The organism is Pseudonocardia sp. KRD291, assembly GCF_019263595.1.
Lineage (GTDB): Bacteria > Actinomycetota > Actinomycetes > Mycobacteriales > Pseudonocardiaceae > Pseudonocardia.
Genome location: NZ_JADQDD010000014.1, coordinates 1 through 44,623, shown reverse-complemented (window position 1 = coordinate 44,623; position 44,623 = coordinate 1). Strand labels below are relative to the sequence as shown.

Genomic DNA, 44,623 nt, shown 5'->3' with positions numbered 1-44,623 from the left:
GAGGGCCGGGAGCCGGACCTGCGCCGGACGCGAGCGAGCGGGACGACGTGCGATCACAGGAGCAGTATCCCCACCGACGACGGAACGGCCGGGGCGCACCCCGGCCGTTCCGTTCCGTGCTGGCGTGCCACGCCCCCGTCAGGAGTTCGCGGCGGCCTTGCTGCGGGAGCGCTGGCGGGCCCGGGTGTGCGAGTCGAGCTCGGCCTTGCGCACCCGCACGTTCTGCGGGGTGACCTCGACGCACTCGTCGTTCGCGCAGAACTCGAGGGCCTGCTCCAGGTTGAGCAGGGTCGGCGGGATCAGCTTGACCAGCACGTCGGACGTCGACGAGCGGATGTTGGTCAGCTTCTTCTCGCGCGTGATGTTGACCTCGAGGTCCTCGTTGCGCGTGTACTCGCCGACGACCATGCCGTTGTAGACCAGCGTGGTCGGGCCCACGAACAGCGTGCCGCGGTCGGCCAGCTGGTCGATCGCGTACGGCGTCACCGGGCCGCTGCGGTCGGAGATCAGCGAACCCTTGTTGCGGGTGCGCAGCTCGCCGACCCACTGGCCGTAGCCGTCGAACACGTGGCTGGCGATGCCGGCCCCGCGGGTGATCGTCAGGAACTCGGTGCGGAAGCCGATCAGACCGCGCGAGGGCACCCGGAACTCCATCCGGACGCGGCCCTCGCCGTGGATCATCTCGATCATCTCGCCCTTGCGCGCGGCCAGCAGCTGGGTGACCGCGCCCAGGGAGTCCTCGGGCACGTCCACCGAGAGCTGCTCGAACGGCTCGTGCACCTTGCCGTCGACGACCTTCGTGACGACCTGCGGCTTGCCCACGGTGAGCTCGAAGCCCTCCCGGCGCATCTGCTCCACCAGGACGGCCAGCGCCAGCTCGCCGCGGCCCTGCACCTCCCAGGTGTCCGGACGCTCGGTCGGGAGCACGCGGATGCTCACGTTGCCGACCAGCTCGGAGTCCAGGCGGTTCTTCACCAGCCGGGCGGTGAGCTTCTTGCCGGGCATCGGGTCGCGCCCGGCCAGCGGCGAGGTGTTGGTACCGATCGTCATCGAGATGGCGGGCTCGTCGACGTCGATCCGCGGCAGCGCGACCGGCGACGTCGGGTCGGCGAGCGTGTCGCCGATCGTCACCTCTGCGATCCCGGCCACGGCGACCAGGTCACCCGCGTGGGCCTCCTCGGCCGGGACGCGGGTCAGGGCCTCGGTCTTCATCAGCTCGGTGATCTTGACGCGCGGCATGCTGCCGTCCTCGCGGCACCAGGCGACCGACTGGCCGCGGCGCAGCACCCCGGCGCGGATGCGGCAGAGCGCGATCCGGCCCAGGAAGCTCGACGCGTCCAGGTTCGTGACGTGCGCCTGCAGCGGGGCGTTCGGGTCGTCGTAGGGCGGCGGGACCTCGGTCAGCATGGTCTCGAAGAGCGGCGTGAGGTCCTCGGAGTCGGGCAGCTCGCCGTCGCCCGGGCGGATCCGGGAGGCCCTCCCGGCGCGGCCGGAGGCGTAGACGACGGGCAGGTCGAGCAGCTTCGCGGTGTGCGACTCGTCGAGCTCGAGCTCGTCGGCCAGCTCGAGCAGCAGCTCCAGCGACTCGTCGACGACCTCCTCGATGCGCGCGTCGGGGCGGTCGGTCTTGTTGACCACCAGCATCACCGGCAGGCCCGCGGCGAGGGTCTTGCGCAGCACGAAGCGGGTCTGCGGCAGCGGGCCCTCGGAGGCGTCCACCAGCAGCACCACGCCGTCGACCATCGACAGGCCGCGCTCGACCTCGCCACCGAAGTCGGCGTGACCGGGGGTGTCCACGACGTTGATCGTGTAGCCCTGCCACGCCACCGCGGTGTGCTTGGCGAGGATCGTGATGCCCTTCTCGCGCTCCAGGTCACCCGAGTCCATGATTCGGTCGACCGGCTCGGCGCGCTCCCCGAAGGCACCGGACTGGCGCAGCATGGCGTCGACCAGCGTGGTCTTGCCGTGGTCGACGTGGGCGACGATGGCGACGTTGCGCAGCTCCGGGCGGGTTGCGCCGGCTGCTCCGTCGGGCTCGGCCTCTGGGCGCAGAACGGCGTCGGCCAGGGCGGAGGAATGGGGCGTGCTCACAACACACGGTATCCCGGCGCAACCATGGACTCCGCGCCACGGTCAGCTTAGGCTGACCTCCAATGGGCAAGGTGAAGAAGAAGTGCTGCCGGTCCAAGCCGAAGCGATGCAAGAACTGTCCGGTCGTCGCCCTCCGTCTCAAGAAGATCGACAGCAAGGGGCTCAGCGGTAAGGAGCTCAGCCGGGCGGTGAAGGCCGCGCGGATCTACTGAACCTTCCGGCTCTCCGCTCGACGCCTCGACCTGCACCGATGCAGTACGGGCGGATCACCGGTGATCGTCGGCGTTCCGAGCCGGTCCCTGTCCGACGCGTGTCGGCGACGGCGGCGGGCACCACCGATCGCGACCGGACGCGACGGTGCCGGCGGTCTGCGGGCATCGTGCGCCCCGTCACCGTCCGTTCACGTGCAGCATGAGCAGGATCACACTGTCGGGCGGCTCTCAGCGCCCGGTCTCACCGTCGTTTCACGCCCCGCTGCGGCACGGCCCCGCCCGGCCGGGTTCGCGATCGTGAACCCGGTCAGCTCGCGACGCGCGCGGCACCCGCCGGAGCGGTCGGGCCGTCGGAGACCGCCCGCAGGATCTCCCCCAGCACAGCCGCCGGACGGGCGGTCAGCTCGACCGGGTCGACGAGCAGCACCCGCCATCCCTGCCGGCGCAGGACGGCGCGGCGCCAGCGGGCCTCGGCGATCCGTCCGGGATCGCCCGGCACCGTCCGGTCGTGCACGGTGACCGTGACCCGCGCGGCCGGGAACGCCACGTCCAGCCGCAGTCCGGCGACGGTGTGGTCGCGGGCCCACCCGGACACCCCGGCCGCGCGCAGCAACCCGCACAACCGGTGCTCGGCTGCGGCCACACCGCGCCGCGCCGCCGCCGCGAGCAGCCGTCCGGCCGCTGCCGCACCGTGCGCGCCGAGGTTGCGGGCGTGCGCGGCGGCCAGGTCGTCGAACGGCACCCGCGCCCCGGCCAGGGACCGGTCGAGGAACCCCGGCCCGTCCGCACCCAGCTCGACCGCCGCCTCCAGCACGGTCAGCGCCGCCGCGGTGACCCGCACCCCGCGCACGGTCCGCGCGTCGGCGCCGTCGAGCTCGCGGCGCCGGACCGCGACGCCCGGCCGCGGACGTGGGCAGCGACGGCGCGGCACCGTCACCCCGACCACCGACGGCGGGTCCGCGAGCAGCCCCTGCCACCAGGCCGCCGCCGCGCCGCTGAGGACCGCCCCCTCGCCCGCCCAGGCCACGGCGGCGCGCACCCGCGCCTCGTCGGAGTCGGGGAACCCGCCGTCGCGGTAGACGCGCGGGTGCACCGGGTGCCAGCGACGCGTCGCCAGCCGCCGGTCGACGGCGTCGGAGGACAGGCCCGCGGCCCTCGCCTGCTCCCGCGTGATCACACCGGCCTGCCGCAGCAGGATCGCCTGCAGCAGGGTCGCCTGCGGCCGCTCGCTCGCCGGGCCGGCCGGCACCGGTACGGACGGCACTGCCTCGATGTCGCTCATACCGGGTTGGACCGCGCCCGGGCCGATCCGGTTCCATCGACTTTCGATGATCTGCGGTCGGGAGCCGTGCGCCGCGCCCGGATCAGGCGCCGAGGAGCGCGCGCAGGTCGGCGACCAGGGCACGGTCCGCGTCCAGCCAGCCCAGCCGGGCCAGCCCGGACGCGTCGACCCAGCGCAGCTCGCGGTGCTCACGGGCCTGCGGCTCCGGCGCGCCGGCGGCGAGCTCGGCGCGGTGGATGCGCAGCACCCGGCGGCCGATCGGCAGGTCGGTCCCGATCCGCTCGCCGACCCGGACGTCGGTGCCGAGCTCCTCGGCGCACTCGCGGCGCAGCGCGTCCGGCTCCGACTCCCCCGCCTCGACACCGCCGCCGGGCACCTCCCAGCGTCCGGCCAGCTCCGGCGGGTGGGCCCGGCACGCGGCCAGCACCCGGCCGTCGCGAACCAGCGCCGCCCCCACCACGACCGCTGCCCGGCCCGACGCCGCCGCCCGCTCGGACAGCACGTCGGCGCGGGCCGACAGCAGCCGGCGGCCGAACACCCGCAGCGCCGGGTCGGCGAGCCGGCCGAGGGGGCCGAACGGGCTGGTCCAGGTCATCTCGTCGGTGACGGTGGTGGGGCCGCACTCCGGTCCGGTCAGGGTCGTCGCGTGCCGCAGCGCGGTGGCCGGGCCGGCGGAGAGCTCGGACCACAGGCCGTCGACGCCGGCGCGGGTGATCCGGGTCCGGCAGGCGGCGACCCGGCCGACCCGGCCGGGCAACGCGACCCGGATCTCGTCGCCTGCCACCAGCAGCCGCACCGGGGCGGTGAACACGACCCCGACCCGCCCGACCGCCTCGGCGGCGGCGTCGGTGTCGCGGAGCAGCCCGGCGACGGTGCGCCGCGGCGCGTCGAGGACGGAGGTGGATCGCAGCACCGGCACGGGCGGTGATCGTGCCAGCGCCGGCCCGCAGGCGCCGACACCGCACCGCCACGGCGCCGTCGGCCGGGAGCAGGGGCCGGCGACCAATCTCGCCGAACCGGCCCGCAGACGGCGGCCGGTCGTCAGCATGGGCGCCGTGTACATGACCGATCCCGCAGCGGGGCCGACGTACCGGGGGACGGACGCCGCCCCGGTCGCACCCCGGCCGGCCGCCGCCCGCACGATCGGGCTGCGCCGGGTGTTCGGGCCGGTCGTCGCCGTCGACGGGGTCGACCTGGACATCCCGATGGGCGCGGTGCTGGGCCTGCTCGGCCCGAACGGCTCGGGCAAGACGACCCTGATGCGGATGCTGCTCGGCCTGCTCCGGCCGTCCGACGGTGCGGTGGAGCTGCTCGGACGGCAGGTGCCCGAGCTCGCCCACGAGGTACTGCCGCACGTCGGCGCGATGATCGAGGGCCCGGCGTTCCACCCGCACCTGAGCGGGCGGTCCAACCTCCTGCGGATCGCGGCCGCCGAGCCGCTGCTCGACACCCCGCGGATCCCCGGCGCGGTGCAGGCCACGCTGCGCCGGGTCGGTCTGGCCGACGACGCCGACCGCCGCTACCGGGACTACTCGCTCGGCATGAAGCAACGCCTCGGGCTGGCCGTGCCGCTGCTGGTGCGCCGCCGCCTGGTGGTGCTCGACGAGCCGACGAACGGCCTGGACCCGGCCGGCACCCGCGACGTGCGCCGGATCATCGCCGAGATGAACGCCGCCGGCGCGACGGTCGTGGTCAGCTCGCACCTGCTCAGCGAGATCGAGGCGAGCTGCTCGCACGTGGCGGTGCTGCAGTCCGGACGGCTGGTCGCCGCCGGTGAGCTGCGCACCCTGCTGCAGTCCGGGCCGGGCGGGCTGGTGGTCACGACCCCGGACACCGCCCGCGCCGTGCACGCGTTGCAGGGCGCCGGGATCGACGCCGAGATCGACCCCGTCGTCGACGCGACCGGCCCCGGCATCGGGCGGGCGCCGGCCTCGCGGGTGCACGTCGCCCCCGGCCCGCCCGCTCCGGACGTGGTGGCGCTGCTGGTCCGGGCCGGGGTCGCGGTGCACGAGGTCGCGCGGCCCGGCGCGCGGCTCGAGGAGCTGTTCACCCGGCTGACGGAGGGACCACGATGACCACCACCGGGAGCCGGTCGGTCGGCCGCCCGACGGCCGCGCCGCTGGGGCGGCTGCTGGCCTCCGAGCTCCGGCTGACCGTCCCGCGCCTGCGCACCGGGGTCACGCTCGGCCTGGTCGCGCTGGTCCCGCTGATGGTCGCGATCGGCCTCGCGTCGCTGGACGGCGAGCGGTCGTCCGTGCTCTGGACGCTGCTGATCAGTACCTCCGAGTTCGCCGCCTTCACCCTCGCCGTCCCGGTCGTGCTGGTCGCGGCGGACGCGTTCGCCGCCGAACGCGCGCACCGCACGCTGGACGCGCTGGCGCTGGCCCCGGTCGGTCTCGGCCGGATGCTGGTGTGCAAGACGGCCGGGATCGCCGCCGTCGCCGCGCTCGGTGCCGCGACGGTGACGGCGGTCGCCCTCGTCGCCGGGTTGCTGGCGCTGGAGCTCGGGCCGTTCACGTTCGGCGCGACACTGGGCCGAGAGCTGGTGATCTGGGTGTGGATGACCGGGCAGCTGATCGGGCTGGGGATGCTGCTGCTGCCGCTGTCCGCGGCGAGCACGCGCCCGGCCGGCGTGACCGCGGCCGGGCTCGTGGTCGCGATGGCGTCGTCGATGACCGTGTTCCTCCCCGAGCACGTGACCCCGCTGCTCCCGGCGGGGAACTGGAGCAGCGCGGTGACCGGCCTGAGCCAGGTGCCGGTCGACTGGTCCCAGCTGGGATGGACGACGCTGCGCGCCGGGGTCTACGCCGTGCTCGGCGCGGGCGCGACGGTCTGGCTGCTGTCCCGCCGCGACGCATGAGCCCGGCCCGCGGGGGACGGGGTCCGGGACGAGGCTGCGCCGGGCCCGGCGATGCGCCACGATGGCGCCATGGCCGCACTCCTCGATGACGACGCCGTCCGTACCGCCCTGCAGGACCTGCCCGGCTGGGACCGGGATGGGGACTCGATCGTGCGCACCGCGCAGCTGCCCGACTTCGTCACCGCCGTCGGGGTGGTGGACCGGGTCGCCGAGGACGCCGAGTCCGTCCAGCACCACCCGGACATCGACATCCGCTACAACACGCTGACGTTCCGGCTGTCCACCCACTCCGAAGGCGGGCTGACCGCCAAGGACACCGACCTCGCCGGGACGATCTCGCAGCGCATCACCGCCGCAGGTGGCTGAGCGATCCTGAGCCCTTCTCAGTAGCGCCGGTTGGTCAGCACCGGGATCTGCTCGCGCACGGTCGCGGCCCGCTCCGGGTCGACGTCGACCACGAGCAGCCCGGGCTCGGCCTCCAGCCCGGCCACGACCTCGCCGCGCGGGCCCGCGACCAGGCTCACCCCGATGCCGGTCGGGGCCTTGCCGTGCTCGCGACCGACCGTCGTCGGATCGGCCTGGTCGCAGGCGGCGACGAACGACCCGGTGTCCAGCGCCCGGGCCCGCACCAGCAGCTCCCACTGCTCGCGCTTGCCCTCCCCCGCGCCCCAGGACGCCGGCACCACGATCACCGTCGCGCCGCGGTCGGCGAGCAGCTGGTACAGGCCGGGGAACCGGACGTCGTAGCAGGTGGTGAGCCCGACCGTGGTGCCGTCGACGTCGACCGTGACCGGGGCGTCGCCCGGCGCGACCGTGTCCGACTCGGCGAACCCGAACGCGTCGAACATGTGGATCTTGTCGTAGTGCGCCTCGACGCCGCCCCCGGTGACCAGCAGCGTGTTGCGTACCCGCCCGTCACCGGACGGGGTGAACATCCCGGCGACCACCGTCACCCCGGCCTGCGCGGCGACCTCGCGCACGCCCGTGGCCCACGGCCCGTCGAGCGGCTCGGCGACCGGCCCGAGCTTCACCCCGAAGCAGCACATCGTGGCCTCCGGGAAGACCACCAGCCGCGCACCGGCCTGCGCGGCCTCGCGGGTCCGCCGCTCGAGCTCGGCGAGGTTGTCCTGCGGGTCCGGGGTGGACGAGATCTGGGCCAGAGCAATCCGCATGGGCCAGTTTCTACCCTCCGGACCCCACCCCGCGCCCGCGCGAGAGCTGCTTTCGCACATCCCCGTCGGACGGCGGGAGCGCTCGTCCGGTGCGTGTGGTTATGATCGGCGGCGTGCAGCGTGCGTACTGGTTTGGCGATCCGGCCCGGGATGGGTCGGACCGCGCCGTGCTGCTGCGCTGACCTCCATCCCCACGAGCCGGAACCCACGGGCCGGCTCGGGCGAGGGATCCGGGGCCGGTCCGGGAGAGGACCACCGATGTCCCCGTCCCCACTGGACACCCTTGCCCTGAACGACCGCGCGCTGAACGACCAGCGCATCGCGCATGTCAGCCCACTGCTGTCCCCCGCGCTGCTGCGCCAGGAGCTGCCCTGCGAGCCGCCGGCGGCCGAGACCGTCGCCCGCGGACGCGCCGAGGTCACCCGCGTGCTCGACGGTGACGACGACCGGCTGCTGGTCGTCGTCGGCCCCTGCTCGGTGCACGACCCCGCCGCCGCGCTGGACTACGCCCACCGCCTGGCCGCGCAGGCGCGGACCGTGGGTGACGAGCTGTGCGTGGTGATGCGCACCTACTTCGAGAAGCCGCGCACCACCGTCGGGTGGAAGGGCCTGATCAACGACCCCGGACTGGACGGCACGTTCGACGTCAACCGGGGCCTGCGCACCGCGCGCCGGCTGCTGCTCGACATCTCCGCGCTCGGCCTGCCGGTCGGGTGCGAGTTCCTGGACCCGATCACCCCGCAGTTCATCGCCGACGTCGTGACCTGGGGTTCGATCGGTGCGCGCACCGCGGCCAGCCAGGTGCACCGCCAGCTGGTCAGCGGGCTGTCCATGCCGGTGGGGATCAAGAACGGCACCGACGGCGACGTCGGCGCGGCCGTCGACGGGATCCGTGCCGCGGCGGCGTCGCACGTGTTCATGGGGGTCAACGCCGACGGTCTGGCCGCGCTGGTCACCACCACCGGCAACCCGGACGCGCACGTCATCCTGCGTGGCGGCGAGCGTCCCAACTACTCCGCCGAGGACGTCGACGCGACGGCCGGGCGCCTGCGCGCTGCCGCGCTCCCGGAGCGGGTGGTGGTCGATGCCAGCCACGGCAACAGCGGCAAGGACCACGTCCGCCAGGCCGGGGTCGTCCGCGAGATCGCGGACCGGATCGCTGACGGCGAGCGCGGTGTCACCGGCGTGATGATGGAGAGCTTCCTACTCGGGGGCCGTCAGGACCTCGGCCCGGACCTGGACTACGGACGTTCGGTCACCGACGCCTGCATGTCCTGGGACACCACGGCCGAGCTTCTCGACGGGTTGGCCGCCGCGGTGCGGCGGCGCCGGTCCGGGAACCGGTGAGGATCGGCATACCGGGTGCTCACGCGAGCGGTGTGGGATGTCGCGCCGGGGTGCGGGTCGGTGCGATCCTCGTCCCCGGTCAGGGGCGGCTCCGGATCTCCACGACGTCCGCCCGCCGGCATGTGCGGACGAGAGGGATCGGTCGATGCTCAAGGGTTTCAAGGACTTCCTGCTGCGCGGCAACGTCGTGGACCTCGCCGTCGCGGTGGTCATCGGCGCCGCGTTCACCGCCGTGGTCACGGCGTTCACCACCGCGTTCCTCAAGCCGCTGATCCAGCTGGTCTCCGGCGGCGGTGAGCTCGCCGGGACGTTCGTGGTCAACGACGTGTCGTTCGACTACGCCAGCTTCATCAACCAGGTGATCACGTTCGTGATCACCGCGGCGGTCGTGTACTTCCTCGTCGTCTACCCGCTCAAGGCCATCCAGGACCGGCGCCGGCGCGGCGAGGAGGCCGGGCCGGCCGAGCCGACCGACGTCGAGCTGCTGACCGAGATCCGGGATCTTCTCAAGGAGAACCGGACGACCGGCCGCGACCAGGTCTAGCTGCATGTCCACGCCGCGAGGGCGGGCCGTTAGGCCGGGCGGTCGATTGTGCTCACCGTCGTCCGGGCGGAACGCTGAGCCGCTCGACTCCGAAGGGGGACGCGTGTGAGCTCGACCGTAGTGATCATTGTTGTGGTGGTCCTGGTGCTGCTGGTGCTGGGGGCCGTCCTGCTGATCCGACAACGCCGGGGCACGCACCTGCGCGAGCAGTTCGGGTCCGAGTACGACCGCACCGTGTCCGAGACCGGGGATCGGCGCGGAGCCGAGAAGGAGCTCGAGGAACGCCGCGAGCGGCGGCGCTCACTCGACATCCGCCCGCTGGCGCCGGACCAGCGCGAGCGCTACCGGCAGCACTGGGCGCGCCTGCAGCAGGCGTTCGCGGACGACCCGGGAGCCTCGGTGCGCAACGCGGACGGGCTCGTCGTGGCGGTCATGCGCGACCGCGGCTACCCGGTGGACGACTTCGACCAGCGGGCCGCCGATGTCTCGGTGGACCATCCCGAGGCCGTCGAGCACTACCGGGAGGCCCGCCGGATCGCCGAGGCGCACGGCGCCGGACGCGCGAGCACCGACGACCTGCGGTTGGCCCTGACGTCCTACCGCGCCCTGGTCGACGCGCTGCTCGACGACGGTGGGACGGACCGTCCGGGGGACCGCGACGGCGACCGCGGACGGGCACACCGCGACCCGGAGCCGGGCCGTGACGCGCAGCAGGACGGGGGACGGCAGTGAGCCAGGGAGATCGCGACCGCGGGGGTCCGGACGACCCCGACGCGTCGCGCACGACGCAACATCCGGCGCCCGAGTGGGCCGACCTGTCCGACCTCGACGACGGCACCTCCCGCGGCGCGGACGAGGCGGGCCGGCATCGGGTCGGGTCGGGCACCGACGACCGGCAGGGCGAGCCCGGTGGGTCCGTTGAGTCCGGTCACGGTGGCGCCGGGGACGACCCGGGCGCTCCCGGCCGGCACGGTGGCGGGCCGGACCTCTCCCCGGGCGCGCACCCGGAGCTCGACGACCCCGCCTACGGACGCGGACCCGGCGGGACGGACCCGCGGCAGACCCCTCCGGGACCTCCCGGACCCGGAGCGGCAGGACCCGGGCAGGCAGGACCCGGGCAGGCAGGACCGGGGCCGGGTAGGCCCGGGCCGGGTGGGCCTCGGGACGGTGGTCCCGGACCGGGTGGCCCCGCGCAGGGTGGATATCCGGATCCGGTACCCCGTGGTCCGGGACCAGGGCCGGGGCCGGGCGGCCAGGTTCCTGGCGGCCAGGTTCCTGCCGGTCAGGCGCCGCCTCCGGGCCCGGCACGCGGGCCGGAGCAGGGCGGATACCCCGGCCCGGGCCCGATGCCCGGGCGTCCCGGCCCTGGGCCGGGATCAGAAGGGCCCGGCGGGCCGGGCGGGGCCGCCGGCCCGGGTGGGCCCGGCGGCCCGGGAGGCCCCGGCCCCGGCGGGCAAGGCGGTGCGCCCGACCCGGCACGCGGACGGATGCCCGCCCCTCCCGGCCATCCCGAGTACGACGGGCCTCCCGGCCGCGATCCGCGACACGATCCGGGCTCTCTCGACCCGGGTCGGGGCGGCGGCGACCCGAACCGCGGCGGCCCCGGACCCGGTCCCGGTCCCGGACACGGCGGCCCGGGCTCCGGTGCAGCGTCCGCCGGAGCGGGCGGTCCGGCCGGAGCGGACGCGGCGGGCAGGGCGGATGCTCCCGGTGGAGCCGGTGGTCCGGGAACACCGGGCGAGGAGCCGGTCCGGGTGATGCGCCCGCACCGGGCGGAGTCGTTCCGCGCCCGGTGGGACGCGGTGCAGGGCACGTTCGTCGACCGGCCCCGGGAGGCCGTGGAGCAGGCCGACGAGCTGGTCGCAGACCTGCTCGAGGAGCTGTCCTGGATGTTCCGCAACCAGCGCGCGGACGTGGAGCAGTCCTGGGCCGATCAGGAGGGGTCGACGGAGAACCTGCGGGTCGCGCTGCGGCGCTACCGGGAGTTCTTCGACCGCCTCCTGTCGATGTAGGCCGGGCCGGGCCGGCAATCCGTTCCCCGGATCCGGCCCGGTTCCCCGACCATGATCCGGTGACCATCGAGCAACGACCCGACCCCCGCACCGAGGCCGACCCCCGTGCCGACGAGCGCGTCACCCTCGAGGGCTTCCTGCGGTGGCAGCGCCAGACCCTGGAGATCAAGTGCGCCGGCCTGGACGCCGACGCGCTCGCCCGCCGCGTCGTCCCGCACTCCACGCTGTCCCTGCTCGGCCTGCTCCGGCACCTCGCCGACGTCGAGCGGGCCTGGTTCCGGCGGGTGCTGTCCGGCCTGGACGCGCCGCCGCTCTTCTACACCGCCGACGACCGCGACGGCGATTTCGACGGAGCGCGCGCCGACCCCGAGCTGGTCGAGCAGGCCCGCTCCGCCTGGCGGGACGAGGTCGCGTTCGCCGAGAGGTTCGTCGCCGAGGCCCCCGACCTCGACGTCACCGGGCAGCACCACCGGCGGGGCGCGATGTCGCTGCGCTGGGTGCTGGTCCACATGATCGAGGAGTACGCGCGGCACAACGGCCACGCCGATCTGCTGCGACAGGGCATCGACGGCGCGGTCGGCGAGTGAACTCCCCGGTCAGGTCGACACCACCGCGCTATCGACGATCGCGGCGAGCACCCGGTCGCGCAGGAGCTCGTACTGCGCGGCGCAGCGCCGTGGCCGCCCCGGCGGTCGGTCGATCACCCGCGGGAGCTGCACGATCTCGTCCGGGCCGAACTGCTCCCGCGTCAGGTCGAGCTCCTGCCCACCGGGCAGACGGTTCCACCAGTGGTAGCCCTGCCACCGGCCGTCCGCCCACCACACCTCTGCCACCAGCAGCTCACCGCCGAACAGGTCGTGCACGGTCAGGGCCGTCGAGCCGCACTGTCCGCGCGCCGGGTTCGCCGGCGACCACGCGTCGGCGTCGCACTCGTCGCAGGTGTCCCGCGACCAGGAAGCCCGGACCGCCCTCTCGACGACGGCGAGGCCCGGCTCCCCCGTCCGGGGTTCCCGGCTCTCCCGCACTGCGCTCGACGTCATGCCCGCGACGGTAGGCACCACCCCCGACAGTTCTCCGGTCCGCGGCCGGGCCGGGATCAGGCCAGCGAGATGTCCACCGCCGGGCGGAGCTTCGCGGCGGCGGCGAGAGCCTGGTGCACCGGGTTGGCGGTGAACGCATCGACCAGGCCGGTGTCGGCGGGGGCGTCCGCGGCGGGGAGCACCTCCTGCTCGTAGGCGGACTGCAACCGCGGCCCCCACCGGCGGGTGCCCAGACGTGCGGTGCGCGAGCAGTTGTCGACCATGTAGGCGATGTCGCGGGCGTGCATGTAGGGCAGCAGCGAGTCGACGGCCTCGATCACCGACTCGTTGACGATCTCCGACCAGGCGTGCCCGCGGGCGGCGAACTCGTCGATCTGGGCGGTCATCGTGGCCACGAACAGGCCGGCCGTCAGCGGGTCGACCGGCAGGTCGCGGGTATCACGGCGGGCGCGGACCTCGGCGCCGGCGCTCCACATCGCGGTACCGCCGATCCGGCTCAGCGGGCGGTCGGCCAGGCGCTGCTCGGCCAGGATCACGCTACGCAGCTCGGTGCCGTCCGCGACCTCGTCGTAGATCTCGGCGACCAGGTCGCGGGCCGGGCGGTACGCCGCGGTAAAGGCACGGTCGAACGCGTCGGTGTCACCGGAGCGCGTGCGCACCGCGGACAGGCCGTCGCGCGAGATCGTGGCCGAGATCGGGCCGGTGACGTTCTCGCAGGAGCGCTCGTAGGCGGTCACCGGGTCGTCCCCGCCGAGCAGGAAGTGCCGGTACAGGCACTCGACGAGCCCGTGCACCGCGCCGAGCAGGATCGCGCGCTCGCCGACGATGTCGGAGAGGTACTCCGCGTGCAGGGTGGTGGCGAACGTGTACGGCGAGCCGAGCGCGACCGACCAGGCGAGCGCGGCATCGGTCGCCCGGCCGTCCGGGTCGGCGTGCACGGCGATGCTGGAGTTGATCCCGGCGCCGTCGATCTCCTTGCCCTGGACGTAGAGCCGCCGCACCGAGTCCCCCATCCCCTTCGGGCAGACGGCGACGACGGCATGCCCGGGCGGGAAGTCGCCGCCGGTCGCGCGCAGGTGCCCGAGCAGGAACCCGTGCGAGAGCCCGATCACCGCGCCCGGCCTCAGCGCGGCGAAGACCTCCTCGTGGTGCGCGGCGAGGGCGGCGTCGGCGATCAGCAGGATCACCAGGTCACTCGTTGCGGCGACGTCGAGCCAGTCGCCGAGCGTCCCGTCGGTCTCGGTGAAGCCGTGCGCGCGGGCGTCGTCGGCCGAGGACGAGCCGGGCCGCAGGCCGACCGTCACGGTGATGCCGGTGCCCTCGAGCGAGTCGCGCAGGTTCTGCGCCTGCGCCCGGCCCTGCGAGCCCCAGCCGAGGACACCGATCCGCCGTATCCCGGCGAACGCATCGGGGAGCAGTCCGAACAGGTGCCGCCCGCCGCGCAGGATCGTCTCGGTGCCGCCGGGCACCGCCATCGTCTCGGTCGTGAACACGGAGGAGTGCAGGTCGCTCTGCGTCGAGGTCATGGGACGCAGGTTCGGCGTCGCGGAGTCGTTGCGGCAAGCGCATCATGTGCACCGGTGCGTTGCGTATGGCGGAAGGTGCAGGTGGGCGGCATGCGGGACGAGCGGCGCGACCTCGAACTGTTCCTGGACCTGTGCCGGACGCTGAGCTTCGGCCGGACGAGCTTGGACCGCCACGTCAGCCCGTCGACGCTCACCCGCACCATCCAGCGTCTGGAGGCCGACGTCGGCGCGACGCTGTTCGACCGCGACCCCCGCGGGGTGTCGCTGACCGCCGAGGGGCAGCGCTTCCGCGAGTACGCGCGGGCCTCGGCGCGGCTGTGGCGCGACTACCGGGACGCGGCCCTGGATCCGGTCGAGCTGTCCGGGACGTTGAGCGTGTTCGCGACCGTCACCGCCTGCCAGTCGCTCCTTCCGGACCTGCTCGCGCCGCTGCTGGCCACGCACCCCGGGATCGGGCTCGACCTGCGCACCGGCGACGCGGCCGCCGCACTGGCCCGGCTGGCCGAGGGTGAGGTCGACGCCGCCGTGGCCGGCGTCCCGCCGCGCCTGCCGGACGGGCTGCTCAGCCGGACCGTCGCGACCACCGACCTCGTCCTGGTCACCGCGGCCGACCGTGCGCTCGGTCCGGAGGACGGCCCGTACGTGCTCCCGCACCGTGGCCTGGTCCGCGACGCCGCGGAGCGGTGGCTGCGCCGTCGCGGGATCCGCACACCGCGGATCGCCGCGGAGCCGGACGGGCACGAGGGCCTGCTCACGCTCGTCGCGCTGGGGTGCGGGACCGGGATCGTGCCGCGGCTGGTCCTCGACACCAGCGCCGTGCGTGACCGTCTGGCCGTCGTCCCGGCCGAACCGCCACCGGAGCGTTTCGCGATCGGCCTGTGCGTGCGCCGCGGCGATCTGCGACGGCCGCTGGTCGCCGCACTGTGGGCCGCGGCGGGCGATCGGAGTGCGCGGTCAGAGACCGACGGCGGGTGACGCGGCGAGCACCCGCTCCATCCGCCGTTCCACCATCCCGTCGGCGATGCCACCGACGATTCCCTGGTCGACGAACCCGTTGCGCAGGTAGAGCCCGCTCGCGACGTGGTTGCCGACGACGACGTGCAGCGCGACCCGCTCGGCCCCCTGCTCCCCTGCCCAGTCGACGACGGCGCCGACCAGCGCGTCCCCGACGCCGTGTCCGCGAGCGAACGGCGCCACCCACAGCGAGAGCAGGTCGCAGACGCCGACGGCGTCCGGCGGCATGCCGCACACCATCCCGGCGGGGCGCCCGTCCAGGTCCGCGACGAAATACCGGCCGGGGGTGTCGAGACGTTCGCGCCACTGCGCCTCGCTCGCCCCGACCCAGTCGGCCAGGCGCGAGTGGAACGCCTCCGGCGCATCGGCGAGCGAGGCGAGGCGCAGGTCCCTCCACAGCGCCCAGTCGTCCACCGTCACCACACGCAACACGATCACGGCCGGACCTCCCAGACTCCCTGCCAGGACGGCGAACCTAGCAGCGTCGGTCCGCGGACGCCGACGCGATCACCGGCTCAGCCGCCGAGACCCGGCATCGACGGCAGCTGCGGCGCCGCGGCGAACAGGTCGAGGTACATCCCACCGGAGACGAGCAGGCCGATCACGCCCAGGACCGTGCCACCCAGAGCCACCGCCTTCACCCAGTTCGGCGTCCCTGCGCTGCGACCGCGCACGGCCAGCAGGACCGCGCCGACGATCACGGCGAGGACCGCCATCGTGGCGTTGACCAGGGCGACGGTGTGCCACGGCGAGCCGTAGAGGGCTTCGATCTGGTCGATCTGCCCGCCGGTCGCAGCCGTGATCTGGCCCAGCAGCTCCTGCCGGGCGCGCATCATGTCACCGAGCGAGGTACCGGTCAGCGAGGCCAGGCCGAGCCCGGCGGCGACGAGGGCGAGCGCCCCGGTGACGAAGCTCCCGGACCCCGTGGTCGAGGTCGGTGCGGTGCCGGCGGCCGGCGACTCGCCGGTGGTCTCACCTGCGGGCTTCTCGGCCGTGTCCGCCGAGGTGTCCGACGCCGCCGTGGTCGTGGTCGTGTCGTCCGCGGACCCGGTGGCCGCCGCTTCGGTGGCCGGGGTGTCGACCTTCGCGGGGTCGGTCTCGGTGGTCGTGGTCTCCGTGTCGGTCATGCTGTTGGAAGCCATCGGCGGACCCTACGGGACGTGGTCCGCGGTTCCGGGAAGGGGCGTCTCCCGCCGTCGAGGCCCCTGACGTGCGCAGACATCGACAATCCCGACATCACGACAGGCTCCGGGAGTCACTCCTCAGGCCCGCACGAACGAGGACGTTCAGGGAATCCGGTGCAGGTCGAGGAAGCCGGGGACGGCGACCGGTTCGGCCTCACCGGTGCGCGCGAACCCGGCCCAGATCGCCCGCAGCTCACGCCCGCGCGCCGCGACGTCGGACCACTGGGCTCCGGCGATGAGCGCGGCGCCGTCCCACGACGACCGTGTGCCGAACAGCAGCGGCAGCTCGACCATGTGAGCTCCGACGTACGGGCTGCCCGGTGCGCCCCAGCTCACCGTGTACCGGTACCCGCGTCCGCCACCGCGGCGGTGCCGGAGGGCGAACCCTGCCGCGGCGTCGGCGTAGACCCTGCGCGTGGTGGCCCGGACGACCTGTTCGCCGAGCCGGCGGCCGAGCACCGGCACACCGAGGACCGCGGCGAGGCCGGGCACGACGGAGACGAACAGCGCGGTCTCCCGGGAGGTGTGTCCGATCAGGACGTCGACGTCGGGGGCGGCGGCCGCCCAGGCGTCGTCCACCTCGTCCTCGGCGGGTAGCGGCGGGTGGCCGTACTGGGTGCCGAACGGCATGGCGGCCTTCAGCCCGGACACACCGGCCCGGCGCACCACGCCCGGCTGTGCGGCCACGATGTCCTCGGCGGACGAGTGCGGGTCGAGTTCCCTCGCGGCCTCGGCCATCGCGCGGCTCATGCCGGCGCGGCCGCGGGAGATGCCCAGCGGGGCGCTCTGCACGATCGCGCGCCGGAACAGCCCGCGGGTGCCGTCGGCGATCATCAGGTGCGCGATCGCGTCGCCGCCGGCGGAGTGACCGAACAGGGTGACGTCGTCCGGGTCGCCCCCGAAGCCCGCGATGTTGCGGCGGACCCACCGCAGGGCCTCGATCTGGTCCCACAGCCCGAGGTTCGCCGGCCGGTCCCCGCCGCCGAGGTAACCGAAGAGCCCGAGCCGGTAGGTCACCGACACCACGACGACGTCCTGCTCGCGCACCAGCGGGGCGACGTCGAACACGGGCGCGTCACCGGCGCCCGCGGTGTAGGAGCCGCCGTGGATCCACACCATCACCGGCAGCGCGTCGCCGGGCCCGGCACCCTCGGGCAGCGTCACCGACACGTGCTGGCAGTGCTCGTCGGCCGTCAGCCCTCCCTGCGGATCGATCAGGAGCCGGTCGAGGAGCTCGACGGGCTCCTGGGGACAGGCGGGCGACCAGGACGTCGCGTCGATCGGTTCGGCCGCGGGCGGCTCGGGCACCGGACGTTCGAAACGGCCCGCGGTCGCGTACCGGATGCCGGTCGCGCGCAGGACGCCGTCGTCGCGCCGGCCGAGGACCGTCCCGGCCGGGACGTCCCACCTCGGGGCTCCGGCGCCGCTGTGCTCCCCCATCGGACCCATCATCCGGGCTCCACGCTCAGGATCCGGTGGGAGTCAGCCCGCGGACGTCGCGGACGACCATCGTGGCGGTCACGTGGTCGCCGATCCGCTGCCGGTGTCGCGAGAAGACCATGATGAGCAGACCCACCAGGCCGCCGCCGAGCGTGTCGAGGAACAGCAGCAGGTTGCGCACGAGGTGCTGGTAGGCGGAGACCCGGGTCCCGTCGGTGTGCAGGACCCGCAGACCGAACAGCACCATCATCGGGGTCCGCCCGGTCCGTGCCGGGACGATGACGAAGACCAGGATCAGGACCAGCGGCGCGATCGCCGCGTCGAGCACGCTCGCCCACCCGCCGCCCTCGGCGCTCAGGTGCGGGATCCTCAGCACGTCCTGGTCGCCGGCCCGGACGAAGCGGAACACGCCTGTGGGGCCGAGTCCGTCGAGGACCGCCCAGACCACGTAGACGAGCAGGCCGGCCAGGGCCGTGTCGAGCAGCAGCTGAAACACGCGCCGGCCGGACACCCGGGTGTCGGTGCCGGCCTCGGGCCGGGACGCGAGCGAGTCCTCGACGACGACCATGACGCCCCTCCTCTGATCGGTTCCGCGAGGGGCGACCGGGCCCGCCTGCCCCGGCGGGAATCGTTGCACGACAGAGGGTGGCCCGGAGCAGAAGGCCGCCGAGAGCGCGCCGATCGAGGATGCGTCCGCATGAGCCGGCGGACGACCGGAGGCGGGCGCCGGCGGATCGGCTCGATCCGGGCTCGATGAGTTCGGGGCGCCCGCTGAGTCGGAACGGTCATGTCCACCACGACCACCGCCCGCCGCATGTTCGAGCTTCTCGAGCCGATCTGCCTGGTGACGTACTTCGCCGACGAGTCCGATGAGGAGCTGGCCGCGCTCGGCCACCGCACCTACTGGGACGGCTACTTCGCCGGCCGCGCCGCACCCCTGGGACGGGTGCCGGCGCAGGTCGTGCACGCGGCCTTCTACAGCTTCGCCGAGGGCGAGGCTGCGCGGCACATCCCGAGCGCGTGGGAGACGGTCCCGCCCGAGGTCTCCTTCGACGCGTGGCGACGGGGCAGCGCGGCCTCCGTGCGGCGGATCCTCGGGGAGGAACTGGCCGACTCACCCGGCCTGGCGCGCGCCGCCGACCTGATCACCGAGGCCGCGACGAGCGCACCCACGGCCGGCCGTGTGATCTACGCGGGATGGCGCAGCCTCGACGTGCCGAGCGATCCCGTCACCCGGCTGTGGCACTGCGCGACCATGCTGCGCGAGCACCGCGGCGACGGGCACGTCGCCGCTCTCGTCGGCGCGGGCATCGGCGGTGCGGAGGCCCACGTGCTGTCCGCGCTGGAGATGGGCATCCACCCGCCGGAGTCGTTCGGGCGCATCCACCACCTGCCGAAGCAGCGTCTGGCCGAGGTCATGGCCGGACTCCGCGAGCGGGGGCTCGTCGACACCGACGGCTGGTTCACCGACGCCGGCCGCGAGACCAAGGAACGCATCGAGGCCCTCACCGACGAGCTGGCCGCCCCGCCGTACGAGGCCCTCTCCGACGCCGAGCTCGCCGAACTGACCGCGGAGCTCGAGCCGATCACCGCGGCACTGGTGGCCGCGGGCTCGCAGTGACGAACAGCTGCCGCCTAACGGACGTCCTGCGCGACCCGGAGACCTGACGCCGCCTCAGCAGTCGCTCTCGGGGACCAGCCCCTGTTCACACGCGTACTGCATCTGGGTCTCGCCGCTGGTCGGCGCACGACCGGCCGACGTACCCGGGTCCAGATATCCCTGGTAGTCCGAGCACGACGGGTCGAACCGCCCGGCGACCATCGCCTGCTGCGCGCAGCCACCGCCGGACTTCTCCGTCGCCCGGGCCTTATCCTCGGCGGCGGCCTTCTCCTCAGCCGCCGCGGCGGCCCGGTCCCGCTCCTTGCGGGTCGACTCGATCGCCCCGTCCACCGCCACGCCCAGACCGGACGAGCCCGCGTCGACGCGGGGCAGCAGGCCGACGGCGGATGCGGACCGGCCGGCCGCCGGCGGGACCGCCTGCTCGAGGGTGACGCGGTCCGCGCCCGTCGCGGCGGTGCACGCGGCGGTGGCGAAGGTGGCGGCGATGACAGCGGCGAGGGCGTAGCGGCCGACACTCATCGTTGACCCCCGGTTCGAGACAGTCGACCCCACGACCTGGGGTTCTGCTCGCTGAGTCGCGAATGACGCAACGATGGTTACTGCGTCCGCCGAATGGTCACCACTTGTGATGAGCACGACGAGGCGGCGTGGCCGGGCTTGTCACCCGCTCGCACGGCTCGCGACCTGCCTGCACCGACGCGGTTTCGGCGTCTGCAGGCCGACGTCATCACGCTGAGCCGCGGCCCGAGCCGGCGACCGCGTCCAGCCGAGGCCCGATCGATTCGGCCATCATCGCGATCTCACGCGCGGCGATCCGGTTCGCGCGCGCCCGATCGCGCCACCCGTGCAGGGACGCCGTGACGCGGGCGATCCGCTCTCGTGCGGTGTCCGGGGACATGCTGCAGTACTCGGCGAGGGCCAGGAGACCGTCGACCTCCTCGGGCAGCGCGTCGGCCCCCACGATCGAGGTGGAACGACTCCTCGCGAGGTCGGGGTTCGGGTTCACGTCGAAGACCGGGCTGACGCCGTCGATCACCGTCAGCGGCGCGGTGGAGGCACATCGCCCGGCGGCGGCACGAGCAGCGTCAGCTCGGGCAGTTCCTGCGCCAGCCCCTCGTCGAGGGTGGCCAGCACGGAGCCGGGAGTCCCTGCCACCAGGCCTGCCAGGTAGGCGTCGGTGACCTGCCGGTGCCCGCGCACGTGGCCGAGGTCCGCATCGGCATACGACAGATGGTCCGGGAGGAACTCGCAGCGCGGCATCGCGTGAACGGCACGCAGAACCGTCGCCGCGACCGACGGCGTCTCGCCGGTGCGGATCAGGAACCGGACGAGCGCGCCCTCCACCACCGGGCACACCGCGAAACGTTCGATCTTCGCAGCCCATGCCGACGCGCGGTCGTGGTGCTCGTGCTCGGCGACCGTGAGGGCGATCAACACGTTCGCGTCGAGGAGGTAGGTCGTCACTCCTCGTCCAGCGCGGTCGCGACATCGTCCGACGTGACCCTGCGCCCCACACTGACCACCGGAAACCCCGAGCGCTCGTCGACACCTATCGTCGCCGGCTCACCGAGATGGATCAGTCCGCGGGACGTCAGCTCCGCGACCACAGCCGAGAGGGACAGCCCGCGACGCTCCGCGATCTCCTTGGCCCGCCGGTGCACGGCCGGAGGCAGGTCGACGGTGGTGCGCATCCTCACATCATAGCTGCATCACCGGCGATGCAGGAGTCGCTAGACGTTGAAGCGGAACTCGACCACGTCGCCGTCGTGCATGACGTAGTCCTTGCCCTCCATGCGGACCTTGCCCGCGGCCTTGGCGGCGGTCATCGACCCCGCCGCCACGAGGTCGTCGTAGGAGACGATCTCGGCCTTGATGAAGCCGCGCTCGAAGTCGGTGTGGATCACTCCGGCGGCCTGCGGGGCGGTGTCACCGCGGTGGATCGTCCAGGCCCTGGACTCCTTCGGGCCCGCGGTCAGGTAGGTCTGCAGGCCGAGGGTCGTGAACCCGGCACGGGCCAGGGCGTTGAGGCCCGGCTCGTCCTGGCCGATCGACTCGAGGAGTTCGAGCGCGGACTCGTCGTCGAGCTCGAGCAGCTCGGACTCGACCTTCGCGTCCAGGAAGACGGCCTGCGCGGGGGCGACCAGCTCGGTCAGCTCCTTGCGCTTGGCCTCGTCGGAGAGGATCGACTCGTCGGCGTTGAAGACGTAGAGGAACGGCTTCGTGGTGAGCAACGTCAGCTCGCGCAGCGGCTCGGGGTCGACACCGGCCTGGAACAGCGTCCGGCCCTCGTTCAGGATCGCGGCGGCCTGCTGGGCGGCCTCCAGCGCGGGGCGGCGGTCCTTGTTGGTCCGCGCCTCCTTCTCCAGCCGGACGAGCACCTTCTCCAGCGTCTGCAGGTCGGCCAGGATCAGCTCCGTGGCGATCGTGTCGATGTCGCCGCCGGCGTCGATCCGGCCGTCGACGTGCACCACGTCGTCGTCGGTGAACACCCGCACGACCTGGCAGATCGCGTCCGACTCGCGGATGTTGGCCAGGAACTTGTTGCCCAGCCCCGCCCCCTCGGACGCGCCCTTGACGATGCCGGCGATGTCGACGAACGACACCGTGGCCGGGACGACCTTGGCGGAGGAGTGGATCTTCGCCAGCTCGTCCAGGCGCGGGTCCGGCAGCGGCACCACCCCGACGTTGGGCTCGATCGTGGCGAACGGGTAGTTCGCGGCGAGGACGTCGTTGCGGGTCAGTGCGTTGAACAGCGTCGACTTGCCGACGTTGGGCAGACCGACGATGCCGAGGGTGAGGGACACGGGCGCCCAGGGTAGTCGCGTCGGGTCGGGCCGGGTCGGGCGCCTGGTTCAGCTCCCCCGCTCCAGCCGGTAGCCGGTGCCGCGCACGGTGGCGATCCGGTCGGCGCCGACCTTGCGGCGCAGGTACCGCACGTAGACGTCGACGACGTTCGACCCCGCGTCGACGTCACCCCACACCAGACGCAGGAGCTGCTCGCGGGACAGCACCTGGCCGGGATGGCGCAGGAATGCCTCGGCCATGGCGGACTCGCGGGCGGACAGGTCCACGGTCCGTCCCTGCACGCTCACGTGCCGGGTGCGCAGGTCCAGCTCCATGCCGTGGAAGGTCAGGACGTCGCGGCCCGGCGGGCGTGCGCGGTCGAGCCGCAGCCGGACCCGGGCCAGCAGTTCCTCGAACTGGAACGGCTTGCGCATGTAGTCGTCGGCGCCGCCCTCCAGGCCGGCCACCGTGTCGTGCACGCTGTCCCGCGCCGTCAGGATGATCACCGGGATGGTGCTGCCTGCCGCGCGCAGGCGGCGCAGGACGTCGAAGCCGTGCATTCCGGGCAGGCCGATGTCGAGCACGAGCAGGTCGAAGTCACCGGTCACGGCGTGGTCGTGCACGCCGGGACCGTCCTGCACGACCGTCACGGTGAACCCGTTCGCCGTGAGCCCCTTCTTCAGGAACGCCGCGATCCGCGGCTCGTCCTCGGCCACCAGGATCCGGCTCACCGCGCTCCCTCGGGCAGTACCAGCGTGAACGTCGCCCCCTGGCCGGGGCTGCTCTCCAGCTGCACCCGCCCGCCGTGGGTGGTGGCGATCGCCTCGACGATCGACAGGCCCAGGCCCGCTCCCTCCGAGCGCGGGCCGCTGTCGCCGCGGGCGAAGCGCCGGAACACCCGCCGCCGCTCCGACGGCGGGACACCCGGGCCGCTGTCGGCGAGCCAGATCCGCAGCTCGCTGCCGTCGAGATCGGAGCCGAGCGCGATCCGGTCGCCCGGACGCGTGTACCGGGTCGCGTTGTCGGCCAGCGCGACGACCGCCTGGGTGATCCGCTGCCGGTCCATCCGGGTGCGGGTGTGTGCGACCGACTCGAGCTGCCAGTCCCGGTCGGCCAGCGCGGTGAGCTTGTCGAACAGGTCCCGGGTGAGCTCGGCGACGTCGACCGTTTCCGGGCGCAGCAGGGTGACCTGCTCGGCGCGGGTGAGCGAGAGCATGTCCGAGACCAGTCGGTTCATCCGCTCCAGCTCGTCGTCGACCAGCTCGACCGTGTCGCGGACGTCCTCGGGGTCGTGCTCGTCGACGACGCCGAGGTGGCCGCGGACGATGGTGATCGGGGTGCGCAGCTCGTGCCCGGCATCGTCGACGAACCGGCGCTGGGCCAGCACGCCGCTCTGCACCCGGTCGAGCATCGCGTTCAGCGTCCGGGCCAGCTCGGCGATCTCGTCGGTCGGGCCGGACCCGCGCTGGGGCACCCGCCGCGACAGGTCGGTCCCGGTGATCGTGCGGGCGGTCGCGGCCACGTCGCGCAGTGGGCGCAGGATCCGCCCGGCGACCAGCCACGCCGCCGCCGCGGTCAGCAACGACGTCCCGAAACCCACCAGCAGCATCAGCCGGGCCGCCTCGTCGGCGAACTCGTGCTCCTGCTCGGTGAAGTAGCCGACGACGATCACGCCCCGGCTCCGGTCCCCGGGCAGCCAGACCGGCAGTGCCGCCCACCGGACCTCACCGGCGTCGGTCATGTAGCTGCCCTCGGCCCGCCGCGTCAGCGAGCCGACCATGTCGGTGAACCGATCGTCGTCGCGCAGCAGCACGGTGGGGCTCTGCCGCCGCGACTCCCAGCGGAACCGGCCGTCGAGGTAGCCGAGGAACTTCTCGTTCGGCCGCGCCAGGTTCGCCGCGATCACCGACCGCAGGATCTCGTCCACCGAGTCGTAGGGCTCACCGGTGGTGGGGTTGATCCCGGTCTCGGTGACCCGCGCGAACTCGGCGACCTCGGCGGTGAGCGCGCCGTCGATCCGGTTGTCCGTCTCGTCGATCAGCAGTATCCAGGTCACCAGGGTGACCACGGCGAGCGAGGCCAGCACGAGCAGCAGGACCCACGCGATGATCCGGGTCCGGGCCGCGGTCGCCCGGCCGGCCCTGCGGTCGGCGGGTCCGGGCACCGCGGCCGTACCCGGGGCCGTGACGGGCGCCGTGTCCGTGGCCGTGGCAGGCGGGTGGTCGATCGTGATGCCGGCCTCCTGCATTCGGCGTGGGGACGGTGGGCGATGCGCTCGGGCCCGGGGCGACCCGCAGCCGTTGTCCATGATCCCGCATTCGGCGCAGCGGCACCGGATCCTGTCGCGCGGGGGCCGCGACGGACAGCCACCGGCGTTAGGCCGAGAGGACTACGGCATACTGCCGCCATTCGCCGTGGTGACTGCCCGTGCACGTGCCGGTCGGGCCGACGTCACCTGGTGAGAGCAGACCGAACCGCACTCGGGTGACCCCTGACGCACCCGGAGACCGATCGGGGAAATTATGCGCCTGCCGGGTGTGCACGTCCTGCTGACCGCCGGGGTCGTCGCGGTCACCTCGATCGGCACCGTGACCGCGTTCTCCCTGACCGGCGCCGCGTCCGGGCCGGCGCTCCCGCCGGCCGCACCGCCGCCCGCGGCGAGCGCCCCGGCCGTGCCCGCGCCGCCGCTGCCGGCCCCGCCGCCGAGCATCGCGCCGCAGCCGGTCGTCGAGACCGAGGAACCGGCGCCGGAGACCACCCGCGCCGCCCCCCGCAGCAGCACAGAGGACGAGGACGGCGCCCGCTCCGAGCGCCGGGACCGCGCCGCCGAGCGGAGCGAGCGCAACGAGCGGCGGCAGCAGGACAGGCCGGGGCGCGACCGCTCGAACGACCGGTTCGAGAACCAGGTCGAGTACGCCTGCCAGGAGGGCTACGTCGACGAGGAGTACTGCAGGAACTAGCGACGTCTCCCCGCCCGGGGCCGGAGCACCCGGTAGTGTCGCCGCCCGGATCGACGAGAGGGTGGACGACGTGGACGGCGGTCTCCCCGGCGACGCGCGACGCCCCCGGGCCCGGGACGACCGGCAGCTCAGCGAGCGGGTCGCCGGCCACCTGCGCGAGGCGATCATGGCCGGCGAGGTGCAGGCCGGGGAGTTCGTCCGGACCGAGCACCTGGCCGAGCAGCTCGGCGTGAGCGCGACCCCGGTCCGCGAGGCGCTGATGATCCTGCACAGCGAGGGCGCGGTGCGCTGGGAGCCGCGGCGCGGGTTCCGGGTCTCGCCGTTGAGCCGCGGCGACGTCACCGACCTGTTCGCGGTGCAGGCGTTCATCGCCGGAGAGCTCGCCGCGCGTGCGGCGACCGCGCTACCCGACGGCGAGGTCGACCGGCTGCGCGCGGTGCAGCACGCGCTCGAGGCCGCCGCCCGGGCCGGGGACGCCGCCGAGGTGGACCGGCTCAACCACGACATCCACCGCACGGTCAACCGGGCCGCGGACGCGCGCCGGCTGTCGACGGTGCTGCGGACGCTGGTGCAGTACGTGCCACTGGGCTACTTCGGCCAGGTCCGCGGGTGGGCCGACGCGTCCGCGCACGACCACGGCGCCGTCCTCGACGCCCTCGAACGCCGGGACGCCGGCGCCGCACGCGAGGCGATGGCCGCCCACGTGCGGCACATCGGCGGGCTGCTCGCGGAGCACCTCTCCGAGCACGGCGCGCTCGACGGCTCCCCCTGAGCGGCTCTTGCGCGATTCTATAGAAGTCGTGCAGCCTCGCCTGTGATCGCCGGCTCACCGTGGAGGCACCGATGCAGGGTCTGATGTTGGACAGCCAGTTGCTCCTGCACTCGTTGCTGTGGCGTACCGAGCGGCTCTTCGCCGACAAGCAGATCGTCACCCGGCTCGGCCCCGGCGAGTACCACCGCTACACCTACCGCGACTTCGGCAAGCGGGCCCGGCGCCTGGGCGACGCGCTGCGCACGCTCGGCGTCGAGCCCGGCGACCGGGTCGGCACGCTGGCCTGGAACCACTGGCGCCATCTCGAGGCCTACTTCGGGGTGCCCGGCATCCAGGGCGTCCTGCACACGATCAACCTGCGGCTCTCGCCCGCGCAGCAGAAGTTCACCATCGACAAGGCCGAGGACCGGTTCCTGCTCGTCGACACCGACCAGCTCCCCGGCGTCGCGGCGCTGTTCGAGCTCGGTCTGTCCAGTGTGGAGGCGGTCGTCGTACTGGACGACGCCGTGCCGGCACACGACCTGCCGGTGCCGGTGCACGCCTACGAGGACCTGCTCGCCGCCGCCGACGAGGACGCACAGTTCGGCGAGTTCGACGAGAAGACCGCGTCGGCGATGTGCTTCACCTCCGCCACCACCGGTGACCCGAAGGGCGTCGTCTACTCGCACCGGGCGATGGTGCTGCAGGCGATGTGCCTGGCCATGCACGACAAGCTGAACATGGCCGAGCGCCAGATCTGGCTCGAGGTGGCGCCGATGTTCCACTGCAACGGCTGGAACATCCCGCACACCGCACTCCTGCAGGGCGCGACGCTCGTGCTGCCCGGCGCGCACCCGACCCCGGGCGACTACGTCGACATCATCGAGGACCTCGGCGTCACCGGCATGAACGCCGCCGTCACGATCGGCACGATGATCCGCGACGCCGTCCGCTCCTCGGACCGGGAACGCGACCTGTCCACCCTGGACACTCTGTGGCTGGGCGGGCAGGCGCCGTCGAAAGCGGTCATGAAGTGGTTCCGCGACACCTACGACACCGAGGTGATGCAGGGCTACGGCATGACCGAGAACTCCCCGCAGATCTGCTTCTTCGCGCTCAAGTCCACCCTGGAGGGCGGCACCGAGGAGGAGATCTACTCGCTCCGGCAGACCCAGGGGCTGCCGATCCCGCTGCTGCAGATCAAGGTCGTGGACCCGGTGTCGGGTGCGGAGCAGCCCTGGGACGGCGAGTCGATCGGCGACTTCCACGTCCGCTCCCCGTTCACCGCCGGCGAGTACTACCGCGACGAGCGCACGAAGGACTCGATCGTCGACGGCTGGCTGCGCACCGGCGACGTCGGCTGCATCGACCCGGAGGGCTACGTCCTGCTCAAGGACCGCTCCAAGGACCTGATCCGGCGGGGAGTGGATCTCCACGATCGACCTGGAGAACGCGCTGATGTTGCACCCCAAGGTCGCCGAGGCCACCGTCGTCGGGATCGCCGACGAGAAGTGGCTCGAACGCCCGCTCGGTGTCGTGGTGGCCTCGGACGTCTCGCTGAGCACCGAGGAGCTGCGCGCGCACCTGCTCGGCGAGGGGTTCGCCAAGTTCTGGGTGCCCGACGAGTTCCTCTTCGTCGACGAGGTGCCCAAGACCAGCGTCGGCAAGTTCGACAAGAAGGCGATCCGCGGGGTCGTCGCCGACGGCGGCGTGGACGGCGCCCGCGCACGCCTGCTGCCGTCCTGAGGTCAGCGGCCCCGGTAGACGGGATCGCGCTTCTCGGCGAACGCGGTGGAGCCCTCCACGGCGTCGTCGGTGCGCAGGACGTCGAGGAAGTGGCCGAACTCGTTCGCCATGGCCGTGCGCTCGTCGGTGCCCAGACCCTCCAGTACCGACGCGCGGGCGGTGCGGACGGCGACCGGCCCCCGGGCGGCGATCGTGCGGGCCAGCGCGACGGCCTCGTCGCGCAGCTCCGCCGAGGGCACCACCCGGTTCACCAGCCCGACGCGGTGCGCCTCCGCGGCGTCGATCGGGTCACCGGTCAGGATCATCTCCATCGCCAGGCCGAGCGGCACCGCGCGCGGCAGCCGGACGGTGCCGCCCGCGCCGGGGATGATCGCCCACTTGGTCTCGGCCAGGCCGATCGTCGCGTTCGGGGAGGCGAGGCGGATGTCGCAGGCCAGGGCCATCTCGCAGCCGCCGGCCAGCGCGTGCCCGTTCACCGCGGCGATCATCGGCTTGGTGCGCTCGATCGCGGTGAACCCGCCGAAGTTCCACGGCGGCGACTCCCCCGCCCGCACCCGGTCCCGGAAGGCCGGGATCAGCTTCTTCAGGTCCGCGCCGGCGGAGAACACGGTGTCGCCTGCGCCGGTGAGCACCGCGACGCGCAGGTCGTCGTCGGCCTCGAACCCGGCCACCGCGGCGCCGAGGGCCTCGTCGTGCTCGGGGTCGAGCGCGTTGCGCGCCTCCGGACGGTTGATCGTGATGACGGCGACGTGGCCGTCGCGCTCGACGTCGATCGACATCGGGGCCCCTCTCGTCGCGACCGGGATCGTGTTCTGCGGACTCTAGAGGCAGCCTGCGTACAGATTCTATATAATCCAGAGAACGCCGAGCCGAGGAGTCGCGATGACCGAACTGAGCACCGAGGAACGCGCCGTCGTCGACACGGTGCGCGACTTCGTCGACCGCGAGGTCCGTCCCGTGGTCCGCGAGCTGGAGCACTCCGACACCTACCCGGAGAAGCTGATCGAGCAGATGAAGGAGCTCGGCATCTTCGGCCTCGCGATCCCCGAGCCGTGGGGCGAGGCGCCGGTGTCGATGCCCTGCTACGCGCTGGTCACCGCGGAGCTCGCGCGCGGCTGGATGAGCCTGGCCGGGGCGATGGGCGGGCACACCGTCGTGTCCAAGCTGATCCTGGCGTTCGGCACCCCTGAGCAGAAGGACCACTACCTGCCGCGGATGGCGACCGGCGAGATCCGGGCCACGATGGCGCTCACCGAGCCGGGCGGCGGCTCGGACCTGCAGGCCATGTCCACGCACGCGGACCGCGACGGCGACTCCTACGTCGTCAACGGCTCCAAGACGTGGATCACCAACTCGCGCCGGTCCGGGCTGATCGCGCTGATGTGCAAGACCGACCCGCACGCCGAGCCCAAGCACAAGGGGGTCTCGATCCTGCTGGTCGAGCACGGGCCGGGGCTGACGGTGTCGCGGGACCTGCCCAAGCTGGGCTACAAGGGCGTCGAGTCCTGCGAGCTGTCCTTCGACGACATGCGGGTCCCGGCCTCGGCGGTGCTCGGCGGCGTCGAGGGCAAGGGTTTCGCGCAGATGATGAAGGGCCTGGAGACGGGCCGGATCCAGGTCGCGGCGCGGGCACTGGGCGTCGGGCGCGCGGCCCTGGACGACGCGCTGCGCTACGCCCAGGAGCGGGAGAGCTTCGGCAAGCCGATCTGGCAGCACCAGTCGATCGGCAACTACCTCGCCGACATGGCCACCAAGGTCACCGCGGCCCGGCAGCTGATCCTCTACGCGGCCGAGAAGTACGACGCCGGGCAGCGCTGCGACATGGAGGCGGGGATGGCGAAGCTGTTCACCTCCGAGGTGGCGATGGAGATCGCGCTGAACGCGGTGCGCATCCACGGCGGGTACGGCTACTCCACCGAGTTCGACGTCGAGCGGTACTTCCGGGACGCCCCGCTGATGATCGTCGGCGAGGGGACGAACGAGATCCAGCGCAACGTGATCGCCGCCCAGCTGGTCAAGCGGGGCGGACTCGACTGACTGCACGACCCGCTCCAGGTCCGATTCCCGCCGGAAGACTGTCGGTGGTGGGTGGCACAGTTCCTCTCGTGCTGCTGGACCACGAACGCTGCTACCGGGCCGTCACCTCGCGTGACGCGCGGTTCGACGGGCAGTTCGTGACCGCGGTCCGGACCACCCGGATCTACTGCCGGCCGTCCTGCCCGGTGCCGCCGCCGCGCGCGCACAACGTCGAGTTCCTGCGGACGCCGGCCGCCGCGCAGGCCGGTGGCTACCGCGCCTGCCGGCGCTGCCTGCCGGATGCGGTGCCCGGGTCGCCGGAGTGGAACGTGCGCGCCGACCTCGCCGCACGGGCGATGCGCCTGATCGGCGACGGGACCGTCGAGCGGGACGGGATCACCGGGCTGGCCGCGCGGCTGGGCTACTCCCCGCGGCACCTGAACCGGGTACTCGGCGAGGAGCTGGGCGCCGGCCCGCTCGCGCTGGCCCGCGCGCACCGGGCGCACACCGCGCGGCTGCTGGTGGAGACGACGGCGCTGGGGATGGCCGACGTCGCGTTCGCGGCCGGGTTCCACAGCGTGCGCCAGTTCAACGACACCGTCCGCGAGGTCTACGGGGTGCCGCCCGGCACGCTGCGCGCCGAGGCGGCGCGCCGCGGCGGGCACGTCGCCGGCGCCGCGACCGGCCCGCTCACGCTGCGGCTGCCCTACCGGGAGCCGTTCGACCCGTACGGGCTGCTCGGGTTCTTCGACGCCCGCGCGGTCGACGGGGTCGAGTCGGTACGCGACGGGACCTACCGGCGCACGCTGCGGCTGCCGCACGGCCCGGCGACGGTGTCGCTCGACCTCGTCACCGTCGCGGGCGCGGTACCGGCGACGCTGCGGCTGTCCGACCCGCGAGACCTCGGCCCCGCGGTGGCGCGGCTGCGCCGGATGCTCGACCTGGACGCGGACCCGGAGGCGGTGGACGCGGTGCTCGGGGCGGACCCGGCGCTGGCCCCGTCCGTGGCGCAGGTGCCGGGGATCCGGCTGGCCGGGTCGGTGGACGGCGCCGAGACGGCCGTGCGGACCGTGCTCGGGCAGCAGGTCTCGGTCGCGGCGGCACGGACCGCGGCCGCCCGGATGACGACGGTCCTGGGCGATCCCCTGCCGGCCGACCTCGCAACGCCGGCCGCGGAGGGCGACGAGCCGTGGCTGCTGTTCCCGGCCGCGGCGACGATCGCCGAGCGCGGGCACGAGGTACTCACCGGCCCGGCCCGGCGGATCTCCACCGTGCTGGGCGTGTGTGCCGCGATCGCCTCCGGAGACCTCGCGCTCGACCCGGGCCGCGACCCGGACGAGCTGCGCGCCGAGCTGGTCGCGCTGCCGGGCGTCGGTCCGTGGAGCGCCGGTTACCTGGCCATGCGCGTGCTGGGCGACCCGGACGAACTTCTGGCCTCCGACCTGGCGGTACGCCGGGGCGCCGAGGCCCTCGCACTCCCCGGTGACGCGACGGGACTTCGTGCCCGCTCCGCGCGCTGGGCGCCCTGGCGGTCCTACGCCGCCACCCACCTGTGGAGAGCGGCCGCGGCACGGTCCGCCCCCGCTCCCACGACCACACGCCGGAGGACGGCATGACCGACACCCTGACCGACCACGACTCGCCCGCACCGCAGGACGGCGCCGCGACCGCCGCCGGGACGGCCCGCTGGGCCACCCAGGACACCCCGATCGGGCCGTTCACGGCCGTCGTCGACTCCGGCGGCGCGGTGCTCGCGTCGGGCTGGACCGCCGAGCTGGACGAGCTGCTCCCCCAGGTGCACCCCTCGTTGCACCCGGGGGAGCTGCTCCCCGGCGAGCTCGGCCCGGTGGCCGATGCGGTCGCCCGCTACCACGACGGCGACCTGGCGGCGATCGACGCGATCGCGGTCCGGCAGCGGTCCGGCGAGTTCCTGAACCACGCCTGGGACGTGCTGCGCACCGTCGAACCCGGCGCCCCGGTCACCTACACCGAGTACGCGACCCGGTCCGGGCGGCCGAAGGCGGTACGGGCCGCGGCGTCGGCCTGCGCACGGAACGCGGCGGCGCTGTTCGTGCCGTGCCACCGGGTGCTGCGCACCGACGGCTCGCTCGGCGGCTTCCGCTGGGGGCTGCCGGTCAAGCAGTGGCTGATCGAGCACGAGGCCACCCGCTCCCGGCCGGCGTAGCGCGGCGCCTCCCGCCCGCGTTCTCAGACCCCGGGCCGGACGGGGCCGATCGCGGTGCCCGCGTCCACCTCCATGTACCCGCCGGCGGCCCCCTCACCCGGGATCACGGCCCCGTCGGGTGCACGCAGGGAGAACCTGACGGTGCCGGCCGTCGCCCCGCCCGCGGAGTTCGGCACCTGGATGTCGAAGTGGACCGGAGCACCGGGGCCGAACGCGACCGGCACCGCCTGGTCGCCGTAGGTCCTCGGGTTCACCCCGATCGGGGTCTGCCCCTTCCAGAACGCGGCGCCGTCCGGGGACCCGGCGAGCGTGCACGCCGAGGTCCCCGGCGCGGCGACCAGGGTGACGCGGTAGTGGCGGTGCCCGGAGCTGGCCGCGTCGGGCGAGACGGTGCCGCGGTAGTTCGCCGGCCGGCAGGCCGAGGGCGCCGCGTCGGTCCCGGTGGCGGCGGCAACCGTCGCGACCGGGGCCGCGGTGGCGACCCCCGCCGTCAGTGGTGTCAGGATGGCCGCTGCGGCGATGCCGGTGGCGGCGAGTGTTCGGGTGACGGTCGTGGTCTTCTTCGTCCGGTAGGAACCCAGCATCGAGTGAACCTCTTTCGCTTCCGCTGTGGACGCTGACACCAGGTGAGACGGCCCGGAGCGCAGCCGGGATGCGTCGTTGTCCGATGCGTCTTAGCCGGGCAACCCCCGGCCGCATCACCCCTCTCCACCCGGTCCGACCGGTAAACATCCGGCCGGGTGCCGACGCGCGTGCGGCGCACGAAAGACCAGGTCGTGCCGGGTCCGCGGGGGATCGCGGAGGCCCGACCCGGCGCGGCGGGGCCGGAACTGTCGGTGCCCCGGTGCACCCTGTCGGTGTGGATCTCACGAGCATGCTGGTCGGCCTGGTGGTCGGCGTCGCGACCGGTGCCGGGGTGACCTGGCTGGTGGCCGGCGCCCGGTACCGCGAGGCGGTCGCCGAGGCCGCGCGGGCCGCGGCGAACACCACCGCGACCACCCGGGCCGACGCCGCGGGCCTGCGCGCCGAGCGGACCGGGCTGATGGAACGCATCGAGGACCTGCACGAGCAGCTGGAGCAGGCCACCGCGCGGCTGCGCCGGGCGGACTCCGACGCGGCGTCGTTCCACGCGGCGCTGCAGGCCGAGCGGGAGGCCCGCGCGGAGAGCGAGGCCCAGCAGGTCCGCCGGGAGGCCGAGCTCAAGGACTCCTTCGCCGCGCTGTCGCAGGACGCGCTGACCCGCAACAACGAGCAGTTCGTCGCGCTGGCCGAGAGCAGGCTCAAGGAGGTCACCGCCGCACTGTCGGCGAAGGCCGAGGGCGACGAGACCGCACGCGCCAAGGCCGTCGAGACGCTGCTGGACCCGCTCAGCGCCGCGCTGGGCCGGGTCGAGGGTCAGCTGCGCACGGTGGAGAAGGACCGCGAGTCCGCCTACGCCGGGCTGCGCGAACAGGTCCGGCACATGGCCGAGGGCTCCGAACGGCTCGGCACCGAGACCAAGGCGCTGGTCAACGCGCTGCGCGCGCCGCAGGTCCGCGGCCGGTGGGGGGAGCTGCAGCTGGAACGGGTGGTCGAGCTCGCCGGGATGGTGGAGCACTGCGACTTCTCCACCCAGGTCAGCGCGTCCGGTGAGGACGGTGGGGTACGCCCGGACATGGTGGTGCGCCTGTCCGGCGGCAAGCAGGTGGTGGTGGACGCCAAGGTCCCGTTCGCGGCCTACCTGGAGGCGGTCGAGAGCCGCGACGCCGACGTGCACGCCGACCGGCTCGCCCGGCACGCCCGTCAGCTGCGCAGCCACGTCGACCAGCTGGCCGCCAAGGCCTACTGGGAGGCCTTCGAGCCCACCCCGGAGTTCGTCGTCCTGTTCGTGCCGGGCGACCCGTTCCTGGAGGCCGCGCTGCAGGCCGACCCGGCGCTGCTCGAGCACGCGTTCGGCCGCAACGTGGTGCTCGCGACCCCGACCACGCTGATCGCGCTGCTGCGCACCGTGGCCTACGGCTGGCGACAGGAGGCGCTGGCCCGCAACGCCGCGCAGGTGCACCGGCTGGGCCGGGAGCTGCACGGCCGGCTCGCGACGATGGGCACGCACGTGGCCAAGCTCGGGCGCAGCCTGGACTCGGCGGTCGAGAGCTACAACCGCACCGTCTCCTCGCTCGAGGCCAGGGTGCTGGTGACCGCACGCAAGTTCACCGAGCTGCAGGTCTCCGACACCGAGCTCGCCGCGCCCGAGCTGGTCGAGGGCGGCCCGCGCGGGATCTCCGCGCCGGAGCTCCTCGCCTCCGCCGGCGAGTCGCTGGTCTCGCTCGAAGACCTCGCGCAGACGAGCCGTGAGCGGCCCGACGCCGACGACTCGCCCCCGGACGGGTCCCGGGAGGGCCCCGATGTGCGAGCTACTCTGAACCGGTGACCGACACCCGCACCACGTCGGCCCGGCGGCCCGCCTCGACCGCGCCCGGCGGGCGGACCGCGTCGACCCCGTCCGGCCGCCGGGCGCGCAAGGCTCCCGTCGGATCGTGGCCGGTCCGCGAACGGTCGCTGGTCAAGCCGGTTCTGGGCATTCCCCCGGTGGCGGCGGTGGCGATCGCGGCCGGGCTGACCGCGCTGGGCGTGCTGATCGACCTGCTGCGGCTCGGCACCGTCGGCGCGATCTTCGAGGTGGGCTACTTCCTCGGCTGTGTGCTGGCCGTGGCCTGGGTACGGCGGCGCAGCATCTTCGTGCCCTCGATCCAGCCGCCGCTGCTGCTGGCCGTCGTCGTCCCGCTGATCGCCGTCCTGATCGGCGCGCCGACGCCGGAGGCCGGGGCCACCGAGCACCTGCTGATGGCGGGTGCTCCTCTGATCAACGCGTTCCCGGCGATGGCCGTCACGACGCTGGCCGTGCTGCTGGTGGCCGGGTTCCGGCTGGTGCGCCAGCGCACCGGCCCGGACGACGCCTTCGGACAGATCCGCCGCCGGCTCCCCGGCGACCGCACCGGGGACGGGATGCCGGACGCGGGCGCCCGGCCCGGGAACGCCCGGCCAGGGGCCTCCGCTTCCGGCGAGCGCCGGACCGGACGCGGACGGCGCACGGCCGCGCCGGACGCCGCCGCCCGCACGCCCGGCGCCCGCACGCCGGGCGCCCGCACGACCGGCGCCCGGACGCCCGGTACCTCGACCCGCACCGGCGCGGACCGCGCGGCGCCCCGCACCGGCGCGCCCCGGCCCTCGACCGGGTCCTCCGGTACCGACGAGCCGGGCCGACCCCGCCGGCCGCGTCGCAGCTGACGGCGGAAGCAGCCATCATCCGCGGGCGATGGCCGATCCGGGCGCCGGTGACGTACGGCGCACCGACCCCCATTCGTCGAAACTCTTCCCGAAACGGACGCAACCCCCGGGCGGGCCCGGACGTCACACCATCGGGAAGGCGATGACCGTCGCCGACACCCGACGTCGACCCCGCAACCCAGGAGAACGATGAGCAACGCCCACCACAGCCGTCGGCCGCGACCCGCCGTGATGATCGCGGCGCTGGTCGGAGTCCTCGCGGTGGTCGGCGCCGGCACCGCCCTTGCCGGTACCCCGGCCGCGCAGGCCTTCCAGGACCAGCCGCTGGTGCCGGGGACCCCGTGCACGGTCACCGCCAGGGCGTGCGTCGACCTGGACTCCAAGCGGTCCTGGCTGTTCCAGGACGGGAAGGTCTTCCGTGGACCGGTCCCGGCCGCGACCGGCGGCCAGGGCATGCTCACGCCGGTCGGACACTCGTTGCGGGTCTACCGCAAGGAGGCCGACCACAAGAGCGGCGAGTTCAAGGACAAGCAGGGCCGGCCCGCGGCGATGCCGCTCGCGGTGTTCTTCCAGGACGGCGGCATCGCCTTCCACGAGGGCAACACCGAGACCCCGTCCGGCGGCTGCGTGCGCCTGGCCCGCCCGGACGCCCAGGCCTGGTTCGACCACCTGCAGATCGGCGACCAGGTCCAGGTCGTCTCGGCCAAGCAGGTCGCAGCGGACCGCGCGGCCTGACCCCGGGAGCAGTGCCTACCGGGCGGCGGTCCGGTTCGGGCGCAGCTCACGCGGCAGCGAGAACGTCAGCGTCTCCTCGGCCGTGTCGATCTCCTCGACCGAACCCCACCCGCGCTCGGCCAGGTAGTCGACGACGCCGCGGACCAGCACCTCGGGCACCGAGGCACCGCTGGTCACGCCGATCGTCCCGACGCCGTCGAGCCACGCGTCGTCGATCTCCTTGGCGTAGTCGATCAGGTACGACGCGCCCGCACCGGCGGTCAGCGCCACCTCGACCAGCCGCACCGAGTTCGAGGAGTTCCGCGACCCGACGACCAGCACCAGGTCACAGCGCGGGGCCATCGCCTTCACCGCGACCTGCCGGTTCTGGGTGGCGTAGCAGATGTCGTCGGACGGCGGGTTCTGCAGCGCCGGGAACTTCTCGCGCAGCGCGCGCACGGTCTGCATCGTCTCGTCGACGCTCAGCGTGGTCTGCGAGAGCCAGACCACCTTCTCCGGGTCGCGCACGGTGACACCGCCGACGTCGGCCGCGGACTCCACGATCTGGATGTGCTCGGGCGCCTCGCCGGAGGTTCCCTCGACCTCCTCGTGGCCGTTGTGTCCGACCAGCAGGATGTCGTAGTCCTCGCGGGCGAACCGCTTGGCCTCCTGGTGCACCTTGGTGACCAGCGGGCACGTCGCGTCGATGGTGCGCAGCTCGCGGCTCTTCGCCTGCTCGCGCACCGCCGGGGACACCCCGTGCGCGGAGAACACGACCATCGCGCCCTCGGGCACCTGGTCGGCCTCCTCCACGAAGATGGCGCCGCGGTCGGTCAGCGTCTCCACGACGTGCCGGTTGTGCACGATCTCCTTGCGGACGTACACCGGTGCGCCGTGCTGGGCGAGTGCCTGCTCGACGGCCTCCACCGCCCGGTCGACGCCCGCGCAGTAACCCCGTGGCTTGGCCAGCAGGACCTGCTTGTCTCCCGATCCGGACATGCCTCCACCCTACGGACGTCCGCCGCGCGGGTCAGCCGGACGTGAGCGGTCCGACCCGGGTGCGGGCGACCCGGCCTGCCGGGCCGTGCCGGACAGGGAACAATGGACCCCATGACACCGCTGCCGTTCCCCCTGCGGATCGCCGCGGGCCTGGTCGTGACCGCCGTCGAGCAGGCCCGGGAGCTCCCGCGGCACGCCGTCGAGTTCCCGGTGACCGCCGTGAGCCAGGCCCTGCAGGCCTCGATGCGCCTGCAGCAGACCGTCACCGAGCTGGCGATCAAGGGCGACCGCGCACTGGGCACCCTGCGTCCGGCCGAGGACGTCCCGAGCTGGGCGACGTTCGACGACGAGCTGCCCGCCGCGGACTTCCGGCCCCGCAACGGGGCCAGCACCGTCTCCGAGCTGCGCCCGTCGACGAAGGTCACCGACATCCCGGTCGCCCGGCCGCCGAAGCCGGCGGCGCCGCGGACCGCTGCCGGCACCGACGCCGCGGCGACGACCCCCTCGGTGCTGCCCGAGTACCCGTCGATGACGATCCCGCAGCTGCGCGGCAAGCTGCGTGCGCTCACCCTCGACGACCTGGCCGACCTGCTGGCCTGGGAGACCTCGCACGGGAACCGCTCGGAGTACGTCACGATGCTGACCAACCGGATCTCGACGCTGTCGAAGAAGTGACGTCACCGGCCTCCCCCACGTCGGAGGAGTCGCCCTGGCCGGTGCGCACGGTCGCCCGCAAGATCGCCGAATGGGTCGAGCGGCTCGGCGCGGTGTGGGTCGAGGGCCAGCTCGCCCAGGTCACCGCACGTCCCGGGTCGGGAACCGCGTTCCTGGTCCTGCGCGACCCGGCCGCGGACGTGTCGCTGCAGCTCACGGCGCCGTCGTCGCTGGTGCGCGACAGCGGTGGGGCGGTCGTCGAGGGCAGCCGGGTGATCGTGCACGGCAAGCCGTCGTTCTACCTGGGCCGGGGCACGCTGAGCCTGCGGGTCGATGCGATCCGCGCGGTCGGGCTCGGTGAGCTGCTGGCCCGGATCGAACGGCTGCGACGGCTGCTCGCCGCGGAAGGTCTGTTCGACGCCGCGCTCAAGCGCCGCCCGCCGCTGCTGCCGAACCGGATCGGTCTGATCACCGGACGGGCCTCGGCCGCCGAGCACGACGTGGTCTCGAACGCGACGGCCCGCTGGCCCGGGGTGCGGTTCCGGATCGAGAACACCGCGACCCAGGGCGGGCTCGCCGTCGGGCAGATCGTGGACGCCATCGGCGTGCTCGACCGCGACCCGGAGGTCGAGGTGATCGTGCTGGCCCGCGGCGGCGGCAGCGTCGAGGATCTGCTGCCGTTCTCCGACGAGACGCTGTGCCGGGCCGTCGCGGCCTGTCGGACGCCGGTGGTCTCGGCGATCGGGCACGAGCCGGACACCCCACTGGTCGACCACGTCGCGGACCTGCGCTGCTCGACCCCGACCGAGGCGGGGCGCAGCCTCGTGCCGGACCTGGCCGAGGAGACCGCGCGCATCGCCGCCCTGCGCGAGCGGGCCCGTCGTGCGCTGTCCGGCTGGGTGGACCGCGAGCAGCGGCGGGTGCGCGAGCTGCGCGCCCGGCCGGTCCTCGCCGAGCCCCTGCGGATGTTCGACCGGCACGAGCGCGAGCTGTCCGAGCTGCGCGCGGCCGGGCACCGCGCCGTCCTGCGCCGGTTCGACCGGTCCTCGGCGGAGCTCGAACACCTCAGCGCCCGCCTGACCGCACTGGGCCCGTCGGCGACGCTGGCCCGCGGGTACGCCATCGTCCAGCTCGACGGGGCCGGTTCCGCCGACGCCCCTACCGGTGCCGAGGCCGGCGTCCCGCCGCTGCTGCGCTCGACCGCCGACGCCCCGGCCGGGACACGCCTGCGGATCCGGGTGGGCGACGGCGCGATCGCGGCGACGTCGGACGGTCCCGACCCCGGCCGCCACGGGGACGGCCCCGACCCCGGCCACCACGGGAGCGTCGACGACCCGGCCGCAGCCGGCACGCCGACGGCGACGCCCGACCCGGCCTCCCGCCGCACCGCGCGGACCCGGAAGACTCCGGCCGACGACACGTCGCCGGGCACCCCGGCCCGGCGGAGCAGGAAGAAGGCGAGCGGGTGAGCACACCGCAGACGACCCCGGACAGGACCCCGGTCGAGAAGCTGGACTACGAGAAGGCCCGCGACGAGCTGGCCGAGGTGGTGCGCGCGCTCGAGGTCGGCGGCCTCGGCCTGGACGAGTCGGTGGCCCTGTGGGAGCGCGGCGAGGCGCTGGCCCGCCGCTGTGAGCAGCAACTGGCCGGCGCCCGCGAACGCGTCGAACAGGTCCTGGCCGACACCGAGCCGGAGTAGCGCCCGTCCGGGCGCGGTGGAACACACGGCCGGTACCTCGGACACACCTCCGCCTGTGTGTGCGAGGCACCGGAGGTGTGTGACACCACCTCAGCAGCCCCTCAGCAGCCCCTCAGTAGCGCAGCAGGCGGCGCAGGTGCGCGGCCGTCGGGGCGAACTCGTCCAGGTCGTCCCACGTCCAGCGGACCACCTCCGAGCCGGCGCGGCGGAGTGCGTCCTCCCGGCGCTTCTCCTCGAACACGACGTCGCCCGGCTTCTGACCGGGTCGGAGCATGCGTCCGTACTTGCCCTTCCCGTCGAACTCCCCGATCACCGGAGGCGTCCCGTCCCACCGGAAGTCGACCCTGGCCAGCCACTCGCCGCCGGAGTCGACCACGTTGTGCTGCAGGTCCGGGACGGGGAGGCCGGCCTGGTGGATGCGCACCCGGCTCCGCGACTCGCCCACGCTCGCGCTGCGGCCGTCGGCGAACCGGACCACCCGCTCGGCCGCCGTGACCCCGGGCCATCCGCGGGCCCGGTGGAGCGCGTCGTGCAGGGACCCGACCGTGGCCCCCTCCAGCCGCAACGCCGCGTCGGCGACGACCACCGCCTGCTCGAACGGGACGGACCGGGCCACGTCCACGACCGTCCGCGGCACGCTCGTGACGGCGATCCCGTGCCGGGAGACGATCTCGCCGGACGTCAGCGGCGAGGCGTGCAGGTCGAGGTCGGATCGGCGGCGTGCGCCGGTCGGGCGATCGCGGGTCACGTGCACCCGGCGCATCGGCAGGCCCCACGGCTCGAGTCCGTGCAGCGCCGCGGCGGAGAGGTGGCTGACCACGACCGGCGTGTGCAGCCGGCACAGTGCGCCCCGCACCGCGTCGAGGTGCCGGTCGAACTCGTCCGGTGCGCCGGGGCCGGCCCCGGACGAGCGGAGACGCGCGGGTAGGTAGATGCCGCGCCGGAGGCGGGTGAGGTGCCCCGCAGCGACGGCGCCGTACAGCTCCTTCGCGCTGACACCCGCCGCGAGCAGATCCGCCCGGCGCAGTGGCGCCGAGCCCGTCCAGAGGTCCATGTCCCGACCATGACCCCCACACGGTCACCGACACCCCCCGATTCCCAGACCTGTGGACAACCCACGCAGCTTGTGGACAGCCACGTCGAACACGGCGTCGCGACCCGACACACACCGTCGGCGATATGTGTGGAGGGCCGTGGATGTGTTCGAGCGGGTCAGTTGGTTCCGGCGCCGGGAGGGAGCGGGGTGGCGCGGAGGGTGGCCTCGGCGAGGGTGCGGAACTCGTCGTCGTTGCCGCTGCCGGTGATCAGCAGGCGGCTCGGGGCCGATGGGCCCGGGTTCGGCACGGTGGCGATGCGGAAGGGTTCACCGCTCTGCGCCCGGTAGGTGACCCAGCTCAGGCCGGCGGCGGGGGTGACGCCCTCCCCCGTCGGGATGGTCGCGCCGGCCTCGGTGCGCAGCAGGTTCTCCTCGGTGGCGTCGCTCTGTACCAGGCGCAGGTAGCGACCCTCGCCGGTGACGAAACCGGTCCGCACCGCGGTGCCGCCGCCCTCGACCGGGCCGCGGTCGGTGGAGTTCGCGCGCCACGGCACGGCCGGCACACGCAGGGCGAACGTGGAGACCCGGGCGTACTCGGCGAGCCTGGCCGGGGCGTCGACGCTGGGCCCTGCGTTCGGGTCGATCTGCGGCCCGGTCGGGGCGAACGTGCAGGACCTGGTCACCCCGACCAGCAGCAGCGCGATCGGGATCAGGATCAGCAGGGCTCCGAGCATGTCCTTCATCCGGGTCTCGGTGCGGCCCGGCTTCTGCATCGGGCGCGGGCCGACCCGAGGGCGCTGCCGCGGCGCCTCCGCCGGCTCCGACGCCTCCTCGGGCACGCGGGAACCGGTGGACGCGTGGGGATCGGGCTCGGAGCTCACACCCACCATGGTCGCGCAGGCCCTCCCCGGCGGCGCGCGGGCCCGTTCCCGGTGTGACCGGGCCCGGGGTTCCGATCGAGCAGGCATGGCATGGATCGCTCATCACGCCACCGGCGCGCCCGATCTGCCAGGATCGAGGGCCGGGCCACGCCGGCGCCGGCCGACGCGAGGCCGTGCCGAACACAGCGGACCCCGAGAGAAGGAGATGCCCGTGACCCAGCCAGCGCAGACCTCCAACCCCGCGGCCCCGGCCCGACGGCGGGAGGCCCCCGACCGGAACCTGGCGATGGAGCTGGTCCGGGTGACCGAGGCCGCGGCGATGGCCGCGGGGCGCTGGGTCGGTCGCGGGGACAAGAACGGCGGGGACGGCGCCGCGGTGGACGCGATGCGCCAGCTCATCGGCACCGTGTCCATGCAGGGGGTGGTCGTGATCGGCGAGGGCGAGAAGGACGAGGCCCCCATGCTGTTCAACGGCGAGCAGGTCGGCAACGGCCACGGCCCGGCCTGCGACGTCGCGGTGGACCCGATCGACGGCACCACGTTGATGGCCAAGGGCATGCCGAACGCGCTGGCCGTCCTCGCGGTGGCCGAGCGGGACGCGATGTTCGACCCGTCCGCGGTGTTCTACATGGAGAAGCTCGCGGTCGGGCCGGAGGCGGCGTCGGTGATCGACATCACCGAGTCGGTCGCGGAGAACGTCCGCCGGGTCGCCGCGGCCAAGGGCAGCGACATCGCCGACGTCACGGTGTGCGTGCTGGACCGCCCGCGGCACGAGCAGATCGTCGAGGACATCCGCGCGACCGGCGCCCGCATCCACTTCATCACCGACGGCGACGTGGCCGGCGCCATCGCCGCCGCCCGTCCGAACAGCGGCGTCGACATGCTCTACGGCATCGGCGGCACCCCGGAGGGGATCATCACCGCGGCCGCCCTGAAGTGCATGGGCGGCGAGATCCAGGGCAGGCTCTGGCCCAAGGACGACGAGGAGAGGCAGAAGGCCCTCGCCGCCGGACACGACCTGGACCGGGTGCTCACCACCGCCGACCTGGTGCGCGGGGACAACGTGTTCTTCTGCGCCACCGGGATCACCGACGGCGCCCTGCTGCGCGGCGTGCACTACCAGCCGGGCGGGGCGACCACCCAGTCGATCGTGATGCGGTCCCGGTCGGGCACCGTGCGCCTGATCGACGGCCACCACCGGCTGACCAAGCTGCGCGAGTTCTCCGACGTCGACTTCGACCGGGCCGCCGAGCAGGACACCCCACCTCTGCCCTGACCCCGGGGCCCGGCCCGTGGAGTTGTCTGCCCGGTCACGCAGGCCTGCGCGCCGGCCGGACCCGGGCCAGACTCGGCGCCATGAGCGACGAGTACCGCATCGAGCACGACACCATGGGCGAGGTCCGGGTCCCGCGTGACGCGTTGTGGCGGGCCCAGACCCAGCGCGCGGTGGAGAACTTCCCGATCTCCGGCCGCGGCCTGGAGCGCACCCAGATCCGCGCGCTCGGCCTGGTCAAGGCCGCGGCGGCGCGGGTGAACAAGGACCTCGGGGTCCTGGACGCGGACAGGGCCGACGCGATCGCCGCCGCGGCGGACCAGGTCGCCGGAGGCGGCTACGACGACCAGTTCCCGGTGGACGTGTTCCAGACCGGTTCCGGCACGTCGTCGAACATGAACGCGAACGAGGTGATCGCGAGCCTGGCCGGGAAGGCCGGGGTCGAGGTGCACCCGAACGACCACGTGAACGCGTCCCAGTCGTCGAACGACGTGTTCCCGACGACCATCCACGTGGCCGCGACCGAGGCCCTGTCGACCGAGGTGGTCCCGGCGCTGGAGCACCTGGCCGCGTCGCTGCGCCGCCGTTCCGACGACTGGGCCGAGGTCGTCAAGGCCGGGCGCACGCACCTGATGGACGCGGTGCCGATCACGCTGGGCCAGGAGGCCGGGGCGTGGGCGAGCCAGGCCGAGTACGGCGCGGCCCGGGTCCGCGACGCGCTGCCGCGGCTGGCCGTGCTGCCGATCGGCGGCACCGCCGTCGGGACCGGCCTCAACGCCCCGGACGGCTTCGGCGCCGGCGTGGTCGAGCAGCTCCGGTCGGCGACCGGGCTCGACGTGCTCAGCGAGGCCACCGACCACATCGAGGCCCAGGGCTCACGGGACGGCCTCGTCGAGGCCTCCGGCGCTCTGCGCACGGTCGCGGTGTCGCTCTACAAGATCGCCAACGACCTGCGGTGGCTGTCCTCGGGCCCGCGCACCGGGCTGGCCGAGATCCACCTGCCGGACCTTCAGCCGGGCAGCTCGATCATGCCGGGCAAGGTCAACCCGGTGATCTGCGAGGCCACGATGATGGTCGCGGCGCAGGTCATGGGCAACGACGCGACGGTCGGGTTCGGCGGCAGCCAGGGCAACCTGCAGCTCAACGTGATGATGCCGGTGATGGCGCGCAACGTGCTGGAGTCGGCACGGCTGCTGGCCAACGCCTCGCGCCTGCTCGCCGACAAGGTGATCGACGGGATCTCCGCCGACGTCGAGCGGACCCGCGAGTACGCGGAGTCGTCGCCGTCGATCGTCACGCCGCTGAACGGGTTCATCGGCTACGAGGAGGCCGCCTCGATCGCCAAGCAGTCACTCAAGGAACGCCGCACGATCCGCGACGTGGTGATCGAACGCGGGCACGTGGAGTCCGGGAAGCTCACCGAGGCCCAGCTCGACGCGGCCCTGGACGTGCTGGCGATGGCGCGCGGGCAGAAGAAGGTGTGAGAGAAGCCTGCGGAACGAACCGGCGGCACTAGCCGGCCCGCTCACCCGCCGCACCCGCCCGGATGCGGCGGGTGCGGCCATCTTCCGTTCACCTCTGATTACCCGTTCGGACCATGCATCCGTGACAGAGTGTCGATCAATGTGATCCGCTGTCCACGAATGCGCCGAGGGTGATCGTCCGATGACCGACGACAGGTTCACGTTCGAGCCGGTGTACGACCTGCACACGGCACGCGTGTGCGGCTTCCGCATCGCCCCGGCCCGCCCTCGGGACGCGATCGCCGAACGGGCACGCGGCACCGGGTGGAGCGCCCGGCAGATCGCCGATGTCGACGCCGGGACCGCGGTCTCCGCGGTCGCGCACGCCCGGCGTCTGGACCCGGCCGCGCCGGTGCAGGTCGGCGTGGCCGCGGACACCGTGGTGCTGGCCCGGGACCGGCTGCGGGCGATGCTGCCCGCCGGCGGCGGGGTCGCCCCGATGCTCGAGGTCGGCCCGGCACTGGCCGCGGCACCGGTCGAGGACCTGGTCCGGGCGCTGGCCGAGCTGCGCGGGTGGGGGTTCCGGATCGCGCTCGACGGGATCGGCCGGGGCTTCGGGGTGGACCTGCTCGTGGCCGCGGGGCCGGAGGTCGTGCTCCTGGAGGAGCGCCTGGCCGCGCCCGACCCGGACACCGCGTCCGTGGCCGTGGTCCGCGCGGTGTGCGGGGTCGCCGCGGCGAGCGGGGTGCGGGTGGCTGCGACCGGCGTCGGCAGCGCCGACGTGCTGACCCGGATGCACGGGTGTGGTGCGCGGCTGGCCCGCGGACCGCTGCTCGGTGGCCCGCGCGGACGT

48 protein-coding genes and 1 pseudogene are annotated in these 44,623 nt (G+C 73.9%); 27 read left to right on the top strand and 22 right to left on the bottom strand.

Translation table 11 applies throughout. The features are described 5' to 3' along the window. Positions 1-138: 138 nt before the first annotated feature. The gene (gene typA / locus I4I78_RS04210; protein WP_218609849.1) at positions 139-2,052 is read right to left on the bottom strand and encodes a translational GTPase TypA; all 1,914 of its coding nucleotides are present in this window, start codon (positions 2,050-2,052) and stop codon (positions 139-141) included. A gap of 101 nt (positions 2,053-2,153) precedes the next feature. Between typA and I4I78_RS04205 the strand changes: the two genes are divergently transcribed. Next, on the top strand, positions 2,154-2,303 hold the full coding sequence (locus I4I78_RS04205) for a hypothetical protein (RefSeq protein WP_218609844.1): 150 nt from the start codon (positions 2,154-2,156) through the stop codon (positions 2,301-2,303). A gap of 307 nt (positions 2,304-2,610) precedes the next feature. Here the strand turns inward: I4I78_RS04205 and I4I78_RS04200 are convergent, their stop codons facing one another. Further along, positions 2,611-3,585 carry a hypothetical protein gene (locus tag I4I78_RS04200; RefSeq protein ID WP_218609843.1) on the bottom strand — a complete coding sequence of 325 codons (975 nt, stop codon included), beginning with the start codon at positions 3,583-3,585 and terminating at the stop codon, positions 2,611-2,613. Between the two features lie 82 nt (positions 3,586-3,667). Then, complete coding sequence (locus I4I78_RS33550; RefSeq protein ID WP_308251889.1) at positions 3,668-4,504, bottom strand: NUDIX domain-containing protein; 837 nt, start codon at positions 4,502-4,504, stop codon at positions 3,668-3,670. Positions 4,505-4,646: 142 nt separating this feature from the next. On the opposite strand from I4I78_RS33550, the gene I4I78_RS04190 reads away from it, so the two are divergent. The 3 genes from I4I78_RS04190 (at position 4,647) to I4I78_RS04180 (ending at position 6,811) form a co-directional block, all read left to right on the top strand. Next, entirely contained in the window at positions 4,647-5,660 is a 1,014-nt protein-coding gene (locus I4I78_RS04190; protein ID WP_218609842.1) for an ABC transporter ATP-binding protein, read from the top strand. Next, complete coding sequence (locus tag I4I78_RS04185) at positions 5,657-6,445, top strand: hypothetical protein (RefSeq protein ID WP_218609841.1); 789 nt, start codon at positions 5,657-5,659, stop codon at positions 6,443-6,445. Before I4I78_RS04190 ends, I4I78_RS04185 begins: the two co-directional genes overlap by 4 nt. Positions 6,446-6,514: 69 nt before the next feature. Next, a complete protein-coding gene (locus tag I4I78_RS04180; RefSeq protein WP_218609840.1) occupies positions 6,515-6,811 on the top strand; it encodes a 4a-hydroxytetrahydrobiopterin dehydratase in 297 nt (98 codons plus the stop codon). 17 nt (positions 6,812-6,828) lie between these two features. Here the strand turns inward: I4I78_RS04180 and I4I78_RS04175 are convergent, their stop codons facing one another. Then, a complete protein-coding gene (locus I4I78_RS04175; protein WP_218609839.1) occupies positions 6,829-7,617 on the bottom strand; it encodes a carbon-nitrogen hydrolase family protein in 789 nt (262 codons plus the stop codon). Between the two features lie 258 nt (positions 7,618-7,875). Between I4I78_RS04175 and I4I78_RS04170 the strand changes: the two genes are divergently transcribed. From I4I78_RS04170 to I4I78_RS33330, 5 genes are all read left to right on the top strand, one after another. Beyond that, entirely contained in the window at positions 7,876-8,964 is a 1,089-nt protein-coding gene (locus I4I78_RS04170) for a 3-deoxy-7-phosphoheptulonate synthase (protein WP_218609838.1), read from the top strand. A gap of 145 nt (positions 8,965-9,109) precedes the next feature. After that, the gene (gene mscL / locus I4I78_RS04165; protein WP_218609837.1) at positions 9,110-9,508 is read left to right on the top strand and encodes a large conductance mechanosensitive channel protein MscL; all 399 of its coding nucleotides are present in this window, start codon (positions 9,110-9,112) and stop codon (positions 9,506-9,508) included. A 105-nt stretch (positions 9,509-9,613) separates the two neighbouring features. Then, entirely contained in the window at positions 9,614-10,240 is a 627-nt protein-coding gene (locus I4I78_RS04160) for a hypothetical protein (protein ID WP_218609836.1), read from the top strand. Between the two features lie 1,025 nt (positions 10,241-11,265). Then, entirely contained in the window at positions 11,266-11,520 is a 255-nt protein-coding gene (locus tag I4I78_RS04155; RefSeq protein ID WP_218609835.1) for a hypothetical protein, read from the top strand. A gap of 59 nt (positions 11,521-11,579) precedes the next feature. Continuing rightward, positions 11,580-12,107 carry a DinB family protein gene (locus I4I78_RS33330; RefSeq protein ID WP_308251888.1) on the top strand — a complete coding sequence of 176 codons (528 nt, stop codon included), beginning with the start codon at positions 11,580-11,582 and terminating at the stop codon, positions 12,105-12,107. A gap of 9 nt (positions 12,108-12,116) precedes the next feature. On the opposite strand, the gene I4I78_RS04145 is transcribed toward I4I78_RS33330, so the two are convergent. After that, the gene (locus I4I78_RS04145) at positions 12,117-12,560 is read right to left on the bottom strand and encodes a hypothetical protein (RefSeq protein WP_218609834.1); all 444 of its coding nucleotides are present in this window, start codon (positions 12,558-12,560) and stop codon (positions 12,117-12,119) included. 56 nt (positions 12,561-12,616) lie between these two features. Then, positions 12,617-14,086 carry a ketol-acid reductoisomerase gene (locus I4I78_RS04140; RefSeq protein ID WP_218609833.1) on the bottom strand — a complete coding sequence of 490 codons (1,470 nt, stop codon included), beginning with the start codon at positions 14,084-14,086 and terminating at the stop codon, positions 12,617-12,619. Between the two features lie 90 nt (positions 14,087-14,176). Here I4I78_RS04140 and ilvY point away from each other — a divergent pair, with 90 nt between their 5' ends. Then, complete coding sequence (ilvY, locus tag I4I78_RS04135) at positions 14,177-15,061, top strand: HTH-type transcriptional activator IlvY (RefSeq protein ID WP_218609832.1); 885 nt, start codon at positions 14,177-14,179, stop codon at positions 15,059-15,061. Here the strand turns inward: ilvY and I4I78_RS04130 are convergent. From I4I78_RS04130 to I4I78_RS04115, 4 genes are all read right to left on the bottom strand, one after another. Beyond that, on the bottom strand, positions 15,041-15,538 hold the full coding sequence (locus I4I78_RS04130; RefSeq protein WP_218609831.1) for a GNAT family N-acetyltransferase: 498 nt from the start codon (positions 15,536-15,538) through the stop codon (positions 15,041-15,043). The two genes, ilvY and I4I78_RS04130, sit on opposite strands and share 21 nt — an antisense overlap. Positions 15,539-15,615: 77 nt before the next feature. Beyond that, a complete protein-coding gene (locus tag I4I78_RS04125) occupies positions 15,616-16,242 on the bottom strand; it encodes a hypothetical protein (protein ID WP_218609830.1) in 627 nt (208 codons plus the stop codon). Between the two features lie 144 nt (positions 16,243-16,386). After that, entirely contained in the window at positions 16,387-17,724 is a 1,338-nt protein-coding gene (locus I4I78_RS04120) for a carboxylesterase family protein (RefSeq protein WP_218609829.1), read from the bottom strand. Positions 17,725-17,749: 25 nt separating this feature from the next. Continuing rightward, positions 17,750-18,292 (bottom strand): RDD family protein, encoded by a 543-nt coding sequence (locus I4I78_RS04115; RefSeq protein ID WP_218609828.1) that lies wholly within the window; start codon positions 18,290-18,292, stop codon positions 17,750-17,752. A 219-nt stretch (positions 18,293-18,511) separates the two neighbouring features. On the opposite strand from I4I78_RS04115, the gene I4I78_RS04110 reads away from it, so the two are divergent. Then, entirely contained in the window at positions 18,512-19,345 is an 834-nt protein-coding gene (locus I4I78_RS04110; RefSeq protein WP_226379055.1) for a MarR family transcriptional regulator, read from the top strand. A gap of 54 nt (positions 19,346-19,399) precedes the next feature. Here the strand turns inward: I4I78_RS04110 and I4I78_RS04105 are convergent, their stop codons facing one another. From I4I78_RS04105 to I4I78_RS33685, 7 genes are all read right to left on the bottom strand, one after another. Then, positions 19,400-19,864, bottom strand: coding sequence for a hypothetical protein (locus I4I78_RS04105; RefSeq protein WP_218609827.1), 465 nt, complete (start codon positions 19,862-19,864; stop codon positions 19,400-19,402). Positions 19,865-20,072: 208 nt separating this feature from the next. Next, positions 20,073-20,381 carry a hypothetical protein gene (locus tag I4I78_RS04100; protein ID WP_218609826.1) on the bottom strand — a complete coding sequence of 103 codons (309 nt, stop codon included), beginning with the start codon at positions 20,379-20,381 and terminating at the stop codon, positions 20,073-20,075. 2 nt (positions 20,382-20,383) lie between these two features. Then, entirely contained in the window at positions 20,384-20,809 is a 426-nt protein-coding gene (locus tag I4I78_RS04095; RefSeq protein WP_218609825.1) for a PIN domain-containing protein, read from the bottom strand. After that, the gene (locus I4I78_RS04090) at positions 20,806-21,036 is read right to left on the bottom strand and encodes a hypothetical protein (RefSeq protein ID WP_218609824.1); all 231 of its coding nucleotides are present in this window, start codon (positions 21,034-21,036) and stop codon (positions 20,806-20,808) included. Before I4I78_RS04090 ends, I4I78_RS04095 begins: the two co-directional genes overlap by 4 nt. Positions 21,037-21,075: 39 nt before the next feature. Next, a complete protein-coding gene (ychF, locus tag I4I78_RS04085; RefSeq protein WP_218609823.1) occupies positions 21,076-22,149 on the bottom strand; it encodes a redox-regulated ATPase YchF in 1,074 nt (357 codons plus the stop codon). Between the two features lie 48 nt (positions 22,150-22,197). After that, positions 22,198-22,860: a response regulator transcription factor gene (locus tag I4I78_RS04080; protein WP_218609822.1), complete on the bottom strand. Its 663-nt coding sequence runs from the start codon at positions 22,858-22,860 to the stop codon at positions 22,198-22,200. After that, complete coding sequence (locus I4I78_RS33685; protein ID WP_308251887.1) at positions 22,857-24,293, bottom strand: ATP-binding protein; 1,437 nt, start codon at positions 24,291-24,293, stop codon at positions 22,857-22,859. The genes I4I78_RS04080 and I4I78_RS33685 overlap by 4 nt, the downstream gene beginning before the upstream one ends. 358 nt (positions 24,294-24,651) lie before the next feature. Between I4I78_RS33685 and I4I78_RS04070 the strand changes: the two genes are divergently transcribed. From I4I78_RS04070 to I4I78_RS32560, 4 genes and pseudogenes are all read left to right on the top strand, one after another. Next, positions 24,652-25,089, top strand: coding sequence for a hypothetical protein (locus tag I4I78_RS04070; protein ID WP_218609820.1), 438 nt, complete (start codon positions 24,652-24,654; stop codon positions 25,087-25,089). A 70-nt stretch (positions 25,090-25,159) separates the two neighbouring features. Then, a complete protein-coding gene (locus I4I78_RS33680; RefSeq protein ID WP_308251886.1) occupies positions 25,160-25,861 on the top strand; it encodes a GntR family transcriptional regulator in 702 nt (233 codons plus the stop codon). A 71-nt stretch (positions 25,862-25,932) separates the two neighbouring features. Next, a pseudogene (locus I4I78_RS04060) lies at positions 25,933-27,081 on the top strand (AMP-binding protein); the annotation flags it as partial. 217 nt (positions 27,082-27,298) lie between these two features. Next, positions 27,299-27,586 (top strand): hypothetical protein, encoded by a 288-nt coding sequence (locus tag I4I78_RS32560; RefSeq protein WP_226379054.1) that lies wholly within the window; start codon positions 27,299-27,301, stop codon positions 27,584-27,586. 2 nt (positions 27,587-27,588) lie between these two features. On the opposite strand, the gene I4I78_RS04055 is transcribed toward I4I78_RS32560, so the two are convergent. After that, a complete protein-coding gene (locus I4I78_RS04055; protein WP_218609819.1) occupies positions 27,589-28,365 on the bottom strand; it encodes an enoyl-CoA hydratase/isomerase family protein in 777 nt (258 codons plus the stop codon). 103 nt (positions 28,366-28,468) lie between these two features. Between I4I78_RS04055 and I4I78_RS04050 the strand changes: the two genes are divergently transcribed. From I4I78_RS04050 to I4I78_RS04040, 3 genes are all read left to right on the top strand, one after another. Beyond that, positions 28,469-29,623 (top strand): acyl-CoA dehydrogenase family protein, encoded by a 1,155-nt coding sequence (locus tag I4I78_RS04050; protein WP_218609818.1) that lies wholly within the window; start codon positions 28,469-28,471, stop codon positions 29,621-29,623. Positions 29,624-29,691: 68 nt separating this feature from the next. Then, positions 29,692-31,218, top strand: coding sequence for an AlkA N-terminal domain-containing protein (locus I4I78_RS04045; protein ID WP_218609817.1), 1,527 nt, complete (start codon positions 29,692-29,694; stop codon positions 31,216-31,218). Then, complete coding sequence (locus I4I78_RS04040; RefSeq protein WP_218609816.1) at positions 31,215-31,787, top strand: methylated-DNA--[protein]-cysteine S-methyltransferase; 573 nt, start codon at positions 31,215-31,217, stop codon at positions 31,785-31,787. Before I4I78_RS04045 ends, I4I78_RS04040 begins: the two co-directional genes overlap by 4 nt. Positions 31,788-31,810: 23 nt before the next feature. Here the strand turns inward: I4I78_RS04040 and I4I78_RS04035 are convergent, their stop codons facing one another. Then, positions 31,811-32,371: a DUF4232 domain-containing protein gene (locus I4I78_RS04035; protein WP_218609815.1), complete on the bottom strand. Its 561-nt coding sequence runs from the start codon at positions 32,369-32,371 to the stop codon at positions 31,811-31,813. Between the two features lie 275 nt (positions 32,372-32,646). Here I4I78_RS04035 and rmuC point away from each other — a divergent pair, with 275 nt between their 5' ends. The 3 genes from rmuC (at position 32,647) to I4I78_RS04020 (ending at position 35,786) form a co-directional block, all read left to right on the top strand. Continuing rightward, positions 32,647-34,194 (top strand): DNA recombination protein RmuC, encoded by a 1,548-nt coding sequence (gene rmuC, locus I4I78_RS04030; RefSeq protein WP_308251885.1) that lies wholly within the window; start codon positions 32,647-32,649, stop codon positions 34,192-34,194. After that, positions 34,191-35,051: a DUF6542 domain-containing protein gene (locus I4I78_RS04025; RefSeq protein ID WP_218609813.1), complete on the top strand. Its 861-nt coding sequence runs from the start codon at positions 34,191-34,193 to the stop codon at positions 35,049-35,051. The genes rmuC and I4I78_RS04025 overlap by 4 nt, the downstream gene beginning before the upstream one ends. 189 nt (positions 35,052-35,240) lie before the next feature. Beyond that, on the top strand, positions 35,241-35,786 hold the full coding sequence (locus I4I78_RS04020) for a L,D-transpeptidase (protein WP_218609812.1): 546 nt from the start codon (positions 35,241-35,243) through the stop codon (positions 35,784-35,786). Positions 35,787-35,801: 15 nt separating this feature from the next. Here the strand turns inward: I4I78_RS04020 and I4I78_RS04015 are convergent, their stop codons facing one another. Then, a complete protein-coding gene (locus I4I78_RS04015) occupies positions 35,802-36,764 on the bottom strand; it encodes a 4-hydroxy-3-methylbut-2-enyl diphosphate reductase (protein ID WP_218609811.1) in 963 nt (320 codons plus the stop codon). A 111-nt stretch (positions 36,765-36,875) separates the two neighbouring features. On the opposite strand from I4I78_RS04015, the gene I4I78_RS04010 reads away from it, so the two are divergent. The 3 genes from I4I78_RS04010 to I4I78_RS04000 are packed head-to-tail and all read left to right on the top strand — an operon-like array spanning position 36,876 to position 39,117. Further along, positions 36,876-37,439: a lipid droplet-associated protein gene (locus I4I78_RS04010; protein ID WP_218609810.1), complete on the top strand. Its 564-nt coding sequence runs from the start codon at positions 36,876-36,878 to the stop codon at positions 37,437-37,439. A 41-nt stretch (positions 37,440-37,480) separates the two neighbouring features. Continuing rightward, positions 37,481-38,887 (top strand): exodeoxyribonuclease VII large subunit, encoded by a 1,407-nt coding sequence (gene xseA / locus I4I78_RS04005; RefSeq protein WP_308251884.1) that lies wholly within the window; start codon positions 37,481-37,483, stop codon positions 38,885-38,887. After that, positions 38,884-39,117: an exodeoxyribonuclease VII small subunit gene (locus tag I4I78_RS04000; RefSeq protein WP_218609809.1), complete on the top strand. Its 234-nt coding sequence runs from the start codon at positions 38,884-38,886 to the stop codon at positions 39,115-39,117. The genes xseA and I4I78_RS04000 overlap by 4 nt, the downstream gene beginning before the upstream one ends. A gap of 112 nt (positions 39,118-39,229) precedes the next feature. On the opposite strand, the gene I4I78_RS03995 is transcribed toward I4I78_RS04000, so the two are convergent. Together I4I78_RS03995 and I4I78_RS03990 are read right to left on the bottom strand one after the other, a co-directional pair. Beyond that, the gene (locus I4I78_RS03995; RefSeq protein WP_218609808.1) at positions 39,230-40,171 is read right to left on the bottom strand and encodes a type IV toxin-antitoxin system AbiEi family antitoxin domain-containing protein; all 942 of its coding nucleotides are present in this window, start codon (positions 40,169-40,171) and stop codon (positions 39,230-39,232) included. Positions 40,172-40,329: 158 nt separating this feature from the next. After that, the gene (locus I4I78_RS03990; RefSeq protein WP_218609807.1) at positions 40,330-41,034 is read right to left on the bottom strand and encodes a DUF4245 domain-containing protein; all 705 of its coding nucleotides are present in this window, start codon (positions 41,032-41,034) and stop codon (positions 40,330-40,332) included. 205 nt (positions 41,035-41,239) lie between these two features. Between I4I78_RS03990 and glpX the strand changes: the two genes are divergently transcribed. The 3 genes from glpX to I4I78_RS03975 form a co-directional block, all read left to right on the top strand. Further along, positions 41,240-42,310 (top strand): class II fructose-bisphosphatase, encoded by a 1,071-nt coding sequence (glpX, locus tag I4I78_RS03985; RefSeq protein WP_218609806.1) that lies wholly within the window; start codon positions 41,240-41,242, stop codon positions 42,308-42,310. 80 nt (positions 42,311-42,390) lie between these two features. Then, positions 42,391-43,791 (top strand): class II fumarate hydratase, encoded by a 1,401-nt coding sequence (locus tag I4I78_RS03980; RefSeq protein WP_218609805.1) that lies wholly within the window; start codon positions 42,391-42,393, stop codon positions 43,789-43,791. Between the two features lie 181 nt (positions 43,792-43,972). Then, the coding region (locus tag I4I78_RS03975) for an EAL domain-containing protein (RefSeq protein ID WP_218609804.1) at positions 43,973-44,623 on the top strand (651 nt) is incomplete at its 3' end.

Coding starts and splice junctions, on each gene's coding strand:
- I4I78_RS04140 (WP_218609833.1), bottom strand. CDS start 14,086: ATGACCTCGACGCAGAGCGACCTGCACTCCTCCGTGTTCACGACCGAG.
- I4I78_RS04170 (WP_218609838.1), top strand. CDS start 7,876: ATGTCCCCGTCCCCACTGGACACCCTTGCCCTGAACGACCGCGCGCTG.
- mscL (WP_218609837.1), top strand. CDS start 9,110: ATGCTCAAGGGTTTCAAGGACTTCCTGCTGCGCGGCAACGTCGTGGAC.
- I4I78_RS32560 (WP_226379054.1), top strand. CDS start 27,299: ATGTTGCACCCCAAGGTCGCCGAGGCCACCGTCGTCGGGATCGCCGAC.
- I4I78_RS04145 (WP_218609834.1), bottom strand. CDS start 12,560: ATGACGTCGAGCGCAGTGCGGGAGAGCCGGGAACCCCGGACGGGGGAG.
- I4I78_RS04040 (WP_218609816.1), top strand. CDS start 31,215: ATGACCGACACCCTGACCGACCACGACTCGCCCGCACCGCAGGACGGC.
- I4I78_RS03995 (WP_218609808.1), bottom strand. CDS start 40,171: ATGGACCTCTGGACGGGCTCGGCGCCACTGCGCCGGGCGGATCTGCTC.
- I4I78_RS04155 (WP_218609835.1), top strand. CDS start 11,266: ATGCGCCCGCACCGGGCGGAGTCGTTCCGCGCCCGGTGGGACGCGGTG.
- I4I78_RS04105 (WP_218609827.1), bottom strand. CDS start 19,864: ATGAGTGTCGGCCGCTACGCCCTCGCCGCTGTCATCGCCGCCACCTTC.
- I4I78_RS04185 (WP_218609841.1), top strand. CDS start 5,657: ATGACCACCACCGGGAGCCGGTCGGTCGGCCGCCCGACGGCCGCGCCG.
- I4I78_RS03980 (WP_218609805.1), top strand. CDS start 42,391: ATGAGCGACGAGTACCGCATCGAGCACGACACCATGGGCGAGGTCCGG.
- I4I78_RS04120 (WP_218609829.1), bottom strand. CDS start 17,724: ATGGGGGAGCACAGCGGCGCCGGAGCCCCGAGGTGGGACGTCCCGGCC.
- ilvY (WP_218609832.1), top strand. CDS start 14,177: ATGCGGGACGAGCGGCGCGACCTCGAACTGTTCCTGGACCTGTGCCGG.
- I4I78_RS04200 (WP_218609843.1), bottom strand. CDS start 3,585: ATGAGCGACATCGAGGCAGTGCCGTCCGTACCGGTGCCGGCCGGCCCG.
- I4I78_RS04175 (WP_218609839.1), bottom strand. CDS start 7,617: ATGCGGATTGCTCTGGCCCAGATCTCGTCCACCCCGGACCCGCAGGAC.
- I4I78_RS04125 (WP_218609830.1), bottom strand. CDS start 16,242: ATGGCTTCCAACAGCATGACCGACACGGAGACCACGACCACCGAGACC.
- I4I78_RS04115 (WP_218609828.1), bottom strand. CDS start 18,292: ATGGTCGTCGTCGAGGACTCGCTCGCGTCCCGGCCCGAGGCCGGCACC.
- I4I78_RS04050 (WP_218609818.1), top strand. CDS start 28,469: ATGACCGAACTGAGCACCGAGGAACGCGCCGTCGTCGACACGGTGCGC.
- I4I78_RS04180 (WP_218609840.1), top strand. CDS start 6,515: ATGGCCGCACTCCTCGATGACGACGCCGTCCGTACCGCCCTGCAGGAC.
- I4I78_RS04020 (WP_218609812.1), top strand. CDS start 35,241: ATGAGCAACGCCCACCACAGCCGTCGGCCGCGACCCGCCGTGATGATC.
- I4I78_RS04015 (WP_218609811.1), bottom strand. CDS start 36,764: ATGTCCGGATCGGGAGACAAGCAGGTCCTGCTGGCCAAGCCACGGGGT.
- I4I78_RS04010 (WP_218609810.1), top strand. CDS start 36,876: ATGACACCGCTGCCGTTCCCCCTGCGGATCGCCGCGGGCCTGGTCGTG.
- I4I78_RS04055 (WP_218609819.1), bottom strand. CDS start 28,365: ATGTCGATCGACGTCGAGCGCGACGGCCACGTCGCCGTCATCACGATC.
- I4I78_RS04070 (WP_218609820.1), top strand. CDS start 24,652: ATGCGCCTGCCGGGTGTGCACGTCCTGCTGACCGCCGGGGTCGTCGCG.
- I4I78_RS04090 (WP_218609824.1), bottom strand. CDS start 21,036: ATGCGCACCACCGTCGACCTGCCTCCGGCCGTGCACCGGCGGGCCAAG.
- I4I78_RS04110 (WP_226379055.1), top strand. CDS start 18,512: ATGTCCACCACGACCACCGCCCGCCGCATGTTCGAGCTTCTCGAGCCG.
- I4I78_RS04205 (WP_218609844.1), top strand. CDS start 2,154: ATGGGCAAGGTGAAGAAGAAGTGCTGCCGGTCCAAGCCGAAGCGATGC.
- glpX (WP_218609806.1), top strand. CDS start 41,240: ATGCCCGTGACCCAGCCAGCGCAGACCTCCAACCCCGCGGCCCCGGCC.
- I4I78_RS04190 (WP_218609842.1), top strand. CDS start 4,647: ATGACCGATCCCGCAGCGGGGCCGACGTACCGGGGGACGGACGCCGCC.
- I4I78_RS04035 (WP_218609815.1), bottom strand. CDS start 32,371: ATGCTGGGTTCCTACCGGACGAAGAAGACCACGACCGTCACCCGAACA.